The sequence below is a fragment of the Lawsonella clevelandensis genome, assembly GCF_001293125.1.
GTDB classification, from domain to species: domain Bacteria; phylum Actinomycetota; class Actinomycetes; order Mycobacteriales; family Mycobacteriaceae; genus Lawsonella; species Lawsonella clevelandensis.
Genome location: NZ_CP009312.1, coordinates 1497630 through 1555300, shown reverse-complemented (window position 1 = coordinate 1555300; position 57671 = coordinate 1497630). Strand labels below are relative to the sequence as shown.

The 57671-nt window shown below is 58.5% G+C and carries 49 protein-coding genes, 2 tRNA genes, 1 other RNA gene and 1 pseudogene (2 of these 53 cut by a window edge); 14 read left to right on the top strand and 39 right to left on the bottom strand.

Going from position 1 to position 57671, the window contains the following annotated elements; all coding sequences use genetic code 11:
• The 4 genes from IY73_RS06580 to murI form a co-directional block, all read right to left on the bottom strand.
• Nucleotides 1-273 carry the 5' portion of a non-canonical purine NTP pyrophosphatase gene (locus IY73_RS06580; protein WP_053979114.1) on the bottom strand. The gene continues 417 nt to the left of window position 1, outside the view, so only the first 273 of its 690 coding nucleotides appear in the window; its start codon is at nucleotides 271-273; its stop codon lies off the left edge, out of view.
• A gap of 66 nt (nucleotides 274-339) precedes the next feature.
• A complete protein-coding gene (rph, locus tag IY73_RS06575; protein WP_053979113.1) occupies nucleotides 340-1119 on the bottom strand; it encodes a ribonuclease PH in 780 nt (259 codons plus the stop codon).
• Between the two features lie 12 nt (nucleotides 1120-1131).
• The gene (locus tag IY73_RS06570; protein WP_082346610.1) at nucleotides 1132-1893 is read right to left on the bottom strand and encodes an MBL fold metallo-hydrolase; all 762 of its coding nucleotides are present in this window, start codon (nucleotides 1891-1893) and stop codon (nucleotides 1132-1134) included.
• 165 nt (nucleotides 1894-2058) lie between these two features.
• Nucleotides 2059-2949: a glutamate racemase gene (gene murI / locus IY73_RS06565; RefSeq protein WP_390175770.1), complete on the bottom strand. Its 891-nt coding sequence runs from the start codon at nucleotides 2947-2949 to the stop codon at nucleotides 2059-2061.
• A gap of 159 nt (nucleotides 2950-3108) precedes the next feature.
• Between murI and IY73_RS06560 the strand changes: the two genes are divergently transcribed.
• Nucleotides 3109-4437 carry a nicotinate phosphoribosyltransferase gene (locus IY73_RS06560; protein ID WP_053979110.1) on the top strand — a complete coding sequence of 443 codons (1329 nt, stop codon included), beginning with the start codon at nucleotides 3109-3111 and terminating at the stop codon, nucleotides 4435-4437.
• Nucleotides 4438-4544: 107 nt separating this feature from the next.
• Nucleotides 4545-6563 carry an ATP-dependent DNA helicase gene (locus tag IY73_RS06555; protein WP_053979221.1) on the top strand — a complete coding sequence of 673 codons (2019 nt, stop codon included), beginning with the start codon at nucleotides 4545-4547 and terminating at the stop codon, nucleotides 6561-6563.
• A gap of 29 nt (nucleotides 6564-6592) precedes the next feature.
• On the opposite strand, the gene msrB is transcribed toward IY73_RS06555, so the two are convergent.
• From msrB to IY73_RS06530, 5 genes are all read right to left on the bottom strand, one after another.
• Nucleotides 6593-7564 (bottom strand): peptide-methionine (R)-S-oxide reductase MsrB, encoded by a 972-nt coding sequence (msrB, locus tag IY73_RS08860; RefSeq protein WP_053962381.1) that lies wholly within the window; start codon nucleotides 7562-7564, stop codon nucleotides 6593-6595.
• A 65-nt stretch (nucleotides 7565-7629) separates the two neighbouring features.
• Nucleotides 7630-8313, bottom strand: a complete 684-nt coding sequence (locus IY73_RS06545; protein ID WP_053962380.1) for an MptD family putative ECF transporter S component — start codon at nucleotides 8311-8313, stop codon at nucleotides 7630-7632.
• Between the two features lie 14 nt (nucleotides 8314-8327).
• Nucleotides 8328-9842: an ABC transporter ATP-binding protein gene (locus IY73_RS06540; protein WP_053962379.1), complete on the bottom strand. Its 1515-nt coding sequence runs from the start codon at nucleotides 9840-9842 to the stop codon at nucleotides 8328-8330.
• A complete protein-coding gene (locus tag IY73_RS06535) occupies nucleotides 9843-10610 on the bottom strand; it encodes an energy-coupling factor transporter transmembrane component T (RefSeq protein WP_053962378.1) in 768 nt (255 codons plus the stop codon).
• A 69-nt stretch (nucleotides 10611-10679) separates the two neighbouring features.
• A complete protein-coding gene (locus IY73_RS06530) occupies nucleotides 10680-11357 on the bottom strand; it encodes an MptD family putative ECF transporter S component (RefSeq protein ID WP_053979109.1) in 678 nt (225 codons plus the stop codon).
• 446 nt (nucleotides 11358-11803) lie between these two features.
• On the opposite strand from IY73_RS06530, the gene IY73_RS06525 reads away from it, so the two are divergent.
• Nucleotides 11804-13567, top strand: a complete 1764-nt coding sequence (locus IY73_RS06525; RefSeq protein WP_053962376.1) for an oleate hydratase — start codon at nucleotides 11804-11806, stop codon at nucleotides 13565-13567.
• 198 nt (nucleotides 13568-13765) lie between these two features.
• On the opposite strand, the gene serB is transcribed toward IY73_RS06525, so the two are convergent.
• The 5 genes from serB to IY73_RS06500 form a co-directional block, all read right to left on the bottom strand.
• On the bottom strand, nucleotides 13766-14971 hold the full coding sequence (serB, locus tag IY73_RS06520) for a phosphoserine phosphatase SerB (RefSeq protein WP_053962375.1): 1206 nt from the start codon (nucleotides 14969-14971) through the stop codon (nucleotides 13766-13768).
• Between the two features lie 113 nt (nucleotides 14972-15084).
• Nucleotides 15085-17232 carry a class 1b ribonucleoside-diphosphate reductase subunit alpha gene (gene nrdE, locus IY73_RS06515; RefSeq protein ID WP_053962374.1) on the bottom strand — a complete coding sequence of 716 codons (2148 nt, stop codon included), beginning with the start codon at nucleotides 17230-17232 and terminating at the stop codon, nucleotides 15085-15087.
• A gap of 207 nt (nucleotides 17233-17439) precedes the next feature.
• Complete coding sequence (gene nrdH / locus IY73_RS06510; protein WP_053962373.1) at nucleotides 17440-17673, bottom strand: glutaredoxin-like protein NrdH; 234 nt, start codon at nucleotides 17671-17673, stop codon at nucleotides 17440-17442.
• Nucleotides 17674-18062: 389 nt separating this feature from the next.
• Nucleotides 18063-18185: a type B 50S ribosomal protein L36 gene (gene ykgO / locus IY73_RS06505; RefSeq protein ID WP_053962372.1), complete on the bottom strand. Its 123-nt coding sequence runs from the start codon at nucleotides 18183-18185 to the stop codon at nucleotides 18063-18065.
• A 139-nt stretch (nucleotides 18186-18324) separates the two neighbouring features.
• Nucleotides 18325-19770: a sugar porter family MFS transporter gene (locus tag IY73_RS06500; protein ID WP_082345503.1), complete on the bottom strand. Its 1446-nt coding sequence runs from the start codon at nucleotides 19768-19770 to the stop codon at nucleotides 18325-18327.
• 85 nt (nucleotides 19771-19855) lie between these two features.
• Between IY73_RS06500 and nadE the strand changes: the two genes are divergently transcribed.
• The gene (gene nadE, locus IY73_RS06495; protein ID WP_053962371.1) at nucleotides 19856-20689 is read left to right on the top strand and encodes an ammonia-dependent NAD(+) synthetase; all 834 of its coding nucleotides are present in this window, start codon (nucleotides 19856-19858) and stop codon (nucleotides 20687-20689) included.
• A gap of 161 nt (nucleotides 20690-20850) precedes the next feature.
• On the opposite strand, the gene IY73_RS06490 is transcribed toward nadE, so the two are convergent.
• The 5 genes from IY73_RS06490 to IY73_RS06470 form a co-directional block, all read right to left on the bottom strand.
• Nucleotides 20851-20923 (bottom strand) — tRNA-Ala (locus IY73_RS06490).
• A gap of 168 nt (nucleotides 20924-21091) precedes the next feature.
• Nucleotides 21092-21871, bottom strand: a complete 780-nt coding sequence (locus tag IY73_RS06485) for a DsbA family protein (RefSeq protein ID WP_053979108.1) — start codon at nucleotides 21869-21871, stop codon at nucleotides 21092-21094.
• A gap of 46 nt (nucleotides 21872-21917) precedes the next feature.
• Nucleotides 21918-22397 (bottom strand): MauE/DoxX family redox-associated membrane protein, encoded by a 480-nt coding sequence (locus IY73_RS06480; protein ID WP_096334793.1) that lies wholly within the window; start codon nucleotides 22395-22397, stop codon nucleotides 21918-21920.
• A gap of 104 nt (nucleotides 22398-22501) precedes the next feature.
• Complete coding sequence (pgm, locus tag IY73_RS06475; RefSeq protein WP_053962369.1) at nucleotides 22502-24196, bottom strand: phosphoglucomutase (alpha-D-glucose-1,6-bisphosphate-dependent); 1695 nt, start codon at nucleotides 24194-24196, stop codon at nucleotides 22502-22504.
• 380 nt (nucleotides 24197-24576) lie between these two features.
• On the bottom strand, nucleotides 24577-25353 hold the full coding sequence (locus IY73_RS06470; RefSeq protein WP_053979107.1) for a carbonic anhydrase: 777 nt from the start codon (nucleotides 25351-25353) through the stop codon (nucleotides 24577-24579).
• A 55-nt stretch (nucleotides 25354-25408) separates the two neighbouring features.
• Between IY73_RS06470 and IY73_RS08210 the strand changes: the two genes are divergently transcribed.
• A complete protein-coding gene (locus IY73_RS08210; protein ID WP_158408653.1) occupies nucleotides 25409-26020 on the top strand; it encodes a DUF998 domain-containing protein in 612 nt (203 codons plus the stop codon).
• A gap of 494 nt (nucleotides 26021-26514) precedes the next feature.
• Nucleotides 26515-27483, top strand: a complete 969-nt coding sequence (locus IY73_RS06460; protein WP_053979106.1) for a chymotrypsin family serine protease — start codon at nucleotides 26515-26517, stop codon at nucleotides 27481-27483.
• Between the two features lie 268 nt (nucleotides 27484-27751).
• On the opposite strand, the gene ssrA is transcribed toward IY73_RS06460, so the two are convergent.
• Nucleotides 27752-28124, bottom strand: a transfer-messenger RNA (tmRNA) gene (gene ssrA / locus IY73_RS08205).
• A 216-nt stretch (nucleotides 28125-28340) separates the two neighbouring features.
• Between ssrA and IY73_RS06455 the strand changes: the two genes are divergently transcribed.
• Nucleotides 28341-29774, top strand: coding sequence for a hypothetical protein (locus IY73_RS06455; RefSeq protein WP_148565065.1), 1434 nt, complete (start codon nucleotides 28341-28343; stop codon nucleotides 29772-29774).
• A gap of 64 nt (nucleotides 29775-29838) precedes the next feature.
• Here the strand turns inward: IY73_RS06455 and smpB are convergent, their stop codons facing one another.
• From smpB to IY73_RS06400, 10 genes are all read right to left on the bottom strand, one after another.
• The gene (smpB, locus tag IY73_RS06450; protein WP_053962363.1) at nucleotides 29839-30363 is read right to left on the bottom strand and encodes an SsrA-binding protein SmpB; all 525 of its coding nucleotides are present in this window, start codon (nucleotides 30361-30363) and stop codon (nucleotides 29839-29841) included.
• Between the two features lie 13 nt (nucleotides 30364-30376).
• Nucleotides 30377-31324: a permease-like cell division protein FtsX gene (locus IY73_RS06445; protein ID WP_053962362.1), complete on the bottom strand. Its 948-nt coding sequence runs from the start codon at nucleotides 31322-31324 to the stop codon at nucleotides 30377-30379.
• 12 nt (nucleotides 31325-31336) lie between these two features.
• Nucleotides 31337-32023 (bottom strand): cell division ATP-binding protein FtsE, encoded by a 687-nt coding sequence (locus IY73_RS06440; RefSeq protein ID WP_053979104.1) that lies wholly within the window; start codon nucleotides 32021-32023, stop codon nucleotides 31337-31339.
• Nucleotides 32024-32095: 72 nt separating this feature from the next.
• Entirely contained in the window at nucleotides 32096-32635 is a 540-nt protein-coding gene (locus tag IY73_RS06435; protein WP_053979103.1) for a hypothetical protein, read from the bottom strand.
• Nucleotides 32632-33546 carry a mechanosensitive ion channel family protein gene (locus IY73_RS06430; RefSeq protein ID WP_053962359.1) on the bottom strand — a complete coding sequence of 305 codons (915 nt, stop codon included), beginning with the start codon at nucleotides 33544-33546 and terminating at the stop codon, nucleotides 32632-32634. Before IY73_RS06430 ends, IY73_RS06435 begins: the two co-directional genes overlap by 4 nt.
• 179 nt (nucleotides 33547-33725) lie before the next feature.
• A complete protein-coding gene (prfB, locus tag IY73_RS06425; RefSeq protein ID WP_053962358.1) occupies nucleotides 33726-34853 on the bottom strand; it encodes a peptide chain release factor 2 in 1128 nt (375 codons plus the stop codon).
• A 33-nt stretch (nucleotides 34854-34886) separates the two neighbouring features.
• A complete protein-coding gene (locus IY73_RS06420) occupies nucleotides 34887-36104 on the bottom strand; it encodes a glycoside hydrolase family 27 protein (protein WP_053979102.1) in 1218 nt (405 codons plus the stop codon).
• Between the two features lie 123 nt (nucleotides 36105-36227).
• Nucleotides 36228-37622, bottom strand: a complete 1395-nt coding sequence (locus IY73_RS06415; protein ID WP_053979101.1) for a glycoside hydrolase family 27 protein — start codon at nucleotides 37620-37622, stop codon at nucleotides 36228-36230.
• A gap of 181 nt (nucleotides 37623-37803) precedes the next feature.
• Nucleotides 37804-38325 (bottom strand): arsenate-mycothiol transferase ArsC, encoded by a 522-nt coding sequence (locus IY73_RS06410; RefSeq protein WP_082346609.1) that lies wholly within the window; start codon nucleotides 38323-38325, stop codon nucleotides 37804-37806.
• 145 nt (nucleotides 38326-38470) lie between these two features.
• Nucleotides 38471-39634, bottom strand: a complete 1164-nt coding sequence (locus IY73_RS06400; RefSeq protein WP_053962353.1) for an aminotransferase class I/II-fold pyridoxal phosphate-dependent enzyme — start codon at nucleotides 39632-39634, stop codon at nucleotides 38471-38473.
• Between the two features lie 47 nt (nucleotides 39635-39681).
• On the opposite strand from IY73_RS06400, the gene IY73_RS06395 reads away from it, so the two are divergent.
• The 3 genes from IY73_RS06395 to IY73_RS06385 all read left to right on the top strand — a co-directional run bounded on the left by IY73_RS06395 (nucleotide 39682) and on the right by IY73_RS06385 (nucleotide 42813).
• The gene (locus tag IY73_RS06395; RefSeq protein ID WP_148562345.1) at nucleotides 39682-40905 is read left to right on the top strand and encodes an AMP-binding protein; all 1224 of its coding nucleotides are present in this window, start codon (nucleotides 39682-39684) and stop codon (nucleotides 40903-40905) included.
• Between the two features lie 112 nt (nucleotides 40906-41017).
• Complete coding sequence (locus IY73_RS06390) at nucleotides 41018-41860, top strand: inositol monophosphatase family protein (RefSeq protein WP_053962351.1); 843 nt, start codon at nucleotides 41018-41020, stop codon at nucleotides 41858-41860.
• Nucleotides 41861-42003: 143 nt separating this feature from the next.
• Nucleotides 42004-42813, top strand: coding sequence for an inositol monophosphatase family protein (locus IY73_RS06385; RefSeq protein ID WP_053962740.1), 810 nt, complete (start codon nucleotides 42004-42006; stop codon nucleotides 42811-42813).
• A 39-nt stretch (nucleotides 42814-42852) separates the two neighbouring features.
• Here the strand turns inward: IY73_RS06385 and IY73_RS06380 are convergent, their stop codons facing one another.
• On the bottom strand, nucleotides 42853-45477 hold the full coding sequence (locus IY73_RS06380) for a chorismate-binding protein (RefSeq protein WP_053962350.1): 2625 nt from the start codon (nucleotides 45475-45477) through the stop codon (nucleotides 42853-42855).
• A 233-nt stretch (nucleotides 45478-45710) separates the two neighbouring features.
• Between IY73_RS06380 and IY73_RS06375 the strand changes: the two genes are divergently transcribed.
• The 4 genes from IY73_RS06375 (at nucleotide 45711) to thiD (ending at nucleotide 50879) form a co-directional block, all read left to right on the top strand.
• The gene (locus IY73_RS06375; protein ID WP_053979099.1) at nucleotides 45711-47396 is read left to right on the top strand and encodes a hypothetical protein; all 1686 of its coding nucleotides are present in this window, start codon (nucleotides 45711-45713) and stop codon (nucleotides 47394-47396) included.
• 313 nt (nucleotides 47397-47709) lie between these two features.
• On the top strand, nucleotides 47710-49320 hold the full coding sequence (locus tag IY73_RS06370) for a hypothetical protein (RefSeq protein ID WP_053979098.1): 1611 nt from the start codon (nucleotides 47710-47712) through the stop codon (nucleotides 49318-49320).
• 165 nt (nucleotides 49321-49485) lie between these two features.
• A complete protein-coding gene (locus IY73_RS06365; protein WP_053979097.1) occupies nucleotides 49486-50046 on the top strand; it encodes an arsenic metallochaperone ArsD family protein in 561 nt (186 codons plus the stop codon).
• A 44-nt stretch (nucleotides 50047-50090) separates the two neighbouring features.
• On the top strand, nucleotides 50091-50879 hold the full coding sequence (gene thiD, locus IY73_RS06360) for a bifunctional hydroxymethylpyrimidine kinase/phosphomethylpyrimidine kinase (RefSeq protein ID WP_053979096.1): 789 nt from the start codon (nucleotides 50091-50093) through the stop codon (nucleotides 50877-50879).
• 74 nt (nucleotides 50880-50953) lie between these two features.
• Here thiD and IY73_RS06355 read toward each other — a convergent pair whose 3' ends face one another.
• The 8 genes and pseudogenes from IY73_RS06355 to IY73_RS06320 form a co-directional block, all read right to left on the bottom strand.
• Nucleotides 50954-51544, bottom strand: a complete 591-nt coding sequence (locus IY73_RS06355; RefSeq protein WP_053962344.1) for a TIGR01440 family protein — start codon at nucleotides 51542-51544, stop codon at nucleotides 50954-50956.
• Nucleotides 51545-51610: 66 nt separating this feature from the next.
• Nucleotides 51611-51862, bottom strand: a pseudogene (locus IY73_RS06350) (DMT family transporter); the annotation flags it as partial.
• Between the two features lie 77 nt (nucleotides 51863-51939).
• Nucleotides 51940-52452, bottom strand: coding sequence for a GNAT family N-acetyltransferase (locus IY73_RS06345; protein ID WP_053962343.1), 513 nt, complete (start codon nucleotides 52450-52452; stop codon nucleotides 51940-51942).
• Between the two features lie 6 nt (nucleotides 52453-52458).
• Nucleotides 52459-53949, bottom strand: a complete 1491-nt coding sequence (locus IY73_RS06340; RefSeq protein ID WP_053979220.1) for a DUF1846 domain-containing protein — start codon at nucleotides 53947-53949, stop codon at nucleotides 52459-52461.
• Nucleotides 53950-54134: 185 nt separating this feature from the next.
• On the bottom strand, nucleotides 54135-55430 hold the full coding sequence (locus tag IY73_RS06335) for an alanine/glycine:cation symporter family protein (protein ID WP_053979095.1): 1296 nt from the start codon (nucleotides 55428-55430) through the stop codon (nucleotides 54135-54137).
• Nucleotides 55431-55473: 43 nt separating this feature from the next.
• Nucleotides 55474-55547: transfer RNA gene (locus IY73_RS06330), tRNA-Met, on the bottom strand.
• Nucleotides 55548-55611: 64 nt separating this feature from the next.
• On the bottom strand, nucleotides 55612-56664 hold the full coding sequence (locus IY73_RS06325) for an esterase/lipase family protein (protein WP_053962341.1): 1053 nt from the start codon (nucleotides 56662-56664) through the stop codon (nucleotides 55612-55614).
• A 257-nt stretch (nucleotides 56665-56921) separates the two neighbouring features.
• Nucleotides 56922-57671, bottom strand: the 3' end of a protein-coding gene (locus tag IY73_RS06320; protein ID WP_053979094.1) for a UPF0182 family membrane protein. 2304 nt of this gene lie beyond the right edge of the window; 750 of the gene's 3054 nt are visible here — the last part of the coding sequence; its start codon lies off the right edge, out of view — the gene reads right to left on this strand; it ends in the stop codon at nucleotides 56922-56924.

The following is a 57671-nucleotide window of genomic DNA, read 5'->3' as shown; positions in this document are numbered from 1 at the left end:
CCAGCGGGCCGAAAGAACCCCCGGCATGCCGTTCAACGCATCCACCGTCAAACCGGAGTCGTCTGCAACTGTTACCCAACCAGAGTGAACAGCACCGTCCCGGGCCTTAATGAGAGAATTCTCCGCAAAGGTCGCCCCGGTTTCGGGAGTTTCGGGGAACTCCTCCACCGTATCCAACCCCACCACCTCAATGCTCGCAAGGTCAGCAGAAGCAAGCACACGCTGAACTTCCGTGAGCTTTTTAGTATTACGGGAGGCAACAAGCAGTTTCATAGTTTCTCCTGATACAAGGGGATGAATGCGGCCGCACTACCAGCGAGTGCAGCCACCACACTCAGCCTAGGCGTATGCGCCGCGGCCCAATTTAGCGGGGAACGGGTAGTGTGCCGCCAGCGCCTCCTCTTGTGCCTTACTGAGCTCGACACAGCCCAGCTGCCCCATATCAAGCAGACTATCCATCACCGCCCGATCGAAAGGCTCGCCTTCAGCCGTCCCCTGCACTTCTACCAGACGTCCGTCACCAGTGCAGATAACGTTCATGTCGACCTCAGCACGGGAATCCTCCTCATACGGAAGATCCAGCCGCACCTCACCGTCAATAACCCCCACCGAAATGGCGGCAATGCTGGTCTTCAACGGATTTCCCTTGGCGATGAGTCCATGCGAGGACAGGTAGGTGACGGCGTCTGCCAGGGCCACATATGCACCGGTAATAGAGGCGGTACGCGTGCCCCCATCCGCTTGTAAGACGTCACAGTCCAACGCGATAGTATTCTCCCCCAGCGCAGATAGGTCGATACAGGCGCGCAGAGACCGACCAATAAGCCGAGAAATCTCATGTGTGCGGCCGCCCACCTTGCCACGCGTAGACTCGCGCTGCGACCGCTCGTTCGTAGATGCCGGCAGCATCGAGTATTCAGCCGTCACCCATCCCAAACCGGAGCCCATACGCCAACGCGGCACCCCTTTGGTGACGGAAGCTGTGCACATCACACGGGTGTTCCCCATCGAAATAAGCACAGAGCCTGCTGGGTTTTCTGTAAAACCACGCAGGATAGAGACAGGACGGAGTTCATCAACAGCGCGCCCATCGGCGCGAGAATTTACAGTAGTAGACACACCTAGAGCCTACTACCACTCATAAACCGCCCGCGGAGTTACCAGTTCAACGGGCACGGTGGTTGCTGCCAGCGCCTCCGCCAATACGGCTTCTTTGTCGGTCCACGGTGACACATGAGTGAGGAGCAACCGCCCCACTTTGTTGTCGGTCGCGAGCTCCCCCGCCAGCGTGCCCGTCATGTGCATATGCTCCGGCAGGTGGGGCTGTGTCGTCCAGGTGGCCTCGCAGAGAAACACGTCAACACCAGCACTTGCTGTGCGAATACCGTTAGCGGGACCAGTATCGCCGGAGAAACAGAACGTCGCACCAGTAGAGTCCTCCGTCACCCGCATACAGTACGCTTCACCCGGGTGGTCGGCGCGGAAGGCCCGGAATGTGAAGCCGTTAAGGCTCTGGGACGCGGCGAGATCCCAAGGGCGGAAATCAAACGTATCGGTGAGGTCATGGCGGGTGCCGTAATCGTCCGCAAACCATTCCCCCACTTTCTCGAGGAAGGTAGAGGGCCCCAATACCGTTGCTGAGGTATCGGTGGATTTGTGAGAGTAGCGACGCCACACGATAAGACTGGAGATGTCGGCAACGTGATCGGGGTGAAGGTGCGACAGAACGAGGTCGCAGTCGCTAGGGTCGGCAAGATCTTGCAGCCCCCCCATGGAACCATTGCCGATATCCATAATGATGGGACGGTGCCCTGCGGACTGCAGGAGGTAGCAAGAGGCGGGTGAGTGGGAACTCACCACACTTCCAGAACATCCAACAACAGTTAATCGCATGGTTCTATGGTGTCAGTTTTCTTGCTACTTGTGATACTGCGGGTGGGGGCAAAATTGCACAACTGCCGTGGGGTGTGAGGAATTCAACAACTTTCACTCAAGAAATGAAAACATGTCTCCACTCAGCGGAATTCTTCAGCTCTAAGGCATTTTTAGCATGTGTCGCTACTCCGCTAACAGCCGAGTAGCGGCCACTGACCCCACCACAGGTCCCAAAAAACGATGCGCAAGCCGCTCGAATAAAACCGGATCACCCGTCGTCTCAAAACGCCGCAGCGGAGCTGCCACGCCCGTCGCATCTGCCACGCCCGTCACATCCGTGGTGCACCCCTCCGCGCCTAGCTCGCCCGGCGCCAACAGATCTTGTTCAGTCAACAACCGCACCACATCCTTCGCCGTCTCCTCAGCAGAGTTAATCAGGGTGACATCTCGCCCCACAGCCATCTGGATGATGCCAGACAGCAACGGATAGTGGGTACAGCCCAGCACGAGAGTATCAACCCCTACCTCTTGCAGAGGAGACAAGTAGCCCTCCGCTAAACCCAACACTTGCCGACCAGTCGTAATCCCCCGCTCAATAAAATCGACGAAACGCGGGCAGGCAACACTCGAAACCGTCACCAGAGGACCGTCCCCTGCCTGCTGACCGCACACACGCGCGAACTCCCGCTCATAGGCACCGGAGTCCACCGTCGCCTGTGTAGCAATAACACCAACTCGGCCAGTACGCGTCGTAGCCACAGCCGTACGTACCGCCGGACTAATAACCTGCACCACCGGAACATCGTAGCGGCCCAGGAATGTCTCATAGGCGGCCGCAGTAGCGGTATTACAGGCGATGACAAGCGCCTTACATCCTTGTTCGACCAAGTAGTCGCCGATGGCTACCGCATGCCCACACACCGCCTCCATTGTCTGGTTCCCGTAGGGGCCATGCGCACCGTCACCAACAAAAAAAATGGGCTCCTGGGGTAGCTGGTCAATAATGGCACGCGCCACGGTCAGACCCCCCACCCCCGAATCAAAAACACCAATAGGTGCGGTTTTGCCCCCCACGCCACTGGGTACCATGCGCGTAATCCTTTTCCTTTCCCACCCAACACCGCCCGATGCTGGTTAGCGGAGTAGTCCACCCCAGTGTAGTTCACTTCAGGGGCACGGAAGTTGAGTAGACTAGGACAGGTCACCCTCGAGAAAACTCCGAGAAGAGCTCCTATGAACACTTACCGTGGCGCCCCTGCGCTGCTGACGGATATGTATGAACTCACTATGGTGGATGCTGCTCTCACCGCAGAAAAGGCGAGTGGCACCCCAGTAGCAAGCCGCCTCTCCACCTTCGAGATTTTCGGTCGACGTCTCCCTCATGACCGCCGCTACGGAGTTGTCGTCGGTACCGGACGTCTGCTCGATCACCTTCAGAACTTCCGATTCACCGACGAACAGGTCGACTTCTGCAGCGGTTTTCTTTCTGAGGAGACACTCGAGTGGATGCGCAATTTCCGCTTCTCCGGCAGCATCAGCGGCTACCGGGAAGGCGACCTCTACTTCCCCGGCTCCCCCATCCTGACTCTGCAAGGCACATTCGCCGAATGCCAAGTGCTAGAAACTCTCGCCCTCTCCGTTCTTAACCACGATTGTGCCATCGGCACTGCCGCGGCACGCATGGCAGCTGCCGCCGATGGCCGCGCCATCATCGAAATGGGCGCCCGCCGGACGCATGAGGAAAGTGCCGTCGCCTCCGCCCGCGCAGCCTACATCGCCGGCTTCAGCAGCACCTCTGACATGGCGGCCGGCTACCGATGGAGCATTCCCGTCGGGGGAACATCGGCACACTCCTTCACCCTGCTGCACACCTCCAACAATCAGCCAGACGAAAAAGCCGCCTTCCGCCACCAGGTGGAGGCTATGGGGACGGACACCACGCTGCTGGTGGACACCTACGACATTACGCAAGGTGTCGCCAATGCCATTGAAGTTGCTGGCCCACAGCTGGGGGGCGTCCGCATTGACTCCGGCGACTTGGGTGTATTGGCCCGCCAGGTCCGCCAACAACTCGACTCTCTAGGAGCCCACAACACGCACATTGTGGTGTCCGGCGACCTCGACGAGTACTCGATCGCTGCGCTGCGCGCCGAACCCGTCGACGCCTACGGTGTTGGCACTTCTCTAGTGACGGGGTCGGGTGCACCAACCGCCGAACTCGTGTTCAAGATTGTTGAAGTGGACGGCCAAAAAGTAGCCAAACGCTCCAGCCATAAGGAAACCCGCGGTGGCAGCAAGCAAGGCTTCCGGACCTCCCGCGCTACCGGCACGATGGTGTCCGAGATCGTCACCCCACTGGGCGCGGCAGCCCCCGATACCGGGACACTGAACTGCGACAAGCTCACCATTGACTATGTAGTAGATGGCGAAGTGCAGCAGAACCTACCTACTCTCGATGATGCTCGCAGCCTGCTCTACGACAACCTCAAGCAACTACCCTGGGAGGGGCTCTCCCTCTCCCGCGGTGAGCCCGCTATCCCCACCCAATTTGTGGGCTTCTAGGAGGAAGTGAGGGCTCCGTGGACCACCCTTCTGCCCCTACCCCCTCACAACCTGACTCCTACCAGCTACCCAGCGTGGTGGAACTCCTGCGCACTGCAGTAACGACTATGGGCGGGCAGGAACGCGCCGGCCAGCTCCGCATGGCTGCGGCTATTGATCACGCCATGGTCACCGGCCAACACCTAGCAGTCCAGGCGGGAACGGGCACCGGAAAATCCTTGGCATATCTGGTCCCCGCGCTCCGCCATGCAGTGGAATCGGGGAAGACGGTGGTGGTCTCGACCGCCACTATCGCTCTGCAACGCCAGCTGTGCCACCGAGATCTGCCTCTTTTGGTCGATGCGCTGGCAGAGGACCTTGGCCGCCGTCCGACCTTTGCCCTTCTCAAAGGCCGGAACAACTATCTATGCTGGAACGCTCTCCACAGTGCAGCAGACCCCGACACAGATGATGGCGGCACACACACCCTCATTCCCTCCCAGGCAGGCCAGCAAGCCCAACGAGTCCACGAATGGGCACAGGACACCGAAACTGGAGACCGCGACGACCTGAAACCCGGCGTCTCAGACCTTGTGTGGCGAACCGTCTCTGTGGATACACAATCCTGTATCGGCGCATCGGCCTGTCCATTCGGAGACGAGTGCTTCGCGGAACAGGCCCGCCAGCAGGCCTACCGGGCGGACATTATCGTCACCAACCACGCCATGCTGGCAATTGACGCTGCCTCCCCCATTGACCTACTCCCCGACCATGACGTCGTTATCGTCGATGAGGCCCACGAGCTCGAGAGCCGCGTCACCAATGTCATCTCCGGCACACTATCCACCGCCGGCCTCGATATCCTGGGTAAACGCCTCATCCATTTCCTCAGCGACAGTGACGTCGACAACTTCCTCGAGAGCGTGGAACGCTTCTCCGCCGCCCTGGACTCCAGCCCCATTGGCCGGTGGGATACGCTGGACGACACCCAAGTATCCGCACTGACCCTCCTTCGCTCCACTGCTACCACCTTGCTGACTACCCTCGGTCCGGTGAAGGACGCAGACATCGTCAACGATCCCAAAAACGCCACCGCAAAGAAACAAGCCATCGGCGGTCTCAACCAGATTGTCGACGTGTGCGATGTGGTGCTTGCCGAATCCCCCACCCACGTTGTCTGGATGAGCGTACCGGAACGCCGCGGTCGTGAAATCCATGTCGCCCCGCTTTCCGTTGCTGCAGTACTGCGTGACCACCTGTTTGCTGAGTCCACCGTCATCCTCACCTCGGCGACTCTGCAGGCAGGCGGTTCTTTCCGCACCATGGCCCGACAGTGGGGGCTACCTGAGGAAGAACGGGAAACCTCCCCCCTCACCGACATGGCGACATCTCGGGATCCCAATCGGGCAGCACATCCACGGGAGGAGGAACCCAACAGTGGCCGGCGATGCTATGGTGGGGCGCACTCCCCTGTGGCATGGAGCAGCCTGGACGTGGGGTCTCCGTTCTCCCACCGCACGGCAGGAATCCTCTACATTGCGCGGGATCTCCCCCGTCCGCTGCAAGGTTCCACTCAGCCCAAGGTACTCGAACGGATGGAAGAGCTCGTCAGTGCGGCCGGTGGACGCACCTTAGTATTGTGCAGTTCGCGGCGTGCCGCCGATGATGTCGCCGCCTATCTGGATGAACATGTTCCCTACCCGGTATTGTGCCAAGGTCAAGACACCATGAGCTCACTCATCGCCGACTTCGCCGAGCAGGAAGAAAGTGTCCTCGTGGGCACCCTCGGGCTGTGGCAAGGTGTGGATGTCCCAGGGCCGTCCTGTTCCCTCGTCATTATTGACCGGATACCCTTCCCCCGGCCGGATGATCCACTCATGTCCGCTCGGCTTGATTTCGTCAACCAGCACGGTGGGAATGGCTTTATGTCCGTCTCTGCCGCTCATGCTGCCCTACTTTTAGCGCAGGGGACAGGCCGGCTTCTGCGCTCAACAACCGACCGGGGTGTTATCGCTGTGATGGACTCGCGATTGGTGACGGCGCGCTACGGCAGTTTCCTCCGGCAGAGTCTTCCCCCTTATTGGGAGACCACCAACACTGAGGTGGTGCTGCAGTCGTTGCGGCGTATTACCACACAGGCAGACTAGCGATGCCCCATCCGCTGGGTGAATGTAGGTTACTGCTCCCGGGGTGTGACAAATGGGAGGTAGCGTCCGTAGCCCTCCGCCTCCATCTGCGCGAGGGGAACAAACCGTAGGCTAGCCCCGTTAATGCAGTACCGTTGTCCGCCTTCCGCATGCGGGCCGTCGGGGAAAACATGTCCCAGGTGGCTCTCTCCCCTACTGGAGGTTACTTCCACACGGTGCATTCCGTGGCTGAAATCCTCTTCATAGTGGAGGGCGTCTCCCACCATGGGACGGGTGAAGCTGGGCCAGCCACAACCGGCGTCATACTTGTCGTCAGAGGAGAAGAGGGGCTGGCCCGTCACGATATCCACATAGATACCTGGTTCGTCGAGTGTGTCGTATTCGCTACTGAAGGGGCGCTCAGTGTCCTTCTGCTGAGTCACACGGAACTGCTCCGTGGTGAGAGTGTCGAGAATCTCCTCCTGGCTGGGGGCGGGATAGTCAGTGGGATCAAGGGGGCGGTCTGCTGCAGCGAGGCTGATATGGCAGTAGCCACCCGGGTTCTTCTGCAAGTAATCCTGGTGGTAGTCCTCTGCCGGGCAAAAGTTGCGGAGTGGCTCCGCCTCTACCCGGATGGGATAGCTGAAGTTTGCCTGTTGGAGGTTCAGGAAGCGGCGAACGGCGCGGGAGGTGGCGTCGTCTGCTGTGCCTTCCCAGTAGATGCCGGTGCGGTATTGGGTACCGCGGTCGTTTCCTTGCTGGTTGAGACTAAGTGGGTCAATGATGCGGAAATAGTGCAGCAGGATCTCCACTAGGCTGATGCGCGCAGGGTCGTAGGTGAGCTTGAGGGTTTCGGCATGGCCAGTTTCTGCAATGTCGTAGTAGCTGGTGGTGGCACTCACGCCATTGGCGTAGCCCACTTCGGTATCGACCACCCCAGAGAGACGCTGAAAGTACCCTTCCACTCCCCAGAAGCAGCCTCCTGCCAAGTAGATAACGCGAGTTGCTGGTGTCGTTGACATAAAAAACCCTTCTCTCGGATACTCCCAGGGTATCGAGCGAGAGAAGGGGCGTCAGGAGGTTTTCGCTAGGGGCTGACGGTGCCATCGTCAGCATCGGTGACGGTACCGACGTTAGAGCCGGGCTCCGCAGCAACAGACGGCTGCCCGGTGACTGCGGCAGCATCAGCATCAAAGTGTGCAAAGCTGCGCTGCACAACGAGTTTGCCAATAAAACCGCCAAGTAGTGCCAGAATGAACACAATGACGGTCATCACGCCAATGAACCCAGGGGTGTAGAGCATCTGCATGGAGTGGGAGTAGTCTTCGCCCATGTGCTGTGCCACCTTCGCAAAGTACTCGTCACCCATGTAGATCATGGGGAGGAGGGAGCCCACGGGGGCTAGCGACAACAGGCCATAAGCGAAGATGTTGCGGTTGAGGTTTCGGTAGTCGCCTCGCCATGCCACGAAGTCTGCCAGTACACCGAAGACGATTGCCATGGGGACTACCGGCCAGGCGTCACCGAAAAGGATCCGCGCAACCGCAGCTAACAAGACAAGCAGGAATAGTGCTCCTGGGCGCCGCACTTTGGTGAGAAATACCATGATGACAATGCCATTGGCGATGACGCCCAGCATGGCACCAACTGCCTGCATGATGGGGTTGAGGGCGCCGAGGGCTCCGAAGGCGAAGCCAAGAATCAGGTAGACGACAGTGAAAATACCGACGTAGATGAGGTCTTTGCTGGTGAATTTGGAAAATGGAGTCACAGCACTCTCGATTCTTAGTAACTCAATTTGTTGAGGTGGAGAATAAGGTCGCCACAAAGATTCATGAGTTCATAGTCGTGCGTGATTACCAGTACCACTTTGCCGTGCGCTGCCAGTTCACGCAGAGCATGCGCAATAGCGACCATGTGCTGGTAATCCAGGCCAGATGACGGTTCATCGAAGACCACGATGTCCTTTTGACAGGCCTTGGCGGTAGCAATAACAACGCGCTGTTTTTGCCCACCCGACAGTGACATGGGGTGTCGGTCTGCCAGGTGAAGCAGATCGAACTCCGCAAGCAAGCCATCCACTTGTGCGGGGTCAACAAAGGAAGCGGCAGAATCAACTGTGACCTCGCCACGTACGGTAGTTCCGAAGAGCTGCCGGTGGACGTCCTGCATCACCATGTAGCTGTGGGCGAGCCGCTTTTTGGGCGTCAATTTCTCGCCACGGTAGCTGATGGTGCCGCGCGCCTTCTCCAAGCCCGTGAGGACACTGGCGAAGGTGCTCTTCCCTGCCCCATTCGGGCCGGCCACCACAATGACCTTGCCGGCAGGCAGGCGAAGTTCAGGAATATCGAGAACCAGCTTCTTTCCGTAGGAGAACTGCAGGTTGCGGATCTCCAGCGCGGTAGGTTCCGACACGCTGTCCGCAGAACCACCATCATCAGACGTGGTGCTGGGCGCAAGAGTGGGCACAAGAGTGGGGGGAAGCTTGGTGGCGTTGCCGTTGGCGACAATCGTCGGTAGTTCTGGTTCCGGCGGAGCAGTGAGATCGCGGAGACCGTACTGGGAACGCTCATCGTCCGTCAGCGCCCAGAATTCGTCGCCCGTCATCTCCCTCTCAATGCGACCATCCGTCATGATAATGACGCGGTCAACGAGCCCGCGAAGGAAGTACAAGCGGTGTTCGGCTACCACCAAAGTGGCACCCTTGCGTCGCAGGGAGGCGTAAACCTCGCGGAATTCATCAATAGCCTGCGGGGAAAGATTACTTGTGGGCTCGTCGAAAAGGTAGAGATCCGGCTCGCTCATCATGGAGCAGCCGCAGGCGACTCGTTGTTTCTCTCCACCAGAAATGTGGAAGAGGTTCTTGCCCAAGAGATGGGGGATGTTGATCTCGTTGACCACACGCATCATGCGGTCTTTAATATCCTGCGGGTTCATCCCGTAGTTTTCGCAGGCGAAGGCCAACTCGCTGGTGACATTGGTGGTGAAGAACTGGGTGCGGGGATTCTGAAAGACCGTCGCGGTAAAACGGCCGGTCTCAAAGAGTTCCTCGTGGCTAATGATGTGCTCGTTACCGTTAGTGGAGGTGTGTACAACCTGACCAGTGAGGGTCCCCTCGTGATACTTGGGGATGAGACCGTTGAGGAGGCGGATGACGGAGCTTTTGCCGGACCCAGAGCCGCCGCAAATGAGCACTGACTCCCCTGGTTGAATAGTGAGATTGAGGTTGGTGATGGGGGCGGGAGTGCCTGGCCGGCTGGTGGGGTAACGATAGGTGACGTCACGGATGTCGGTGCTCATTTAGATCACCTGAACTTTCGTGAGAATGGCGAAGATCAGGAAGGCGATACTGGCAACAACAACCACCCCATCCCACACCTGGAAACCGAGGGGGACGATGGAGGTCTTACGCCCCGGTGCACCCAACCCGCGCACCATCGCAGATGCGGAGAGGTCTTCGCCAATGTTAATGACGGACGTGAGCAGGGGGACCACTACGTATTCAGTAGTTTTAATGGGGTGCAGGAGTGCTTCCCACCCGTTCTTAAAGAGCTGCCGTAATTTCATCGCGTTGACGACTGCCCAAAACTCCTCATAAACCGCCGGGAAGAAGCGGAACATGACGGCAATGGGCACCACTAAAACGTCAGAAATGCGCATTTTCTTCATTGCTGCAACGAATTCTGCGGCAGTAGTGGTTCGGACAAAATAGAGACCTGTTCCAAAGACCACGACGTATTTCGAGAGGAAGAAAGCGAAGGTGATAAGGATCGTCACTACCTTGTTGGGGAATGCTGGCTGCACCACAAGGTGCAGGAACTGGCAGACAGCAAAGAAGGTGATGTATCCGCCGAGAATCTTCCAACAACGTATCGTCATCAGCATAATGACGGTGAAGAGGAAACCTAGGTAGGTGACGGAGAGGTCGGAGATCGACAGCACCACCACATTGATCACCAGAAGGTTGAGCATGGTGGTGCGCGGGTCCAGTGAGAAGAAGCGACGCTGGCGGCCGACGGACAAATCCGCAAGAGATGGGACTTGCTGGTTCTCCGCGACTGCGCTCATGAAGGTAATCCTAATTAAAACGCTGTGGTGTTACCAACACCACAGCGCTCCTATCAGGCATAGTGCATATTAAGCCTGCTGCGTGGGGTCCACTACGGAGCCCTGCGGAGTCTCTTCCAGAGTGTCCTGTGCGTCGACAACAGCCTCCTGCGAAGTTGCTCCCGCTGCCATTCCAGCCTTGGCAAAGTGACGTTTGATGAGAATAGCCCCCAGCCAGGCACCCAGTGCACCAACCACAAAGATAGTGACGCCGAAAGCTACAATCACCGGCACGGTAAAGAAGTTCATCATCTCGTGGGCGTAGTTGGCACCGTTCCCTTGGGCAACAGACTGGAAGTAGTCATCAGTGAACCAAATGATGGGAAGGAGAGGACCAATAAACCAGAGAGTAAACAGCGCATAGGCGAAAATATTGGCGACCGTATTCCGATACTTCGTCAGCGCCAGAATGAGCTCTGTAAGAAGACCAAAAACGAGCGCCGTCAACACTGTAGTCCAGGAACGACCGATGGCAATCATGATGAGGGACATGATGAGAGCCAGCATAACCACCATTCCGAAGCGATCCACCCGGGTGAGGTACAGCATAAAAACAGTACCGTTCACGAAAGCGGCTACCACCATCGTGCCGAACACCAAGCCCGGCGCAGCAGCTCCTGCTACGCCGAGAATGGCCATCACCACCATGTAGATGGTGCCAAAAATACCGAGGTTCAGCAGGTCCTTGGTGCGTAGTTTCTCCGCCATTGTGCTCCCTTGTGAGTGTCGAGTGCGGTTAGTAGACGAGTGCTGCGAAATTATGTGAACGTAGTGCAGGTGTGAGGAAGGCCGTGGACACTACTGCCACGGCACTCAGGCCAAGTATATCGGACAACAGTTTGCTTACCCCGGCTTTTCCACAGTTCTCTGTATTACCTGCATAAACATGACGATGCCAAGGCGCGAGATCCCGCTTCACTAGACACGCGGACGCGGTTTCTTCGCAAAGATTACCAGCGAGTTGTAACGCTCTACCGCGGTACATCGATGGAGTGAGTGTTGTCGGCCGACATTGAGCCATTCGACGGAATGGCTCTGCAGTAAATACCCACATGCCTCTATAGCGTCGTCACCCTCCCCCATTACCCATGGCCTGCCGAAAGCACCACGTGGGAAAGGGCTTCGAGGAATGACTCCGCCTGAAAGGACACCCCTTGTATTACAGCAACGGCAACTACGAAGCGTTTGCGCATCCCCGTAAACCCGAAGGCATTGATGAGAAGAGTGCCTACATTGTTGGCGCTGGCCTCGCCGGCCTGTCTGCCGCAGCATTCCTGGTTCGTGACGCCCAGATGGATGGATCCCGCATCACTATTCTGGAATCCATGTCACTTCCCGGCGGAGCCTGTGACGGCATCAAAGACCCCACCAAAGGGTTCATCATTCGCGGTGGACGCGAAATGGAAAACCACTTTGAGTGTCTCTGGGATCTCTTCCGCTCTATCCCCTCAGTAGAAACCGAGGGTGTCTCTGTCTTGGACGAGTACTACTGGCTCAACAAAGACGACCCCAACTACTCGCTCTGCCGCGCCACCGTCCAGCAAGGTCTGGACGCCCAGACCAACGGAAAGTTTGCGCTCTCCGACAAGGCCTCCCGCAGCATCATGAAGCTCTTCCTCTCCAAAGAGGAGCAGCTTGACCACAAGAAGATCACGGACGTTCTCGACCCAGAATTCTTCGAATCGAACTTCTGGCTCTACTGGCGCACAATGTTCGCTTTCGAACCCTGGCACTCCGCCATTGAAATGCGCCGTTACCTACAGCGTTTCATTCACCATATTGGTGGTCTCCCGGACTTCACGGCGCTGAAATTCACTAAGTTCAACCAGTTCGAGTCTCTCATCAAGCCGCTGGTGGAATACCTCCGTGCGGCTGGAGTGAACTTCCAGTTCGACACCACCGTCAGCAATGTGAAATTCGACATCCGCGGTGAGAAGAAGACGGCTGTGCAGATCGTCGGTACTCACAACGGGAATCCCATGACGATCGACCTCACCAAGAATGACCTCGTCTTCATCACCAATGGTTCCTGCACCGAGGGATCCGCCAACGGCGACCATAACACCCCCGCGGCCTTCAATACCGAGCCCGTGGGATGCTGGGAAATGTGGCGCAACATCGCTAAACAGCACGATTCTTTCGGCAACCCAGAGAGGTACTGCACCCAAACCGACCTCACCAACTGGGAATCTGCAACCCTCACTACCCTGGACGGCAAGATTCGCCCCTATATCGAGAAGATTACGAAGCGCGACGCGCTCTCCGGACGTGTTGTTACCGGCGGTATTGTCACTGTGAAGGACTCTAACTGGCTGATGTCCTGGACCATCAACCGCCAGCCGCACTTCAAGGCACAGACCGACGACCAGATTGTGGTGTGGATCTATAGCCTCTTTACCGATCGCCCGGGCGACTACATCAAGAAGCCGATGCGCGACTGCACTGGCGAGGAGATCACCGCCGAGTGGCTTTACCACATTGGGGTGCCGCAAGAGGAGATCCCCGAGATGGCAGCTCACTCTGCCCACTGTATCCCGGTTATGATGCCCTTTATTACTGCTTTCTTTATGCCACGCGAAAACAGCGACCGGCCCAAGGTAGTCCCGGACGGCTCCCAGAACTTCGCCTTCATCGGCCAGTTCGCCGAGATCCCCCGCGACACCATCTTCACCACCGAGTACTCTGTCCGCTCCGGTATGGAGTCCGTCTACACCCTCTGTGGCGTAGACCGTGGTGTTCCTGAAGTGTTCGGCTCCGTCTATGACGTCCGTACCCTCATGGCGTCCACCGTCAAGATGATGGATGGTAAAACCCCACTCCAGAAGATCCCCGGGTTCCTCCGTCGTCCGCTGGTGACGTTCCTGGACAAGACAGTTATTGGCGAGGTTATGCGACGCTATAGCTTCCTGCCGGAGTAATTCCGAGAAGGACTTCTAGCGCGGCTGATCCCCCACTGCACTGGGCTCCTGTATCGCCGACAATAGAGAATCCGCCCCTGGTTCATGGTGTGACCGGGGGCGGATTCTCTACGTAATGGAGCGGGCCTGCTCTGGCAATACCGACAACGTACGCCGCTGTGGGAACCCGTCTGAGCGGAATTTTGGCTGCAGTGAGAATTAATCGCGGCGGATGTCGCCGTTCACTGCTACCACCTGGGAGCGGGTGATGCCCAACATGAAGAGAACCTCATCTAGATAGGGGAAGTTGACGGAGTTGTCGGCCACTGTGCGCAACGCGGGCTTGGCGTTGAACGCTATACCCATGCCGGCGGTCTTCAACATGTCGATGTCGTTGGCGCCGTCTCCCACTGCCACGGTTTGCGAAAGGGGGATGCGCTCTTGCGCAGCGAATTCTTTGAGCGCTTCGGCTTTTCCGGCACGGTCGACGATAGCCCCGTTGACCTTGCCGGTAAGGATCCCATCCTTAATGTCGAGTTGGTTGGCGCGCATGAAGTCCAGGTCCAGGCTCTTCGCCAAGGGGGCAATAACCTGGTTAAAACCACCGGACACAACACCGCACTTGAAGCCGAGGTGCTTTAGGGTGCGAATAGTGGTGCGCGCCCCAGGGGTCAGCACGATGGACTGGGAGACCTCGTCGATAATGCTGGCGGGAAGCCCTTCTAGGGTGGCAACGCGTTCACGAAGGGACTCTGCAAAGTCAATCTCGCCGCGCATAGCGCGGTCGGTAATCTCCTTCACTTCGGCTTCCTTACCGGCGTGTGCGGCCAGCATTTCAATGACTTCACCCTGGATGAGAGTGGAATCAACGTCAAAGACGATGAGGCGCTGGGCACGGCGGGCGTGGGCATTCGGTTCGAAGGAAATATCGACGCCCAGTTCAGTGGACAGTTTGGCAAGGGCAACGCGAATACCAGAGATACGCTCGCCGGAGGCACTGCGGGCCACAATCTGCAACGAAATGCCGGTGACCGGATAGTCTGCGATGCCGTTAATCGTGGCAATGTTGACGCCCAGTTCAGCGAGCGTTCCTGCGATTCGGGAGAAGGCTTCTGCAGTGACGGGACGGCCCAGGATGAGAATGGTATGGGTGGCGTTGGCGGCGGAACCGACCGGGTCGGAGCCGATTTCAATGTCCACGTCCATGCCCAATGCTGTCATCCCGTTTTCAATATCGGTGACGAGTGCCCCACAGTGCGGGAGACGCTCGATGAGCGCGGTGAGGATGAGGCGGCCACGGATGACCACCTGCTGGACATCGAGGAGAACGGCGTCGTGTTGGCCGAGGATGCCCATTAGGGCGGACGTAATGCCGGGCTTATCCCGTCCGGTGACGGTGACGAGAACAGTATCCGCTTTCTTCATGCTGCGTCCTTATATCGCGGTGAAGCTCGATAGATCTTATTGTTCCTGGCCAGATGCAGGAGGTCAAAAGCTGACGCCCTGCCTTCCCCGGCAGGGCGTCAGTGTGTTTTGAGTTAGAGCATGCAGGACACGCAGCCTTCAACTTCTGTTCCTTCCAGCGCCATCTGGCGGAGGCGGATGTAGTAGAGAGACTTAATACCCTTGGAGTATGCGTAGATCTGGGCCTTGTTAATATCGCGGGTGGTGGCGGTATCGGGGAAGAAGAGGGTGAGAGACAGACCCTGATCCACATGCTGGGTGGCCATCGCGTAGGTGTCGACGATGGGCTTGTATCCCAGTTCGTAGGCGTCGGTGTAGTACTCCAGGTTGTCGTTTGTCATGAACGGGGCCGGGTAGTAGACGCGGCCGATCTTGCCTTCCTTGCGAATTTCAATCTTGGAGACGATCGGGTGGATCGAGGAAGTGGAGTTGTTGATGTAAGAGATGGAGCCAGTGGGCGGGATTGCCTGTAGGTTCTGGTTGTAGATACCGTCCTGCATGATGTCCTCGCGGAGTTTCTTCCAGTCCTCCTGAGTAGGAATCTGGATGCTGGACTTCGCGAAGAGTTCTTTGGCTTTGTCGGTGACGGGGGCCCATTCCTTCTCGATGTATTTGTCGAAGAACTCGCCGGTGGCGTACTTGGACTTCTCGAAGTTGAGGAAGCGGCTGTTACGTTCTACCGCCAGCTGATGTGAGGCCTTGAGGGCGTAGTAGAGGACACTGCAGAAGTAGATGTTGGTGAAGTCGAGGGCTTCTTCGGAGCCATAGTGGACGCATTCGCGGGCGAGGTAGCCGTGAAGATTCATCTGGCCGAGGCCGATGGCGTGGCCTTCGGAGTTAGCTCGAGCGATGGATGGTACCGACTGGATGTTGGTCTGGTCGGAGACGGCGGTGAGGGCGCGGATAGCGGTTTCCACGGATTTACCGAAGTCGGGGGAATCCATGGCCATAGCGACGTTCATGGAGCCGAGGTTACAGCTGATGTCGCGACCGATGTGTGAGTAGCTGAGGTCGTCGTTGTAGGTGGAGGGGGTGGACACCTGCAGAATCTCGGAGCAGAGGTTCGACATAGTGATTTTCCCCTCGATGGGGTTCGCGCGGTTGGCGGTGTCTTCGTAGACGATGTAGGGGTAACCGGACTCGAACTGGATGGTGGCGAGGGTCTGGAAGAACTTGCGGGCGTTGATCTTGTATTTCTTGATTCGCTGGTCGTCGACCATTTCGCGGTACTTCTCAGTGACATTGATGTCGGAGAAGGCCTTACCGTAGACACGTTCGACGTCGTACGGACTGAAGAGGTACATGTCCTCGTTCTTGCGGGCAAGCTCGAAGGTGATGTCAGGAATGACGACACCGAGTGAGAGGGACTTGATGCGGATCTTCTCGTCGGCGTTTTCGCGTTTGGTGTCGAGGAACCGCATGATGTCGGGGTGGTGCGCGTGTAGGTAGACAGCACCGGCACCTTGACGAGCACCCAACTGGTTGGCGTAGGAGAAGGCGTCTTCCAGCAGTTTCATGACGGGAATGACGCCGGAGGACTGGTTTTCGATGCGCTTGATGGGGGCGCCTTGTTCACGCAGGTTGGTGAGGAGGAGGGCGACGCCGCCGCCACGCTTGGAGAGCTGCAGGGAGGAGTTAATGGCGCGTCCGATGGACTCCATGTTGTCTTCAATGCGCAACAAGAAGCAGGAGACGGGTTCACCACGTTGCTTCTTGCCTTCGTTGAGGAAGGTGGGAGTGGCGGGCTGCAGGCGGCCAGTGATGATTTCTTCGACGAGGTCGCGAGCCATCTGCTCGTTGCCTTCAGCGAGTGCAAGGGCCACCATGCATACGCGGTCTTCGTAGCGTTCTAGGTAGCGGCTGCCGTCAAAGGTTTTCAGCGTGTAGCTGGTGTAGTACTTGTAGGCACCCAGGAATGTCTTGAAGCGGAAGCGATGGGCGTAGGCCTGTTGGAAAAGGCTCTTGATGAAGTCGAAGGAGTATCGATTGATCACGTCTTCTTCGTAGTAGTCGTTTTCCAGGAGGAATTCGAGCTTCTCCTTGAGAGTGTGGAAGAAGACAGTGTTCTGGTTGACGTGCTGGAGGAAGAATTGGCGGGCTGCTTCCTGGTCGGACTCGAAGCGAATCTGTCCGTTCTCGTCATAGATATTCAGCATCGCGTTCAGCGAGTGGTAATCAAGGGGCTGTCCATGTTCATCGGTCAGGATCTTCTTTTCGCCCATGGTCGTTCTTCTCTCCTCTGCCTCGTAGGTTCTGCGGTCGATCGGGTTCGCTGGTGTGGTTACCTGATCATTTTTAGCATTAGGGTGTAATACACGCGTCAACGCCGCCAACTACACATGTGCTATGCGATGACGGCGTTGCGGTTGCGGCTGCAACGGGAAGGTGACGGGTGCCTCCTCGCTCGGTACGCGGTACTGCGTAGGCGGTTAGGCAGCCTGTACGGCGTACTTGTTGATGAGGTCCGGGCGGAAGCCGCTCCAGTGGGTTTCTTCGGTGACGACGACTGGTGCCTGCAGGTAACCGAGGGCCAGGACGTATTCACGGGCTTCATCGTCGAGGGAAATGTCCACCAGTTCGAATTCGATACCGGCGTTATTGAGGGCCTTTTGGGTGGCCTTGCACTGCATACAAGCGGGCTTGGTGTAGACGGTGACGCTCACAGTAATCCTTCACTGACGACATCTGACTCACATCAATGTGACTAACACTGAAAACACTATAACTTGTGCGAAAATTCCGCCAGTAGCACTATATGTAGGAATTACAAAAGTGAAATTCCCATGTCGATGTCTCACATTTTAGGATTTAGCCGTGAAAGTCGAGAATGGCGATTCACATCTTGCGTTCACCGGACTAACAAAGATGTGATTCCGGCTACAGGGATTGCCATCATCGGCATGTGATATACATCACATTAGAAGAAAAAGTGCTGGTCTAGGCGCTAATTTCACCCATAGAGAGCACGTCTACCCCCTCCCCCCAATGGCCTGCACCTAACAAAAAGAGCGTGAGCACAAATGCTCACGCTCTTTTCTCTCAACGCTAAGAATTAGCCCTGACGGCCTTTGAACCGGGGATCCTTCTTATTGATGACATAAAGCTTGCCGCGGCGACGCACAACCTGAGCGCCCGGCTTGTTCTTCAGCGACCGGAGGGAATTACGGACCTTCATGCGGACGCTCCTTTCTTAAGCCAATGAATAAGTCTCCACGTCGGTCGGTTCCGCGCGGCATAACCGCAGCGCCGACTGACACACTCGGAAAAGCTTACCGGATTTCTCCAGCTACTCCAAAGTGAGGAACAGTAGGCTACTACCCGTCAGCCGGTTCACTCTGCGCAGCACAACGCAGGCGGAACCCTTCCTCGATCTCCGGCAACGACCGATTCTTCGTCTCCGGAATCATCTTGAACACAAAACTGAAGGCCAACACACAGAGCACTGCAAACACCAGGAACGTCCAGGCGCCACCAATGCTCTCCAGAAGCGGCGGGAAACACATGGCCACCACAAAGTTCATCAGCCACAGCGCCAGACCAGCGATACCCATACCAATGCCACGCACCGCCGACGGGATAAGCTCAGACACCAACAGCCACGTCGCCACCGATACCGCAGACTGCTGGAACACCATGAAGAGACCCATCAGCCCCAGCATCAAGCCGGACGCCCACAGTTCATCAGTCGGCGCCAGCCAATACACCAGCGTCAACGCCAGCAACGACACCGCCGTACCAGCAAGTCCACCCAACAGCAGCGGACGACGCCCAACCTTGTCAACGATCGACAAACCAATCCAGCACGACACCACCGACACGACACCAATAAGAATGGACCCGAACACCGCATTCTGGCTTGTCCAACCCACATTCTTCAACATCGTCGGAGCGTAGTAGACAATAGCATTCACACCCGTCACCTGCTGAATCATCGCGACCATAATGGCGATACCCATCACCATCTTGATCCACGGAGTACCCAAGGCAGACCACTCGGACTTCTTATCCTTCTTCGCGGCAACCGCCTGAGCTAAAGCCGCCAGCTCTTCATCAACATGCTCAAGATCGTCCCCACGCCGCAGGTGACGTAGCACTGCAGCCGCATCGTCAACCATGTTATGCAGCAGGTAATACACAGGAGAGTCCGGAAGGAGGTATGTTCCAATGGCCAACACAATGGCCGGCACAACTCCCAGCCCCAGCATCAGACGCCAATTTTCCGACGGTGCCAACGCCGAGTTCACGCCATACGCGATAAGCTGCCCCACCACGATCATGAGAGAGTTCAGTGTTGCCAAACGGCCACGCACACCGCGCGGAGCAATCTCAGAAATGTACATCGGGACGATGATGGACGCACCACCAACTGCCACACCCAGAATGAAGCGTGAGATCGACAGAGACACCGTTGCCACAGCAGCTGAAGCTCCACCTGAGAACGCACAGGCAAGCGACGCCACAATAAAGAGAATGCCCGCCCAGAACACTGCCCAGCGGCGGCCAATAGCATCCGCGAGCCGACCACCCGAGAGGGCACCCACTGCAGCGCCCACCATCAAGATGGAGGTGATGAGCCCTTCTTGAGTAGCAGACATGTCAAACGTGGGTTTAATAAAGAGCAGAGCGCCCGACATCACGCCGGTGTCATAGCCAAAAAGAATGCCGCCCAGTGCGGCAATAGTCGATACCAGCCCGATGCTAGAAGTGCGATGCTGGACACTCGCGCGCTTAGGCGCGGTCTGATCAGTGGTTGCGGTCATACCTGGAATTCTCGCAAGGACCAGAAGCAACCGAGCGGTTAAAAGCGGAAACACAGCGGAAATAATGGAGCGCTAAGCTAGCTCTATGACTACTCTTCGCGATCGCATCATCGCAGAACTACACGTGAAGCCCACCATCGACCCCACTGAAGAGATCCGCACTCGCATCGATTTTCTCAAAAACTATGCACGCGCCACCGGCTCCCACGGGTACGTCCTCGGCATCAGTGGCGGCCAAGACTCCACCCTGGCGGGGCGACTAGGGCAGCTTGCTGCTGAAGAACTGCGTGCCGAAGGTTACCACGCTGAGTTCATTGCCATGCGTCTCCCCTACGGTGTGCAAGCCGATGAAGACGATGCCCAGCGCGCCTTGCATTTCATCCAGCCCGACACATCTCTGGTGGTCAACATCAAGGAAGCAACCGACGCAGCTGTCGCGGCAGCATGCACTGCACTAGATGGAGAAGAGATCAGCGACTTCGTACGTGGGAATGTGAAGGCCCGACAGCGCATGGTTGCGCAATACACGGTCGCCGGACAACGACGGTACCTGGTTATCGGCACCGACCATGCGGCCGAAGCCGTCACCGGGTTCTTCACGAAATTCGGTGACGGCGGCGCCGACCTCACTCCCCTCAGCGGACTAACTAAACGCCAAGGCGCCGCCCTCCTACAACAGCTCGGCGCCCCCGCCTCCACCTGGGAGAAAATCCCCACAGCAGACCTGGAAGACGACCGCCCGGCACTCCCCGATGAAACAGCTCTAGGCGTCACGTACCGGGACATTGACGACTACCTAGAAGGAGTCGCAGACGCACCAAGTGCGGAAGCCTGCGACACAATCGAAGCGCACTTCACACGATCCCAACACAAACGCACCGTCCCAGTGGCACCCTACGACACCTGGTGGCGGAGTTAGCGTGACCGAGTCGTTTTATCGCCATAGCTACTCCAATCCCGTGCCAAAAGTAAGCCTAAAGATTTCACCATCTGCCCACTATGAATGAGCCTAAAATGTGCAACTACCTGCACAAATAAAGATAATCCCAGGTCAGTAGCGACCTGGGATTTTCCGTTTTGTGGAGCTAACGGGACTCGAACCCGTGACCCCCACACTGCCAGTGTGGTGCGCTACCAGCTGCGCCATAGCCCCAGTGCCTTTCGGCTGCTGTAGTTAAGTTACACCACTTCGCGAGAGCTCACCAAATCGGCAGGTCACAGGGGCGCGGTTAACGTGGAGGCGACGGCGAGAAAGACGACATGCAACACGTTCGTAAATACGAAAGCGCCCCGGGAATACTCCCAGGGCGCTTCACTCGCGTTACTTCTTCTCCGCGGAGTAGAGCGAGGTGACCCAGTCGGGGCGGCTGGTGTCGATGTGCTTACCGTTGAGGAAAGCGGCCGGGGTACCACCCTGGCCGTCCATACGGTCGTTGAGAGCCTTCAGATTAGCGCGACCCATAGTGGCGGCACGCATGGTGTCGACGTCTCCAGACTTAATCTTGGAGATGACCTCGCCTTTGGCACCTGCCATCTCGGCTTTCTCGGCCAATTCGGCGTTGGTCGGTTCTGGTACACCAGCACCCTCCGGAGGGGCAGTGTGCCAGAGGATGGAGTGGAAACGGAATGCACTTTCGGCATCTCCAGTGAGGGCTACTGTAAGGAGAGCTGCGTTAGCACGGGTGGAGTACTGTGTGGTGCCCTGCGAGTTGAGGAAGTCCATCAGGTGGAGTCGGAGCACTACCTGGTTGGAGTGGATGGCGTCGGCGAGTTCGGCGCCATGCATCTTTTCCAGCTCAGAACAGCCGGGGCAACGAGGATCCTCGAACATTTCAAGAATCTTCGCATCCTTTTTTGCGTTGTTGGAGCGGAACTCGATGTAGTTCTCGGTGACCTTCACAGAAGAGTCTTTAATAGCAACATCGGAGCCATTTTGACTGTCTTGGTTGCTCTTCACACCCATGTAGATACCCACAGCGACAATGGCCGCTACGACGATGACAACCAGCAAGCCCCACAGCCAGCCGTAGCTCTTCTTATTGGAAGGCACGTACTTAGACGGAGTAGAGGTGCGGCGACGCTTATCTTTTTTCTTTTCCACGGGGGGAACCTTTCATAGGACAACTGTGGGCACGCACACAGTCGAGTTAGGGATGACGACGGAGGGGGGCACGGCTTCCCGGTTCCACTGCCAGGGGGGTGTGGGGGAAGCAGGCCAGCCACACGGCGAACACCATAAAGGCGAGATCGCGGGCGATTTCTGAGAGGTACGTGAGGTGGTTAGCAGAGGCGTCGTATCCGCCGCCGCCAAAGCAACCACAGTCAATCTGTAGTCCTCGCGCCCAGGCCTGCACGATCATCACAATAAACACGGCAAAGACAACAGCAGAGACTATCGCCATCCACTGGTTTTTGATACCCAGAAGAAGGAAGATACCGAGCAGGATCTCCAATGCTGGCAGCATGAAAGCGACACTTGGCACTGCCCAGTCCGGCAACACTTGGTAGGCCCGGACCGCTACCCGGGTCTCCATCATGTCGCTGGCTTTAAGCGAGCCTGACACAATCCAAATGGCTGCCAGCGCTAGGCGAGCTAGGAGTGATACCCAGTTGACCCAGGGGCGCACCGCCAAATCGCGGTCCTCCCCAGACTGTGTCTCTGGGGCGCTCGTAGCGTTTTCTACAGTGGTCACGGCTTCTATCCTAGCGAGGAACCGTCAATTCGTCGCTTCTAGCTGCCGAGCGCCGCAGACACGACCTGCTGCGCTTCTTCCTGCACCTGGGCCAGATGTTCTTCACTGAGGAAGGATTCCGCGTAGACCTTATAGATATCCTCGGTGCCGGACGGACGTGCGGCAAACCAGGCATGCTCGGTGGCAACCTTCAAACCACCGATAGCAGCACCATTTCCGGGGGCTTCGGTAAGCTTCGCAACAATCGGCTCGCCAGCAAGTTCGGTGGCCGTCACCTGCTCCGGAGAGAGTTTTGCTAGGGTGGCCTTCTCTTCCCGGCTAGCGGGCGCATCCATACGGGCGTAGCAGGGTGCCCCAAACTCCTCTGTGAGTTTGGCGTAATGCTGACTGGGGGTTTTACCGGTCACGGCAAGAATCTCAGAGGCGAGAAGAGCAAGGATGATGCCGTCCTTGTCGGTAGACCACACGGAGGCATCCTTGCAGAGGAAGGACGCACCCGCAGATTCTTCACCACCGAAGCCCAGTGAACCGTCGAAGAGGCCGGGCACAAACCACTTGAAGCCCACCGGCACCTCCACCAGAGTTCGTCCCAGACTATCCACGACTCGGTCGATCATGGAGGAAGACACCAGGGTCTTTCCTACTCCGCACGAGCCCCACCCGGGGCGATGCGCGAAGAGGTATTGAATGGCGGTCGCCAGGTAGTGGTTGGGGTTCATCAGCCCGGCATCGAAGGTGACGATGCCGTGTCGGTCGGCATCGGCATCATTGCCGGTGGCGATATCGAAGGGGGCTCGCCCGAGGGGATCCTTCTGCTCCATGCGGGAGGTGAGAGAGGCCATGGCGTAGGGTGACGAGCAGTCCATACGAATCTTGCCGTCATGATCTACCGTCATAAATGACCACGCAGGATCCACACTGGGGTTCACCACGGTCAAGGAGAGATCGTACTGTTCCCCAATGGCTCCCCAGTAATCCACCGATGCGCCGCCTAGGGGGTCAGCCCCAATACGGACGCCAGCTCCGCGGATGGTCTCGAGATCTAGTACTAGGCCGAGGTCATGGACGTACATGTCGAGGTAGTCGAAGGGCACTTTGCGGCTGGCATCCGGCTGGCCTGGTTGTCCCAGCTGGTCGAGAGCGCAGCGAGCCACGCCCTGCAAGGAGGCGCGCAGGTACTCGTTGGCGCGGTCGGCAATCCAGGAGGTGGTGTTGGTATCAGCGGGACCGCCGGAGGGTGGGTTGTATTTAAAACCGCCGTCGGTGGGAGGGTTATGGGAGGGGGTGACGACGATGCCATCGGCGCGGTCGCCAGCGGTGCCGGTCACACCGCCGGGCAGCTCGGCGTTGTGCCGCAGAATGGCGCGAGAGACTGCCGGGGTAGGGGTGAAACGATCGCGTGCATCGACCATCACCGTTACACCATTAGCAAGTAGTACTTCGAGGGCACTGTCCTGGGCGGGGCCGGACAGCGCATGGGTGTCTTTGCCAATGTAGAGGGGGCCGGTGTAGCCCATCTTACGGCGGTAGTCGACAATAGCTTGAGTGGTCGCCAGGATGTGGTTTTCGTTGAAAGAACCGTTAACGGAGGTGCCACGATGACCCGAGGTGCCGAAGGCTACCTGCTGGTGAGGATCATCGGGATCTGGGGTGATGTCGTAGTAGCAGTCGAGGACATGCTGCACATCAATGAGGTCAGCGGGGTCAGCGGGAAGACCAGCACGAGGATGCATTTCTCACTCCGTAAGCGATAGTCGGTGTCTTCTTCCATGGTGCCCTTTTCACACAGATTCTGCATGGGTTATTTCCTCCCTAGTGGGGGTGGAATTGCCATAACCGGGGTACGCATAACCGGGTTGCCCGAACGGAGGGCCCCCGTATTCCTGAGGATTGCCTTGTGGAGGCACTTCTTGCCCCGGATCAGTGTGGTGCTCAGTGTTCTGCCAGCCAGACGGTGTTGTCACGGGAGCTCCCCCAGGGCAATAGTTTCCCCCGCACTACACGCTGTTGAGAAGGTATTCGCGCACTGTCCCACGTGTAGCACTCGACGTCAAAGGTACACGGCTATAGACACACTGGGTTACAGGTGCGCAAGTATTTCCCCAGAAAGAATCTACACTTCAAGTTCTTCTACAAGCCCCGAGTCCAGATGGTAAAGCGCTGCACGAATGGCCAGCACCCCTGCCTGCCAAAGTCCGGTCAGCGCGGGCATCTCTCGCAGCTTGTGCACCACAAATTGAGCATTACGGCGTGAGTAATCACTGGGATCCTTCAGTCCGTCTCGCCTTGCTTCTGCAACAATAGGGGCCACACGTGCCACAATCTCCGGCAAGTACGATTCCGACTCCGTAGTTTCCGCTACCACTCGCGTGAACTCAGTCTTCGCCAACAGCCCAGGGGGAGAAGCCTCGCCATCTCCGAAGGTCTCTGCGGTGATGACGGAAGAACCCGTCACAATCATGCCTCCTGCCCCTATAGTGGCATCCGCATCTAAACCCTCAAGAGCGGACGAAATGTCCTTCTCAGCTACTATCTCCCCGCTATCCAAGGCATCCATAGCGGCTGCTACTGCACCACAGTTAGTGTGGCTCATCACCACCACGTGACGTATTCCCAGGTTCACCACCCCGAACTCAATGGAGGCCAACACCATGTCGTCGAGTGTCAGCCCCGCCGTGCGAACGCTAAACAGCTCACCTAACTGGGCATCAAAGACAATCTCCGGTGGCACTCGAGAATCGGAGCAGGAAACAATAACTGTATGTGGATGCTGCTCAGCTACCAGACTCTCCCTCATGTCAACAGAATATCCACTAAAGCGAGACTTACCTTCAGCAAACCGACGGTTGCCATCAATGAGCTGGGACCACACGTTATTTTCACTGGTCATAGCGGTTGTAGCACACCCTTCGCGGAGAAGAAAAGGCTTCCTTTATACTGCCAACATGCCTAATACAGTTGAATACATACTTCTCATTTGTGCACTAGTACTGTTGGGTGTCCGTTGTGTATTGTTCACGGGCGTCCACTTCTACCACCGCGAACACACTCCGCCTTTCACTCCCTTTCGTACTACCTTGTCGGAATACGGAACGGGAGAGGGCCGGCCGATGTTCACAGCAATGGGAATGGTGACACTCCTAGCCTACGTTCTTATTGCCGTGAGCTTGGGAATTTCGCACATAGCGAGCTGGCCCTGGCTTGTTCTTCTTGCCTTCGCTATCTGGAGTCAGTTCATGCTGTTTCTCTTCCCGATGGATGACCTGACTCAGGAGGCACGTACCCGCACCGGAAAACTCCACAGCATTTTCGCCCTTCTTGGATTCATTCTCTTCTACATCTTCGTCATCTTCGTTCCACTTTCCGCGAGCTGGGCACAGTCCGGTTGGATCACCTCCGCGGTTGTGCTCACCCACCTGGGGTTCTGGTCAATGCTGCTCGTGGCCGTAATACCCGCTCTCCGCTGCGTTGTCGGACTCGCAGAACGCATCTATCTTATCGCTGTTCCATACTGGTTCCTTGCCGTCGCAGCACTCTGGCTTGCTACTGGATACTAGGTATGGCTGCTAGCTAGGAACCCAACAATTTTCATCCCCTTCCCTTCTCTCCCCCACGTTATTCCTCGCACGATCCCCCATAGCGTTTCTCATGGAAGTGGGCCGGGATAGACAACGAACTGTGAAAGATCATTGTCGACGCTTCGTCTCAATATCTGCGCATTTCATTAGGATTACCGCAACAGAAAAGGATTCGTGACTACACCCCTATAAAGAAGCGGTCTCCACCAAGATCGAGTACACCGCAGACCTCCACAATGAGATCGGCTGGAACTGCAGACGTCAAAATCCTTCGCTAGAAGGCAAACAAGGCTCTCAACACCTTCTGCTATGACGGTCTTTCCTCACCACGTGCCGCCTCACACCATGGAGCGGCACGCTGGTCTCGCCTCTCATGAACCCTCATCCTAACCACTGGGAAGAATTCCACTGCTACGATCGTTACGATAAGTGAACTTCGTCACAGATGTAGCCCACTAGTGGAAGGACCTCCCGTGGCCCCTCCCCGACGCCTCATCACCGGCGTCACCGCAGCAACCATCAGCCTTCTTCCCCTCAGCGCATGTGGAGATCACAGCATCTACGCTTCCAGCGATGCCACCGAATCAAGAACCGATACCACCACCACTAAAACCACCTCCCGCGCGAACGACCACTACGACTACCGAAGCAGCACTGAACGGAGCTCCTATCGCCGTTCCCACCGGAACAGTGACGCTGATGGCCAGGCCTACACACCGCGGAGCATCCAACGTACTCGCACCAGCGCCGCACCCACCACCACGACTCTCACGACAACCCAAGTGCGGCCCGCTCCCCCAGACGGCCAATCAGACTCTCATATCTATCACAGCAGCAAAGAATGGGGGTGGCTCAGCTACCCCGGCAAAGTCGTCCCCGGTGGGCTGATACTCAACATCACCCAGAACAAACAGTGCTCCGTAGGATGGATTGTCGGACGCGAACAACGCCGCTTTATCCTCACCGCTGGCCACTGTGGAAGCGTCCGCGACCAATTCGCAGTCTCTGACCAGTCCGGCAACCGCGCCATTATCGGAGAAATGGTGGAATCAGCTTTCCTCAAAACCGGTGGCACAGACTACGGCCTCATTGAGCTCTACAGCCTTAAATACGTTGACGCGAAACCGCCTTTCCAACAGATTCTCAAAGGCTGGGGTGACGTCGTCTGGCTCGACAAGCAACACCCCCGCGTCTGCCACCTCGGCTACCGCACCGGCCAGTCTTGTGGTGCCTACCTTGGCTACAACCAAACCGGTATCTTCCAATTCCGTGGCTACGTCGATAGTGGCGACTCTGGCGGCCCGGTCTACGCCGTCATCGACAACGAGCTCTATGCCGTCGGTATTATCTCGTACCGCCAACCTGCCGATGCCACCCATGTGAGCGCCCAAGATATTAGCCCAGCCATGAAGCGGTGGGGTCTCACCATCTACCGCTCATAACTTCCCTGCTCTCACCGCACGGCCTAGGTATACGCTAATAAGGTTCCCCAAACGGCGCACCGTGCCCGGTAACTTCCCGTGGAGGTTTTAGTTATCCCTCCAAATTCCCCGGCTGGCATAGTGTTCTACCCCTTTGCCGTGCCACTTTTGTGCCACTTTTTAGTCTAAACCTGTCCCCCACTGTCCACAATGGATTATAATAAAAACATGCAACTACCAGTGGAAATAAAGAAAATCCCTGGTCATTTATGACCAGGGATTTTCCGTATTGTGGAGCTGCCGGGAATTGAACCCGGGTCCTCCGCAGCTTTGTCAGGACTTCTCCGTGCGCAGTGAACTACGCCATTACTTGGTTCTCTGGAACACGCTCACAAGTCCAGAAGGCGAACCCAGCTACTGTTAGATGTCCTGTGAGCTGCCGTAGCCGCAGCTCACAGTAAGCCCCCTTGATGATGTGGGACAACACCGGATCGGAGACACTTCCGGGCCCACAGACTAGCCGTCGCTATTAGGCAGCGAGAGCGTAGTCGCGCTGAGTATTATCGGCGCTTAATAGTTTGCTACGACGCTCACGGTGGTCTCTAGCCTGCACCGGCACGCTTCTCCCGACGCAACATACGCAGTCGAAACCGTTCAGCCCCTTGAAAACCAAAAGGCTATCACCTGAACCCAGGTGACACTTCAGGATACGCCAAAACGTGACTTCTCTCAACAGTCTGCTATAGGGATCGAGTCTGTAGTAGGGGAAGACCGTCTAGACACACCGAACTACACCCGTGCATACATGGCAAAAAGTGTCAAGAAAACAACTAACCAAATGTAGCTTAGGGCTTATTTTACCACTTTACACTGTACCTATGAGCAACCATCATCTTCATGCGGGCCATGTCACCACTTTAGTGAGCTCACTCGCCCTCATTGCCAGCCTGTCATTCCCCGCCCATGCGACACCGTCGCCAACTAACGAGCTGCCCACCACCCCGTCATCTACCAGGACTACTCCCTCTCCCACAGGTGTCCGCCTCATACATCGCGACATGAACTCCAGTGACGCTCTCCCCTGGGCTGGACCTGGCAACAACCCCTCCGTCACCTTCTCTATTCCTTTTGGCGCTTGCTCCACTGCCTTTCAGACATCCACGAAGATGACGATCGCTCTCTGTACCAAATATGTGGGTCTCCGGCATGGCATTACCCCCATAGCCCCAACTGTGGTCCTTATGGATCCACATACCGCCCGGCCACTAGCCACCTGGGAACTGCGCAAGAATGGACTCTTGGGTGGCGTTTACGGCTACCTTGATAAACAGGACCGAGTGGTAATGACGGAGGGCAACAAGCTGTTGAAAATAGCCTTCCGGGCAGTCGAACAGCCTTCCGCTACCCGCCAATGGGAGTTCTACGTCGATGAGTCCACCACCATCCCCGGACTCCCCGAAACCGTAAGTATTGCGGGAGTGATACCCGATGAAGCCGGAAACACCTGGTTCTCCACCTCCGACGCGCTGGTGGGAAGCATCACTCCCGCTGGAAAAGTCCGCACCCTACAGTTGGGAAATGGAGAGCGCGTCGCCAACGGTCTCACCCCGCGTCCTAACGGTGTGTCAGTCCTTACCACCCACAAACTGTGGGAGATTAGCGGCCCCGTCCCCAAAGTCAAATGGGCACGAGCATACGACCGCGGACGAGCGCGTAAAGCAGGACAACTCTCCTGGGGCTCTGGCACCACACCTACATTTTTCGGCCCGAACCACTCCCGGGTAGCGATTGTCGACAGCGCAGATTTCACACCGCGGTTGCTGGTCTTCGATGCGGAAACAGGCCGCACAATCTGCACGATGCCGGCCTTCCGAGCTCCTAACCAGGGCACAGAGAATTCCATCATGGCCCATGGCAATAGCTTGTGGATTCCCTCCACCTACGGCTTTACCTACCCCAAGCTGGCTGTAGAGGGCCCACAATTCCCAGAAAAAGCCACTTTCCTGGGTGGACTGACCCGCATTGACCTAGTGAACGACCGCTGCGTGCGACGGTGGGAGAACATGCACCGCATCAGCACGTTGCCAATGCTCACGCTCAAAGACTTCCGCATCTGGTCGCTCACGACCGACCTCGACTCGACGCGCGTATGGGTTGTCTCGGTGGACGCTCGCACCGGTAGGGAGACCTCCCGGACGCCTGTAGGATGGCTGCCTTTCGATGAACCAATGCAGCTAACAGGCATGATCACCCCAGACGGGGTGATGTGGCAGGGAACCGCGACTCGGATGCTGCGTATCGCCCCGCAGTAGCCTCACGTTCGTCACATACACGGCTGCCCCGCAAAAAACTTGCGGGCAGCACCATCATAGTCACTTATCCGCGCATCCCTTTGACGCGTCGGCCAAGCTCACGAATAACATCGCGTTCCGCCTGGCGGCGGGCCATATCCTGACGCTTGTCATGGGCTTGCTTGCCGGCGGCTAATCCCAATTCAATCTTGCAAAGACCATCTTTGAAATACATTTTGAGCGGCACCAGGGTAAGGTGTCCGTCTCGGACTTTACCCTGCAGATAGTCAATTTCACGCCGGTGGGCGAGCAGCTTACGGGTACGCCGCGGAGAGTGGTTAGTCCACGTCCCGTAGGAATACTCGGGGATGTGGAGGCCTCGCAGCCACAGCTCACCGTCCTCAATGGATGCCCACGCGTCGACCAGCGACGCTTTCCCCTCCCGCAGACTCTTTACCTCGGTGCCGACGAGCATGATGCCCACCTCGTAGGTGTCCAGAATGGTGTAGTTGTGGCGGGCAGCCCGGTTGGTGGCGACAGTGAAATTGCCACCATTCTTTGCCGCCTCAGCTGCTTTCTTCTGCTGAGCTTTCTTGGACTTCGCGCCCACCTATCTACACCACCTAGCGACGAACATACAAGGGCAGCACCAGCACGGATGCCAGCGCGGAACCAACAATAGCGACGAAAATAAGAATAGGAGACACCAACCCAACATCAGCCACAGTAATCTGGGCGATGGCACGGCCTTCCCACACATTCTTCAACAACGGGGTAAGGATCCAGGCGTGGACGGCAAATAGTCCAGCAATCGCCACCAGTGCACCAATAAAGGAACTCAGCACCACTTCCAGTGAGAAGGGAGCGGTAACGGTGGTGCGGCTAGCCCCAACCAGCCGCATAATCTGGGTGGTCTTCCGACGGTTGAATGCTGCCATCTGCACCATATTGGCAATGAGTGCTAGCGCACCCAGACCAAGGAATGCGGCTAAAGTGTAGGCGGCATTGCGGGTAAGATCAAGGAAGCTGAAGAGGCGGTTAATGAGCTCGCGAGAGTCCGAAATGTAGATAGCGGGCTGTCCGTTGCGAGCTTGCACAGCCGGCTGCGCAACCTTCGGGAAGCGGGAAACCGTGGCTTCCACAGGGGTTGAGTCGGTGTCTTCACCATTCAGCTTTACCAGCAGCGTACCGGGCATGGCACGCACATCGGCACGGTCGAAGATCTCTGCTGTATCCGCGCGGGCTGTTTTCTTTCCAACCTCCAGCGACTGCTGCTGGTCTCGGTAACGAACCGACTTCACGCCTTCCGTGTTGAGCAGGGCTTTGCGGAGGTCTCCGCATCCCTTCTTATCACAGTCGGGGTCCTTCACCGCCACACTGGGTTCGACAAAGATCGAGATCTCGGTGCGGTCTACCCACTCCTGCTTGGAATTGTCTGCCATGCCGGCGATAAGAATACCCACACCCAACATGACTAGAGAAATGGAGGCGGTGACAATCATGGCGAAGGTAATAGCGAGGTTGCGGCGGAGTCCACGGAAAGCCTCACCGAACAGGAATTTCACGTTCATTGCTGCCCCTCCTTAGATACGTCCGTAGACGCCGGACATTTCGTCGCGGAAAACTTTGCCGTGGCGCATTTCGACGACGTGCTGGCGGAGATCGTTCACAATGCGGTCGTCGTGGGTGGCCATGAGGATGGTAGTACCTGTGCGGTTGATCTTTTGCAGCAGGGTGACGATTTCGTCGCTGATCGAGCGGTCCAGATTACCGGTCGGCTCGTCGGCTAGCAGTACCAGCGGGTGGTTGACGAAAGCTCGGGCGATCGCAACACGCTGCTGCTCACCACCGGAGAGCTCATTGGGGAAACGCCGCCCCTTGCCCGCCAAACCGACCATATCGAGTGCCTCGGGAACAGCTTCTTTGATGAAGCGGTCCCGCTTGCCGATCACGCGCAGGGCGAAAGCCACATTTTCCTCCACCGTCATGCGTTCTAACAGGCGATAGTCCTGGAATACACAACCAATATTCCGACGGTAACGCGAAATTGCTCCACCGCGCAGCTTATCGACACGCTGTCCTGCCACAGTAATGGTGCCGGAGCGGATCTTCTGGTCTGCCAACAGCATTGACAACACCGTGGACTTGCCCGAACCAGAGGGGCCAATAATGAAGGCGAACTCACCTTTGGCTACCTGGAAACTGACATTGTCGAGCGCCGGGCGCGTAGCACCTCGGTATTCGACTGAGACATTCTGAACATCGATCATCACGGTTATCACTCTAAAAGGTTCGCAGGGCCTGTCGCCACAGGACGCACGGAGACAGGATGGAAACTCGCTCTACTGCGCTGGTGACGACTCGGGTACTGGGCGAGAATCCGAGGGTTGGGTTGAGCCAGAATCACCGAATGGTGGGAAGAGAGGCTGGCGGGTGGTCTCGCTAGTACTCCCCGACTCGTCCCCTGGGGAAGGCTCCGTTGTCAGCTCGTTGGAGGACAACGATGAAGAGCTTTCCGAACTCTTGGGAGAGATTGTCGGCGAGCTCGACTGTTGCTGCTGCATCTGCTTTTGGTATTCCTCCCACGGGATAATGGGGATCGGCTGCACGGTACTGCTCGTCGGAGTCGGCTGGAAGAGCTCAAAGCGAGTGGAACCGTGCAGGTAAGCATAGGTGCCGAGGAGAGCCACAAACAGTACTGCGAGCACGATCGTGGAGATAACTTCGCCGCGGTGCTCCCGTTCCCGCTGCTCCCCCCAGTGGAGGCCAAAGCTATGTTCCTCGCGCACCGCGTCCTTCTCCGTTGATAACTGCTCCCGGCTGTTGCCAGCGGTGACGCCTTCATGGACTCCGCTCATGTTCTGCTGGTTACGCTCCGTCATGCGTCCTCCCCCTTTTCTTCGCTCTGCGGCGCACTCGTGGATAATTCCCCGCTGGTGCCCACTGCCTGCACCTGGTCAGAATCCACTCCGAGGCCTGCCAGGCAATGGGCAACTCGCACACGTAATTCCCGGGATACCTCAAACTGCTTTCCGGGCAGCGAGCGGGCGACGATACGCAGCACTGTTTCCTCTGCCCCGATCTCCTCCACACCGATCACGGTGGGTTTGTCGAGGAGCAGATCACGGAACTGCTGGTCGTGGATAATGTCATCACATAGCCTATGCAGACTGTGGGTAGCCGGGACAATGTACTGGTTGCGGACGGGCACATCCACCACTGCGCGCGCCCAGTCCTTCGACCGGTTGATGGTTTTCACAATCTGACCATTGGGTACCGTCACCACTTCACCATCAGCGGTCCGAACCCGGGTGATACGCAAGGTGACGTCCTCCACGGTTCCCTCCGCCGGTTCGCTACATCCCGTCACCCAAATGGTGACCACATCGCCGTAGCCGTAGTGGCGTTCCGTCACCACAAAGAATCCCGCCAGGAAATCTTGCACCACGCGCTGTGCACCAAAACCAAGAGCAGCGCCAAGGACTGTGGCGGGTGCCACCAGAGTGGTGAGGGAAATTCCCAAGCGATCCACCACACCCACTGCTGCCACTACCACGATGAGTGCCACCACTACATAGGTGATGACCTGCGCTACCGCGTAGCGATGCTTCGCCGTTTCAGATTGCACCAGGCTATCGCGGTTTTCTTCACCTTGTGCGATGCTCCGCGTGACTCGCCGGCTAACGAATCCCGCCAGCCGAGCCAAGAGAATAGATCCGATAACGATAAGGAGAATCTGTATTCCTTGGGTCCCGAGCCAGGACAATATTGACGCCCACGTGGGGTTAGACATGCCGATCCTTCCTGCGTCCATGCACCTACTAGGGGCCTGCAGCGGTCGCTGCACGAACCCGGTGGAGACAGGTCTGCTGCCTCTCCAGAAGATACCAGCGAGGGTTGGTGAAAAAGTAGCTACATCCAGCTTAACGGGCACACGGCGGAGGCGCCTACGGCTGAGGTAGTTCCGCGCAGTTAGTTCTTTGCATCCGCCCCACCATTAGCACGCCACCGGATTCCTGCTTCTAGGAAACCATCCAGATCCCCATCCAGTACTGCCTGCGGGTTATTGACCTCGTAGCTCGTACGGAGATCTTTGACCATCTGGTAGGGGTGCAGCACGTAGGAGCGCATCTGATTACCCCAGCTAGCGTTGCCACCAGCCCCCAACTCACGCAGCGCGTCCTTCTCTTCTTGCCGTTTCTTTTCCAACAGTCGGGACTGCAGCACAGCCATGGCGGCCACCTTATTCTGCAGCTGCGACTTCTCGTTCTGGCAGGTGACAACAATTCCAGTAGGAAGATGTGTGATGCGCACTGCCGAGTCAGTAGTGTTCACCGACTGGCCACCAGGCCCGGATGACCGGTACACATCCACTCGGATGTCAGAATCTGGCACATCAATATGGTCGGTTTGCTCGACTACCGGCAGTACCTCTACCTCCGCGAATGAGGTTTGGCGCCGGTGTGCGTTATCGAAGGGACTCAGTCTCACAAGGCGATGGGTACCCTGTTCCACCGACAGTGTGCCGTAGGCATAGGGTTCATGCACCACGAAGGTAGCGGACTTAATACCCGCCTCTTCCGCGTAGGACGTGTCGTACACATCCACCTTGGCACCACGTTTCTCCGCCCAACGAATGTACATGCGCAAAAGCATCTCCGCGAAGTCCGCAGCATCCACGCCACCGGCACCGGATCGAATATTGACGACGGCATCACGCTCATCCAGTTCGCCAGAGAGCAGAGTGGTCACTTCCGTCGACTCAATATCTCCGCGCAGCCCGGCGCGCTCATCGTCGGCAAGCGCGACTGCATCCTGCTGTGCGCTGGGGTTCTCTTCTTCCTCTGCCAGTTCGTACATGATGGGGAGGTCGTTGAGGCGGTCGCGCAGCGCCGTCACTTTCCGCAGCTGTGCCTGTACTTGGGAGAGCTGGCTGGTGACGTGTTGTGCGTGCTCCTGGTCATTCCACAGGTCAGGGTCGGCGGCTTTCTGTTCCAGTTCGTCGACTCGATGCTGGAGGGCTTCCGGGTCAAGTACTTTTTCGATAGAGGCGAGCCGGGTTTCCAGATCCTCAATGTCTGCGGAAATTTCAGGGGTCATATGGCCAGGATACCGGCTGTAGTACCGCAGGTGTTAGCCTCTCGGTGAGGTCCCGCTGGTGAGGACGAAGAGGGCAGAGTCGTGGGGGTTCACCTGCCGGGTGAGGGCACCTGTTAGTGTACCGGCGTGGCCACTCCATGCTTCCTGGTAGGTCCAGTGGCCAGCCAGACCGAGCTCCTGCGGGGTGACAGAGAGGACCAACGGGGTTTCAGAGACATTCGTCAACGACACCGCCCAGCGGTTGCCGGTGAGGGGACGCAACAGCACCCAACCGCGTTCCATGTGAACAGGAACAGCGGCACGGCCGAGCTGATCCTGGTCTACGCTCAGCATTAGCCGGTTGGTGAGGAGCTCGCGGGTCTCCGGGCTCATGGTACGGATGTCATTGCCGAGGATAAGCGGGGCCGCCAGCATGGCCCAGAGGGTAAGGTGGCTGCGCGATTCGGGGAGCGTCAACCCCCCATTTCCCACTTCCAACATGTCCGGGTCGTTCCAGGCGCCGGGTTGGGCATACTGTGCCAGCGGCAGGGTGAGGAGGGCGATGGTGGCCACACTCACCCAGTTGTCGGTGATATCCGCGGTGGTGCGCCATAGGTTGGCGACCTTCGGTATCCAGCTGGGGACAGGTTGTTGGGGCATGTTGTGGATGGAGTAGACGATGGGACGACCGGTAGCGCGCAGGGCCTGCGACATGGTGATGAAGGCATGCGAGGCGCTCACACCATCGACCTTTGACCAGCAGTCATCATATTTGAGGTAGTCCACTCCCCACCGGGCGAAGGTGCGCGCGTCCTGGTACTCGTGTCCGAGCGATCCCATTTCTCCCTCGTAGCTACCGCTCCAAGACGCACAGCTTCGTTTTCCAGGGTTCCCATAGATACCCAGCTTGAGTCCTTTGGCGTGAACATAGCGGGCCAGGCCGGGGATACCGTCGGGGAACCGTTGGGGATTCCAGGTGAGGTCTCCGTTGGGGAGCCGTTGGACGGCCTGCCAACAGTCGTCCACATTGACATAGCGGTAGCCCGCGTCTTTGAGCCCGCTGGATACCATAGCGTCGGCGATCTCTCTGATCTTCCATTGGTCGATGTCACAGCCAAATCTGTTCCAGCTCGACCACCCCATAGGTGGGGTGAGTGCCAGTCCGTTGTCGAGTGCGTGGGCGGACCCGCTGCCCAGTGTGGGGGTGACGATCGTGGCAGCGACTAGTGCCGCGCTGACGGCGATACGGAGGTGGCGGAAGGGGTGTGACACTCGTATTCTCTCTCCCTGCAGCAGAAAACCCTGTCACAATGATTGAATCATGAACAGGGTTTCTGTGTGGGCGAATGCCCGCTTGAGGTATGTCACATAGCTCGCGATGCGAGCGTCGTGGTGTTAGCCGAAGAGTTTGCCGAGCGGGCTCTTGTCTTTGGCTGGCTGAGTAGCTTCTTTCTGCGCCTTCACTTTCTCGGAGTAGGCCTGAGCCTTTTCTTCACGGATACGCTTGGTTTCTGCCTTCTCATGGGCCTTGCGTGCAGCTTCGGAGCGTTTGAAGGCATCCACCTGGCGAGCCGTGACCGGCGTGACAATGTAGAAGATGGAATCGTGCTTTTCCAGGCGCCCATCCACGTACCGCTTACCGAGGCGGTTGTATCCGCCCCACACATCGGTTACGAGGTAGTTGCTGGACTGTTTCAGCCCGTGTTGGGTGAGAGTGCTGAACCACAGGGAGTTCTGCTGCACCTGTCCGAAGAGGTTGAAGATGGCGACGGCGACACGACCGTAGGTCAGGCGACGCACCACAATCAGGGACTGTCCGTTGAAGTAGACGGTCTGCGCTGCGGCACCCAGCGGGTCCTGGTTGACGGCGGTCATGTACGGGTTGTTGAGCAGGCCCAGGTTACTGGGGTGAAGTTTGCGCAGGTCGGTGCCGATCATGAGGGGGGAACCCATGATGGACCAAAGGGTCATGTGAGTGCGGTATTCGCGGTAGGTCATACCACCATTGCCGACCTCCAGCATGTCCGCGTCGTTCCAGGCGCCAGGGCGCTGGTAGCGCTGCCCGAAGAGGTTGATGAGGCCGGTGCCGATCATGGACGTCCAGTTGTCTTGGATGTCGGGAGTGGTGCGCCACATGTTGGCGACGGTGGGCTCCCAGGCGAGCACCGGAAGCTCGGGTTCAGTGTGGATGGAGTAGACGATGGGGCGGCCAGTCTTCTTGAGTGCCCGCGCCATCTTGGTGAATGCGGCTTGCTGGTCCTGGCCGTCGTCGTCGGCCTTGCACCAGTCGTATTTCAGGAAGTCGTAGCCCCACTTGGCGAAGGTGTTAGCATCCTGTTGTTCGTGGCCTAGCGAGCCGAGTTTTCCTGGGTATTTGTCCCAGATGTTTGCACAAGTGCGGGTGCCAGGGGTGGCGTAGATGCCAGCTTTGAGGCCCTTGGAGTGGATGTAGTCTGCCAACGCCTTCATGCCTGACGGGAAGCGCTTGGGGTCCCCACGCAGGTTGCCGTTGGCATCACGGGTGGAGGCTTGCCAGCAGTCATCGATATTGATGTAGGTGTAGCCGGCATCTTTGAGACCCAATTTCACCATGGCATCGGCCATGGCTCGGATCTTTCCTTCAGTGATGTTGCAGCGAAAGGCGTTCCAGCTACTCCAGCCCATGGGAGGCGTGAGGGCGACGCCGTTGTTAGCAGCCTGAGCCTGAGTGGGATTGATCACCAGGCTGCCAGCAATGGTGGCACACGCGAGAGCGGCGCTGGCGAATCGAACCCGGAAGTTACGAGGCATGAGGGGGACTCCTATAAGAAGATACGTTCACTGTAAAAATAGTGCATTTATTACTGTTTTCCTACTGGGTAGGAGAATTTTCTTCCTGCATTCAGGAAACGGACACCCGTCTAGATCAGGAGATGCAGGTAGCCCCCGTCGGAAGTGACGGGGGCTACCTGAAAAAGTAGTAATGATGTGATTATTTCACGCTGGTGAGACGACGGCTCGACTTCTGCCCACCGGTTTGGTCGAGGATGTCTTCTCCGCGGTAACCGGAGCGGAGGGTGCCATCGCTGGTCATGGTGCCTACAGCCAGTGCGTCGACACGTCGAATGAGGTAGTCGCGCAGCAGGTTGGCGCGTTCGCGACCAGAAATGCCGGTGTCGGCGGGTTCATCAACACCCCAGCGAAGTATGATGCCTTTCATTCCGGGTACCGGGTCGATTGTCATCTTGCGGGAGACGATAATGACGAGATTGGCGGAGCGGAGGAGTTCTTCGTCAACGGGGGTGGAGACGCCGTCAAGGGTAATGCCGGCCTCGGCACACGCGGCGACACAATCTGCGTCCCGGGGGAGATCCGGTTCACAGTTCGTACCAGCAGAGTAGGCTTTGAAAAGGTTTCCGTGGCGGGCGTTGGTGATCGCTTCCGCCATTGCGCTCTTCTCGACGTTATTGGCGCCGAGGAAGTAGACGAGAGGAAGATTGTCGGTATTGCTCATGCCGACATAGTAAAGGCGGATTTATTCCGCTCCCAAGACACGGTTGGCATTTTGGACAACTTCGGAGCCATCAGCATTTGCGCAGGCTGGACGCTACGTTTCTAACAATAATCCGGATAAATACCGGAAACTTTGGCAATAATTATTAATTCCCCTGTTGAAGTGCGTCTCGCAACACGGTAACGGCGCGTGCCAGCTGTTCAGGAGAGAGGTCAGCTCGGCCCCCTAACCGCAATCCACTTCGTTGCCACGGCACACTTGGCGGACGGAAACACCCCACCTCCACTCCAGCAGAGAGTACTGTGCGGTGGACAACACTGGCACGCATGGGGTTACCCAGCGGGATGGCGACAACTCCAGCAGCAACCGGAGGAAGGTCGAGAGCATTTGTTAGCGCCGACATGTGTTGGTGGAGCGCCTCAACACGAGTGGGTTCACGGGCAACAATCTCCACTGCGGCAGTCGCTGCAGCGGCACAGGAAGGTGCGAGAGCCGTATCGAAGATGAAGGGACGGGCGGTATTAACCAAATGTTGACGCTGCTCCGCGGAGCACAGTACTACTCCCCCTTGACTCCCCAGAGCCTTGGAAAGCGTGCAGGTGATGACAAGATCTGTAGGCGCCTGGCCAGCTGTCCACAGTGCGGGAAGTGCGCCTCGACCATCGGGTCCCAGCACTCCGAGCCCGTGTGCGAAATCGGCAATGAGCAGTGCACCTGCCACGTGAGTGGTGTGGTAAATAGCGGGAATGTCGAGCACACTCCCATCGGTGGAGTCCACCACATCGCAGATGACGACTGCGGAAGCCACCTGATGAAGGGCAGCAGCCAGTTCCTGCGGGTTCGCCACGTCACAGATAATGCGGGGAGCTGTGGTGAGGCGACAGGCGTCGATAAGGCTGGCATGGTTGCGGGTGTCGCAGATGAGGGTGGCGCCCGGCGGAACTAGCGCGGTTACGGCTGCCAGATTAGCAAGGTATCCCGAGGAAAAGAGGAGAGCAGCGGGGAACCCGAGGAAGGCGGCGATTTTTGTTTCACAGCGATGGTGTAGAGGGACGGTACCGGCCACTACCCGAGAGCCTGTTGCGCCTACACCCCACTGGTCAATTGCCTGATGTGCGGCAGCCTGTACTCGCGGATGTCGTGCCAGACCCAGATAGTCGTTGCTGGCTAGATCAATGAATGAGTGTGTGGCTGGCCGTGGCGTGTCCTGACGAACAATAGGGGTATCCGAAGAGGGGCGTGAGATGCTCTGCACGGAATGGAGTACGCTCTGCTGGGATGGGGTAAGTGCCTTGCTGCGGGTGGACATATAGTGAGCATATTGTATTCTCCTACACAGTGTTCAATAATGACGCTGTGCAGCATCTCATCGAAGCATTACCACTACCCCCACACGACCACATGCCCTCCATCTACCCGGTACTGCGAGACTGCCTTCGCGGCACCACCCCTCCGCTCCTCGCTCTACCCCCCACCCCGGTCGAGGCCGAACGCCTGTACAACCACTTCGTCGGCCGACCCTCCCCCGGTAGCGCCCTCATTATGGCCACCTCCGGCACCACCGGAACCCCCAAAGGCGCCCGTCTTTCCCCCGCTGCACTCCGCGCCGCTATCGACAGCACCCACGCAGCACTCGGCGGCCCCGGACGCTGGCTCCTCGCTGTCCCCGCCCACCACATCATCGGCATGCAAGTCCTCCTCCGCAGCCTCCACGCCGGATACGACCCCGTCACCCTGCCCCTAGAAAACGGCTTCCATCTAGCGGATCTCCCCACTGCCATCGCTGAACTCCGCGACGGCAGTACCACCTCCCCCCGACGCCACTACGCCTCCCTCGTCCCCAGCCAACTCGACACCCTCTACCACGACCTCCACTCCTCTCACCTCCCCACCAGACGCATCGCAGAAGACGCCCTCGCTGCCTGTTCCCACCTCGACGCCATCCTCTCCGGCGGCGCCCCCCTGCCCGATCACATCGACACCTATCTCACCCGCGCAGGGCTCACTATCGTACGTGGCTACGGCAGTTCCGAAGTTGCTGGCGGCGTACTCTTCGACGGCCGCCCCGGACCCGCCACCCAGTTTCGCATCGATCCCGCCACTCACCGGGTAAGCATCAGCGGAGCCACCCTCGCCGACGGCTACGTAGGAATAGCCGCACACCCCGACTGGACCTACGACGACGGCCAACGCTGGTACCACACCCACGACCTCGGCCATTGGGATGACGACGGACGCCTCATCATCGACGGACGCCTCGACGAGGCCATCAACAGCGGCGGCATCATCGTCATCCCCCAACCCCTAGAAGCCGCCCTCTATACCCATCCCGGCGTCAAAGAATGCGCCGTTATCGGCCTCCCCCACCCACACTTCGGACAATGCGTCACCGCCGTCATCGTCCCCACCGACGACACCCCACCCCCCACAATGGAGGAGATCATCGCCCTGCTCGAACCCACCTTCGGCCACTACTCCATTCCCAAAGACGCCATCTACCTGCCCCAACTACCACACCGCAGCAACGGCAAACTCAACCGAACAGAGCTGGTCACCCTCGTCTCTCAACTCCACCACTAGCACCGCCCCTCGTACGGAACCACACATCCGCTTATCCACCTCCTCGCCAACCCCCTCCACTATCCTCCAGACACCCTCGAAAAACTCCGCGCACGCCACTACCGTAGACAGTGTGAATACGACGACAGACAATCTCCACCTCGCCGCACACCTCGTCCACACCGCCGGAAACCTCTCCCTCTCTCTCCGCGAACGCGGCCTCACCATCGACACCAAAACCTCCATCTCCGACGTCGTCACCCAAGCCGACCGGGCTGCGGAAGACTACGTCGTCACCACTCTCCACAACCAACGCCCCACCGATGCTGTATTCGGTGAAGAAGGCACCGCCCACCTCGGTACCAGTGGCACCCGCTGGACCATCGACCCCGTTGACGGCACCTACAACTTCGCCAACAACTTTGAGTATTGGTGCTCGGCCATCGCCTTCACCGAACAGGACCCCACCGACCCAGTACGGCTCAGCAACCGCGAACGCTACCTCTCCCCCTCCACAAACGTCACCGCAGGCGCTGTCTACCAACCCTGTACCCACACTCTCTGGGTGGGCGGCCCCAACATCCCCACCACCCGTAATGGACAACCCCTCCCCCACTTTGGCGAAGCCGGTCGCCCCCACCGAGACAGCCTGGCAGCCGCCTGCATCAACACCTACCTACACCCCACCTTCCACCACAACCCCGACATTTACGCTGCTTTCCTGCGGGTTATTGGCCGCTCCGCCACCTACCGCATGATGGGCTCCGCCTCTGTTGACCTCGCCTCCGTTGCCGAAGGCGACACCGACCTGTGGATGCAACACCGCCTCCCCGACTGGGACCGCCTGCCCGGCGCTGCCCTCGTCCTCGGAGTCGGTGGAGACATACAGGATGTTGACGCTGCCGGAGAAATATGGACATTGGCCGGCGCACCACACCTCGTTGAGGAAGCAGCTGCGGCACTTCGTGGCGACTAAGCCCCAGTATCCTCCAACGACTGGGGTAGGCTAGCCGTAAGAAACCGTGCGAGCTGCATCGGGGCAAAAGACTTCCCCGAGCCGTAACAGAGGAGAAGGTGGCAGTGAACGCCTACCCACCCGCCGTCGACACCCTTCCTGGTTTGGAAGGCGAGTACCAGGACGACCTGCGTGTTGCGTGGAAGCTGGCGAACATTGCCGACGCCATCACCATGGACCGCTTCGAGGCGGAAAACCTTAAAGTGAACGCCAAACCGGACCTCACCCCAGTCTCCGACGCCGACCTTGCCGTCGAACGCGCCATCCGCACCTATCTCAATGACCACTGCCCCGCAGATGACATTGTGGGGGAAGAGTTCGGGGGTGACACCGAATACGTCGGTCGGCAGTGGGTCATCGACCCTATCGATGGTACGAAAAACTTCGTCCGCCACGTCCCCACCTGGGCCACTCTCATCGCCCTCATGGTGGATGGAGTCCCCCGAATGTGTGTGATCTCCGCCCCCGCCCTACAGCGACGCTGGTGGGCAGCAGAAGACGCCGGCGCCTACCGCTGTTCTGCCAATTCCCCCGCCAAACAGATTCACGTCTCCGAAGTGAGTGAACTGCACCACGCTTCCATCTCCTTCTCCAGCCTCATCGGGTGGAAGCGCAAGAACCTCATGGAGAACTTCATCAATATGATGAACTACTCGTGGCGCATGCGCGGCTACGGAGACTTCTTCTCCTACTGCCTACTGGCGGAAGGTGCGGTAGACGTCGCCGCGGAACCCGAAGTATGCCTGTGGGATCTCGCCGCTCTCGACATTCTGGTACGCGAAGCCGGAGGACGGTTCAGCTCCCTGGATGGGCGTCCCGGACCACACACTGGTGAGGCCGTCGCCACTAACACTCTGCTCCACGACCAGGTGTTGCGCGCAATCAACTTGGGCGAGCTCCCGCCGCGCGGCTAAACCCTCCACCTCGCCTCGCTTACCTGTTCACTAGCTACTTCACTCCACCCAACGGTCGATTTCGCGCACCCCATGTAGCGCATTAACAGACCACACCTGGTAGCGGGGTAGCTCCGTCGCCGCCAACCAGCGTTCCTCCACCGCATAACCTTGGGCGCGCGCCTCCTCTTCCACGAGCAGACGCATTGTGGATGGCATCACCGCATCATGCGGTGGCCCGCAGAGGGTGTCGCCGTCCCACCAGAGAATGGCCGAATGGCTTCCCTCCCGCACCATTCCCCACCGGTCAACCAGCACCACTTCCTGGGCGCCCTGCTCTGTGGCGAGGGCGCGTAGCTTTCCGTAGGCCGGCATATCGGGCCCCTTGATACGCGGAAGGACCAGCTTCGCATATCCGTCGGTGAAACAGGCTGCACTCCCGATAAGGCCCACGATGTGGGTGTACCGGGGTGGACATGGGCGAGTCAGTTGAGCACTACCACCCGTTTCCTCCCAACAGATTTGCGGAAAATACTCACCAGTGGAAGGAAGCGCGGCGCAACACTGCTCATAGAACTCCGCGGCGTTTGCTGCTGCGGTGGGGCCATAGAGATCCCGCACACCCGCCACGAAGCGCTGCTGGTGGAGCTCTCGGGCACGGGTATCTCCACCACTCCCGCTGTCTCGTCGAATGCTCCTGGGACCATTGCTACATTGTTGGGCATAGGCGCCATCGCGCAGGAAAAACGAATCCACTACTCGTGGAGTCCATGCTGCCGGATCAAGCACCGATCCCACCACATAGCTGGCCTTATGCAGCATCTCCGCATACTCGTCGGCGCAGGACGACTCTGCAGTGATGGCGCCACCCGCCCCCACGAAGACCTCCCCCGCACGCGTGAACCAGGCGGAACGGATCACCACAGACAGTGAAGCAGACCCGTCGTCCCCGAGGAAACCTAAACTGCCGGAATAGATTCCGCGTGGCTGCATCTCAATGTCCCGGAGCAGCTGGACAGTCCGTTCCTTCGGTGCGCCCGTCATACTCGCGGGCGGGAAACACGCCCGAATCGCCTCCATAGCGCTACACTCGGGGCGGAGCCGGCCCGTCACTTCCGTCACCAACTGGTGTACGGTGCGGTAGCTCTCCACCACCCTATCCTTTGGAACGGTGACGGTACCCGGTTGGCACACTCGCGCCACATCACTGCGAGCCATATCAATAACCATGAGGTTTTCCGCCCGCGTCTTGGGATCCTGCTGCAGGTGAAGCGCACACTCACGATCCCGCACCGGGTCTGTGAGACACCGCGCCGCCGTTCCCTTCATCGGTCGGGTAGTGACGGTGCCGTCCCCACTAACCTGCAAAAAAAGTTCGGGAGAGGCAGAGACAATCGCCTCCACGGGGCCACCCGCCAGTTCCATAAACGCCCCAAAAGACGTTGGGCAGGTGCGGCGTAAATGCAGATAGGCCTCCCACGGGTCGCGGGTAAGTCGACGTGGCAGCCGCAGCACATCCGTCAGACACACCTCATAGCTCTCCCCGCGGGACAACACGTCCTGACAGTGTGCGAACGAGCGATGGTAACGCCCTGGACTGAGCGCGAGGGCGCCGATCGTAGACGCTAGCTCGGCAGTCTCAGCATCTCTCCCCCCGCCCGACACTTCCGCCTCCTCCGCACCGACACGACACGCGGCAGCACATTCCCCTAGTGCTGCGACACGCTCCGCATCCTCCCCCGCCAGCTGCCAACGAGTACCGCTTCCCCATGCCACCACACGCGTATGGGCGAAATCTGCGCCATCCTCTTCATAAGGCAGCACCCCGATCCATCCAGAATAGGGGTACGGCGGAGTCGTTGGGGTGACGGTAGGCACACCGCCGGACTCACCACAAATCGCCAAAAGGCTCGTCGTCTCCCCCAAACTGTCATCCAGCCAGCGGAAACTTTCCCCCGCTAGCAGCGCGCACCGCAGCACCTCAGCCAGCTGCACCGCGGTGACCCCCTCTACCACCGGCGTGGAAGCCGCCACTGCCGCACGCCGCGCCGCCCACCACTCGTGGGCTAGCCTCAACACATTAATCGCCACCTGCAGCCCGCAGGTGGAATCTATGGACTCTGGATGAAACTGTACTCCCCAGCGCGGTGCCCCAGCGGACTCGTACTGTAGCGACATCACAGTGCCGTCCTCTGCCCAGGATGTTGCCTCTACCCCTTCCGGAAGCGGCTCCTCCACCGCTAACGAGTGATAACGTACCACCTGCGCCGGGGGTATCACGCCCTCCCAGATACCGTCACCATGGTGACGAACCTGCGACACCACCCCATGGTGCGGTGCATGGTCACGACGCAAACGGGCCCCCTGTGACACCGCCATCAGCTGATGCCCTAAGCAGACACCCCACAGTGGAACCGGTTCCTGCAAGATCTCCCCGGAGACCCCCACATCCTTTGCTACCAGCGGGTTCCCTGGTCCCGGAGAAAGCACCACCAATTGATAGCGGGATACCTCGTCCCTTCTCCCAGCCTGCCACGATGGGCAATCATGGGGAACAATATCCACCTCCACCGCATAGCCCAACTGCTGGCCAGCACGGTACAAGAGGTGCCCCAGAATGTGTGTGTAGGAATCATGATGATCCACAAGCAGGATGCGCACGCCCTTAACCTTAGCCTGAACCATAGCCAGGGTTCTCCTTCCCCCCAACACACCCCAGAGACATCCAAGCCAACCTCCGCCGCATCAGTATTAGGCACCCTGGTGCCCCGGCTACGCCTGCGGTGTGCACCCACTTTGTTAGGTAAGGCAACAGTGTGGCTACCGCGCTAGGAAAGCAGACCAAAAGAGAGAACGATGGGGGCGATAGAGTGTTTTTACACAATTTCATAAACCGCAACGGACTTTGGGAGAATCTCATGCAACCCTTTCGCACCGGCTCACTTGCCGCTGTCTCCGTCCTCTCTCTGGGCGTTTCCCTCCTGGCCTCTCCACTAGCCACCGCTGCTCCCACCCCCCTCGTCGGCACTCCCCCCGACACCGCCCTTAACGCTACCGCCACACAGCACGCCGCATACCCCGACTGGCCCGGCCAACCGCCCCGCCCAGCACGCAAGGGCGCCCCGCTCAGCTGCGTCCCTGTGCACGATAACGAACCCGCAGCAACCAACGCTCAAGATTTCGACAAGCTCCCCCTCGCTCGCGTCGCTGGGCTCCCCACTCGCGTCGACATGCGCGACAACACCAGCTCCTACAACCGCAAGTGGGAGATCACCCTGAAAGACGGGCAGCTCTACACCCGCCCCCGCCACAGTACACAAGCATGGCGCCTCGCCCCCATGCCTAGCTGCCTGCGCGGCCAGCTCATCGGGGTCTCCATGGACGCTGAAGAACTCGTCGCGCTCGACAGAAACGGCTGGGTCTACACCATGTTTGAGGCCCAAGAAGACACCGCAGAATGGTACTGGAAGACAGCCTGGGGCAGCCTCCTCCGCGCTGAAGATGGTTTCCAAATGGCCAACACCCACCCCGGCCAATGGTCCCTCTCCATCATCAATATTGATGACGACAAGTACTACACCGACAAAGACGGGGTGACCCACCACATCTCCCTAGCCGGCTGCACCCAGCTTCTGGAGCTCAGCCCCGACGGCCGCCACCTCTTCTCACACGACCCGTGGCTTCCCAACGACTACAGCTACGAATGGGGCACCCCCGTGCAGTCCCGTTTCATCGCCCAATCTGTTTCCGCCTCAGGCTCCGTCGCCCTCATCACCAACAAGTATGGCGACCTCTACACCCGCATGTGGGACTACGACTACTCCGGTGGCGACCCCGCACAGTTCCGCTACACCTTCACCAAAGACACCTCCCGTCACGAGGCAGCGAACTGGTTCGACCAGCGACTCAACCCCACTAGCCCGAAAATCCGCGTCCCCGTCCCCGACTGGACTCAGCAACCGAAGATCCCCGGTGAGATCACCGACCGACTCTCGGTGGAATCTGTGGCGGTAGGCTCCTCACAACGCCTCCTCAAGGTCGAGGGGCGTAAGAACGGAGTCACCGGCTACTGGAAGAAGATGCTCAACGATCGCCACTGGACCTTTGTCCCCACCGGGCTTCCGCTCCGTGGCACACTACTTGAGAACAGCCCACGGGATCGGACCATGGACACTCTCGCCCCCGCTTCCCCGTTGAACTACCGGGGTAAGCTGTCCGCCGATGCCTCCCTCACCGTTCCTCACTTCGCCTACCAATCCCCGCATCAGCCGGTCACTCTCACAGTCGGTGGGAAGAGCTACCCCATCACCATGCACACGGTCTACGGGCGGCTAGGGACAATGGCCAGCCAAGAACTCTTCGCACACTCCTACGGGGTGACTCAACAGCCACGCCGCTACGCCATCGCCTTCGAACTGCCCTTCGCAGTCTGGAAGGCACAGCGCAGCAACCCCGCATTGGCTGCCTTTGTGAAAGGTTATCTGCGCGGTGAGCGCATCCACACGATGTACATGACCGTCACCTCCGACGCCATGACTCTGCTCAACCCGCTCGTTCCCGGAATCTCCCTCACCCCCCAGGTGGCCGAACTCGCCCGCTACTAACCCCTGGTGGGCGTGTGCGCGCCAGCCCGACCTCACCCGTGCCACACCGCACACACGCCCACCACACAACTCCGCTCTTCCCCGGACGGGGCGGACTCCCACCACAACGGCCAGCTCTTCCCTGGTGTCTGCAGTGCCCACTCCTCTCGGCGTCACCCGCCGAGCGCGCTGCAGCGCTAACGGGGAAGGGCTGGCCGTTGTAGGTAGACTGAAAGGACTCGGGCTGAGCCACAACAGCGCCATCATCTCCCACCCCGGAAGGCTCTCCCACCCCAGCCCCACCACCAATAAACCATTCACATAGAGGAGCGAGATGACGACTGCCCCCGGACGTACTCCGCACCCAAACACGCCCTTCCGCCCCACCAGCGACGGCCCCAACACCATCATCCCCGTCCGCATCAAAGACGACACGGACCTCAGCTACCAGCGGCCTTTCGTAGACCTCCCAGTAGCTACCGACCCGCGACTGCCCGCGCGCGTCGATTTGCGTGACAATACCTCCAGCTTTAACCGCCACTGGGAAATGACCCTTCTCGACGGCACCCTCTATATGCGCCACCGAGAGACAGCTGAACCGTGGCGCTACGCCCCCATGCCGGAAGGCTTCCACGACACCCTCATCGGTATCTCCCTCGATGCCGACCGCCTGGTAGGTGTGGACGCAGACGGCTGGCTCTACACTATGAAAGGCACCCTCAAAGAACCAGAAGAATTCGTGTGGATTCGCGCCTGGGGCGGGCCCGGGCGTATCTTCGACGGCTTCCAAATTGCCAACACCACCCCCGGGCAGTGGGTACTCTCCGTCATCAGCACCAGTGAGGATCAGACCTACGTCGACGGCGACGGCCGCGTCCACCCCGTCTCCTTCGCCGGCCTCACCCAAGTACTCTTCCTCGCCGGCGACGGACAACACATCATCTCCTGCGACCCTTGGCTTACCCGCGACTACTCCTACGAAGTCGGCACCCCCGTGGACTGCCGCTTCCTTGTCCACTCCCTCTCCGCAGCTGCCTCCACCACCTTCATCACCAACAAGTACGGGGACATGTACACCCGCCTCTACGACGTTGACCTAGCAGGCGGCGACCCCGCCCAATTCCGCTACACATGGGTTGGGAAACCGGAGCGCAAAGAAAGCGGCTCCTGGAAAGAACACCGCATCAACTTCCGCACCGCCCCCATCAAACTGCCCCCACAGGAGTGGCTGCACCACAGTAAGATCCCCGGCACTATCACCGACCGAATCTCCATCCACTCCACCGCCCCCGGCGCCGACAACCGCGAACTGCGCGTCGAAGGCAAACATTCCGGCCACACCGGCTACTGGCACAAGATGCTGCTCGACGAAGAATGGGAATTTACCGCCACCGGCCAACCACTACAGGGCACCGTCCTGGACAACAGCCCCACCGACCGGACGTCTGACACCCTTGTGGATCCGTCACCCTACAGCTACGAGGGCCGCCTCTACGGCAACAAGAATGTGCGCGTTAAGATCCCCAACTTTGCTTATGCCGCCACAAGCCATCCGGTAGAAGCCACCATATACGACACTCCTGAAGACGCCGAAGCCGGTGGACCCCACAACGCCTGGGGAACCGGCCGCACCTACCACATGACCATCGCCACTGCCTACGGACGCCTAGCTAGCCCCTTGTCGCAGCGCCTGTTCAGCCGCGCCTTCGGGCTGGATGACGAACCCCGCTACTACAAAGCCGCCTTGCTCGTTCCCCCCGAGGTCCTAGCACAACGCGTACACGACCCAGCCCTGGACGCCTTCCTCGCGGAAAACATTGACGAGGACCCCGTCATCCCCTTCTATCTCAAAGTCACCGAAGAGAAGATAAAGGTCATCGTGCCTCCTTTGCCGTTCGCTGCGATCGATTTCCCCACCCGGGTCTCCCGCCTCCGCCGCATCTAGCAGCACCTGCCCGCGACAGAGTTATTCTCTGGGGTGTTCTCTGGTTGCGGAAATCCCCCAGCAACCGGCTAGATGCTGGAAAGCGCTCGTATACTGAAGAAAAGTTAGCTCAACGGACGTTACCCTGCCCGGCCCCGTCCCCCTGCAGTAATAAAAGGATCATCTATGCCCTCCATCATCGTCTACGACAACGTCCCCCACTCCCATTGTGGTTGCGGCACCGACCACAACCCGGAGGTCACCACCTTCACCTTCGAGGCATCCACAGTGCGCGCTGCCGGCGCCGACATCACCCGCCACAACTTTGACGAAGAGCCGATGGCGTTCATGTCTACCCCTATCAGCTCCTTCGTTGCAAAGAAAGGCATTCACCGTCTGCCTGCCGTCGTCGTTGACGGAGCAGTCGTGCTAGATGGCCGCTACCCTACCCGCGAAGAACTCGCCGAATGGGCAGGGCTAACCGCGAACCAATTGGCGACCCTCGTCGAGATTCCCGAGGAAACCCTCCCGCTGGCTGGCCACGGATCGGGTGGAAGCTGCGGCTGCGGCGGCCACGGCCACGGCGGCTGTGGGTGCGGCGGCCACGGCCACGGACACGAGCACAGCGGCCACGGTGAGCACCACGGGCAGGGTGGTGGCTGTGGGTGCGGCGGCCAGAGCCATAAACACGGCAACGGGCATGGGCACGGCGGCTGCGGCTGCGGTGGCCACGGACACGCCCACTAGCCCTCTCTTCGACCCCTCGCTCCCTGGGACACTAAGGAACCCCCATGACTGCATTTGTTCTCGACATTGCTGGATCTGAGTCCACCGGCGGTGCCGGCTGCCAAGCCGACCTGCGCACCTTCCACCAGTTGGGTGTCTACGGCGCCTGCACCCTCACCTGCATCGTGGCATTTGACCCCGCTCACGGTTGGAACCACCGCTTCGTCCCAGTTGATCCGCAGGTCATCAAAAACCAAACCGAAGCTACCCTCTCCTGTTGGAACATCGATGCAGTGAAGATCGGCATGCTAGGCACCGTCCCAGCCATTGATGCCACTGCAGAAATCCTCTCCCAGCACAGCTTCCCCCACGTGGTGGTAGATCCCGTGCTCATCTGCAAGGGCCAGGAAGCAGGGGCCGCTCTTGACATCGACAATGCTCTACGGGAAAAGATTCTTCCCCTCGCCACCGTCCTCACCCCCAATCTCTTTGAAACTGAAACTCTCTCCGGTATAGAGAACATCAGTACCGTGGAGGAACTAACAGACGCTGCCAAGCGCATCGCCGATGCCGGCACCAAGGCCGTGCTCGCGAAGGGCGGCGCAAACCTGCCCGGCGACAATGCCGTCGATGTCCTCTGGGATGGACACGAGGCCACCGTCTATTCCGTCCCCAAAGTGGGCGACCTACGAGTCTCCGGCGCCGGCGATAGCCTGGCCGCCGCCCTCACCGCAGAACTCGCCAAGGGCAAGGACCTCCACGCCGCGGTATCGTTGGCGAAGGACTTCGTCACCCGTGGTATTGCCCAGTCGCTGGACGCTGGCACCCCCTTCGGGGTGGTCTGGCAGGGCTAACTCCCTTCCCTGCACACATGTAACGGGGTGGATCAGCACAGGCTGCGCGACCACAGCAGCAGCCACACCCACAGTTAGTGCTTCGGCGGACAACCCGAGGTATGGGCCAGCGCATCATTGTACTGTGTACGCACGCCGCCAATGTACTTGGGACGAGTCCGCGCAGCCGTCACCGACGCCTCCCCCACCTGGTTGTGGGCCAGCCGCACCGGCACGGCGACAGCGCGCAGGTGCATTCCAATGAGAGTAGCGCCAATATCGAGGCCCGCATCCGCCCGCATAGATTCCACCACCATGGGGTGGGCAAACGTCTGATATGCAGCAGTCGCAAAAGAACCTCCCGCAGTGGGAATAGGGCGGGCGTTCACTTCTTCAGCCCACCAACGGCCCACCATAGCCTCCCGTTCCACAACGAGTGCCCGGTTCAGGTGCTCGCAGCACTGAGCAGCTAGATGAATCCCGCGCGGGCGCAGTACGTCCACAAGGGCGTCAACCACTGCCTGTCCCACAACCGGGCTGGGCTCTGCGCCAATGGTATGCCCGGTAATCTCCGAAGAGGAACACCCCACGACGAAAAGAGACCCGGCAGGGAGCTCACTTTTGTCACACACTTCGGTGGCGGCATCCCGCACCTGTTGCTGGATCTGCTGCATTGAGAGCGCCATGCGCACTATCCTCCTTGGGTCGGTACCTCTCCTAGCTTAATCAGCAGCCGCACAAGGCGAGAGGCGTTAGCCGCGACGATTAGACGCGACCACCTTCAACCCCACCACGCAGGCCACCAAGCCCAGCAACAATAGGGCTTTCAGGATCGAGAAGGACTCCACGCCCATTGCCATGGAATAGATAACGGTTGTGGCAGCACCAATTGCCACCCACACGACATAGTCCGTGCCCACCAGCACACCTTTCAAGACGTAGCCCAGGCCGCCTATGGACACCACCATTCCGACGAAAAACAGCAGGACGGGCACCAGCCGCGCAAAACCCTCCGACTAATCGGGGGCTACCGCCCAGACCGCCTCAAAGAATGCCGAGAAAATGAGGACCACCCAGTACTTCATAGACCAGAAGTAATCCCATTCCGTCGTCCTTGTGCGGCCAGCGCTTTCACCGGCTCACCAATCATGCGGTAGTCATACCAGCCTTGTACCTCTCGACCACCCATATGCTGGTACACGCCAATAGCTGCCTGATTCCAGGTCAGCACCGTCCACTCCAACCGGCCCCAGCTTTTCTCCTCCATAATCAGGGCCAACCGCTGGAACAGGAGCGACGCATAGCCCTTTCCGCGAGCAGACGGCCGAATATACAAGTCCTCCAGATGAATGCCGTACACTCCCTCCCAGGTGGAGTACGTGGTAAACCAGAGTGCCATCCCCTGCACACCATCCGCATCCTCAACGAGCTCAGCCCACACCTGTGGGTCGTCCCCAAACATCGTCTCCACAATCCGGGCGGGTGAGATTTTCACCTCCTCGGAGGCTTTCTCGAACTCCGCTAGAGCACAAATGAGCTCATAGATGACGGGGGCGTCGTCCACGGTGGCACGCCGAATAATGGGGAGAGTCATACTGTATTAACGTTTCCGGTAGAGAGATTTACGCTGGTACACAGGTTCGGACGTCACTAGAACCCCGAGATTCCGGAAAATGCCGGTATCCACTGACCCCAGGATAGTAGTGGTGTGCACATCGCAGCCGCGGAGGGCACGAATCTGCGCCAATGCCCGGCGCGCATAGTCGTCCGTGTTGGCGGACACAGACAGTGCGATAAGAACTTCATCCGTGTGGAGGCGCGGGTTCCGCGATCCCAAGTGTTGCGTCTTGAGAGTTTGGATAGGTTCAATCGATTCACGCGCGAGCAGCTCCACCTCGTGTGGGATACCCGCCAAGTATTTCAGGGCATTAAGCAGCATTGCAGAGGAACACCCCAGCAGCGGGCTAGTTTTGCCAGTGATGATGGTCCCGTCAGCCAGCTGAAGAGCGGCAGCCGGTGCCTCGGTTGCGGCCGCGACCTCCAGTGCTGGGGTGACGACTGCACGGTCCTCTGTGCTCAGCTTCATCTTGCTCATGAGCAGGGCGATGCGCTCCGATTGAGTGGGTTCGAGCTCCTGCTGCTTTTCGTACACTTGCGCGTGGTAGAAGCGACGAATGATCTCCTGCCGGGCGGCTTTTCGACAGACGTCGTCATCACTGATGCAGTAGCCAGCCATGTTGACCCCCATATCGGTGGGCGACTGATAGGGGGAGGCCCCCATCACACCTTCCAACAGCTGTTTGAGGACGGGAAAAACATCAGCATCGCGGTTGTACGACACCACCTGTTCCCCATAGGCGGCCAGGTGGAAGGGGTCGATAATATTGGCATCTTCCAGGTCTGCGGTGGCAGCTTCGTAGGCCACATTCACAGGGTGGTCGAGGGGAAGGTTCCAGATGGGGAAGGTTTCGAACTTGGCGTAGCCCGACTTCATCCCCTGCTGGTTCTCCGCATAGATCTGCGAAAGACAAACGGCCATCTTGCCGGAGCCGGGGCCAGGTGCCGTCACCACCACAACGTCGCGGGTCGTCTCCACATACTCGTTCTTTCCGTAGCCGTCGTCGGAGAGAATTCGACTGATCTTATTGGGGTAGCCGGCGATGGGATAGTGGCGGGTGACGGTGATTCCCATGTGGTCCAGTTTGCGACGGAACTCTTGTGCCTGGGCATTGTCGTCATTCCAGCGGGTGATGACAACGTTGTCGACAAGAAAGCCACGGGATCGAAACACGTCAATGAGACGGAGCACATCCTCCTCGTAGGAAATACCGAGATCGGCACGCACTTTGTTGCGGGTGAGGTCCTCCGCATTTAGCACCACAAGGATCTCCATCTCGTCCTTCAGGGACTCCAACATGAGGATCTTGTTGTCGGGGGTGAACCCGGGGAGAACACGGGAGGCATGCATATCGTCGAAGAGTTTGCCGCCCATTTCCAGGTAAAGGCGCCCACCGAATTGGGCCCGTCGTTCCTTAATGTGACGTGATTGCAGGTCGATGTACTTCTGGCGGTCGAAACCAACAGTGTTCATACTGACGTGTCCTTCTTCGGTTGTGAGATGCGCAATGTCTTCCACGCTATTGTTGCACACGCTCTTCGGATGACTGGAGCGAATCAGCAGAGGGCTGGTCTCCAGCCTCCTCACCACCGTCGTCACCGGAGTCTGTGCAGGCAACGCCATCATCGGAAGACGGCATCTCGTCACTGTAGAAGTCATCACAGAACTCGCCAGGTTCCGAGCAGGTTGGGAACAGCCATAAGGAAGAGCATCGCATCGGAGAAGTTGACGATGGGATCGAGGGACGTCGTCGCACCCACCACAATGAGCAGGATGAAGACAATATTGTAGATTTTCTCCGCTTTACGGGAACCACCGAAGAGGAACCCCACTGCCTTACACCCATAGAAGGAGTAGGAGAGCATTGTCGAGAAAGCGAAAAGAGCAACTGCGATAGCCAGTACATAGGAGAGCCACGGGGCAGCAGTTTCCCAAGCCTTTGATGTGAGGGCAACACCCTCTACTCCCGGCTCGGGATTCTGCCACACCCCCGTGATGACGACCGTCAATGCGGTGATGGAACACACCACCACCGAGTCCACAAAAGGCTCCCACATGGCGACGAACCCTTGCGAGGCCGGACGGCGGGTTTTCACCGCAGAGTGCGCAATGCCAGCTGTTCCGACACCCGCCGCATTGGAGAAGGCGGCACGCCGGAAACCGATAATCATGGCCCCCACTACGCCCCCGGCAGCACCCTTCCCAGTAAACGCCCCTTCCACAATGGCAGTGAATGCGGCCGGCAACTGCTCAATATTGACACCGATAACGACCAGACAGGTCAGTACGTAGATGGCAGCCATAATCGGAACGATGCGGGAAGTGTAGTTACCGATTTTGGTAATTCCTCCCAAAATGACGAGTGCTACCAGAATCGCGATCGCGATGCCGATGGCCCATCGGTAGGGTCCCAGAACTCCACCTGAGACAGAGACAATCTGTGAGGTAGCCTGGTTCGCCTGAAACATAGTGCCGGCGCCTGTCATACCGAAGATCGTCGTTACGGCAAACGCTGTCGACAGGACTTTGCCCAGGGTGGCATGGCCCTGCTGCTTGAGACCATCCCGTAGGTAGTACATGGGGCCACCGTTGGTGGTGCCATCCTCCCGCACAATGCGGTACTTCGAGCCGAGCGTTGCTTCCGCCATCTTCACAGACATGCCGAGCAGGCCTGCCACGGCAATCCAGAGGGCGGCGCCGGGGCCACCCACGGTGATAGCGATTGCGACACCGGCAATATTGCCGAGGCCGACAGTACCGGAAAGCTCGGTGGCGAGGGCCTGGAACGGAGTGACTTCACCGGGGTCAGTTTCCCGTGCTAAGCGACCCCGGATGAGGAGGTACGAGAGCTTTTGGGAGTGCGGAAAACGTTGCCGATTGGGAGGAACGCTATGTGCCGTATCCGCTGACCAGTGTTCTTCTGCCTCCGGCTCCCTAAACTTTGCTGTATACAAACGAAAAGCCCGGTTCCAAAAGGAACCGAGCTTTTCTTCTTAGTAGCGGGGGCAGGATTCGAACCTACGACCTCTGGGTTATGAGCCCAGCGAGCTACCGAGCTGCTCCACCCCGCGATGTTGCACGTTTAACGTTAGTTCACCGGGGGGCCAGGAAGCAAATCGATAATTCTGCAGGTTATTAGAATCCTTGTGCGATCATGCGCTTCACCGGCACGCAGCGTGGCTGCACATTATCCTCCCCCAGACCGATCAGAATATAGTCCCAGGCGCGTGGATCATAAACCATGGCGTGGTGGTCAGCATGGTCAACCTCACAGCCCTTCTGCAGGCTGACATTGTTGACGGTAGCTCCCGGGCCTTGCTTCAGCCACGTCTGTTCGATAGGGGTAAGGACCATATCCGTTTCAGAGGAAATGACGGTGTAGGTGATACCGGGGATGGTGTCGCCCGCCGCCAGGTTGGCCTTCACCACCTCCGAGTTCGGAATCATGCCGAGAGCGGCTGTACCGCCCAGCTTGTTGACGACGGGGGCGATGTCGTCATGCTTGCCAGCATCATTAGCGGCAATGAACGGCTTGGCGAGACCACTCATGGTAGTGCCATGGTGGGCACCACCCATGTAGATAGCGTGGGCCACTTTATTGCGGGCGGGGTTCTCCCGGTCGCCGCCGTTGTAGAAGTTAAGGTAGGTCTGGGCAATCAATCCACCCTGTGACCAGGCGACAAGGTCCACTTTCTGGGCTCCGGTAGCCTTCCGCACCGCAGCAACATAGTCGCGCAGCTGCATGGCAGACGTCCAGGTGTCTCCCATTCCGTTGAAGCCGGGCATGATGCCAGCCACCGACTTGTCTTTTTCAGAGCCGTAGATCATGGCGAATACGCAGTAACCACGATCTTTCAGCATGGGGGAAATGGCGGAGAAGGGGCTGTAGGCGGAAGACCCCCAGCCGTGGACGAGAATCACTGGGTTCGGGCGTTCCTTAGTGGGTTTGCAGGCCCAGTCATTGGCACCCTTGGGGCCTTTGAGCTGATGCTCCACTTTCATACTGGCGTCGAAGTAGTTCTTTGCAACAGGACCTTCGCCCTTGGCTTGGTCTTGTGGAGCAACCATTTCGGTGTTTGGGTCGGGGGTAGTGGGAACGTTGACAGAAGCAGCGTTGGCCATCATGGGAGTGGCGACCATCACTACCGCAGTGGCGACAAGTGCTTTACGGAGCAGAGTACTCTTCACTGGATTCCTCACAGTTCTACGCGGAGAGGGATTGGGGAGATAACGAACGGGAGATACCGCTGTGACTACGACTTTAACGAGAGGTATTTTTCTTTTTGGTCATCTGGAACGTTTCTCAGCAGAAGGGCTGTAACACTCTGGTGTTACAGCCCTTCTGCTGAGGGTGAGATCCCCTGCTATACAGCGTTTTTCCTAAAATATCCTGCCATTACATCAGCACGGAACAACGCGTTTTTCCTGTGAAATAGTTGCCGCTGCTACTTATCTGCGTTCTGGTAGTCCTGCACAGCCCGGTCCAAATTCTGCAGAGCCTCACCGAAGCGCCCCATATCTCCCGAGGCCTGCGCCTGCTTGAGATGAGCGAGTGCTTCACTGAGCTTCGCGGCAGCTTCATCGCGCGTCATACCACCGGGAGCAGGATTCTTCGCAATCGGCGGGGCGGTACCGTCACCTTCCAGGCCGTCCGGTTGCTCCACCAGGGAGCCATCCAAACCCACCTGCTCAAGAGCATCAGACAGGGAGCGTCCGTACCCCATGCGGTTGTTGTACATCACCATCACACGAATGAGCTTCGGGTAGGCGGACTCCTGTCCCTTCCGCTGCGCGTAGAGAGGCTCCACGTACAGCACTCCACCATCACCGATGGGCAAGGTCAGCAGGTTACCGTAGATGATGGTATTAGCACCCTCCAACTGCAGCTTCTCAGTCTGATAACCACCGGCAGAAGTCATGCGGTCAAGGGCGTTCTTGGGTCCCTGTGTCGTGGTGTTGGTGGGCCACTGACGGATGGTGATGTGTCCATAGTTATCCGGATCGGAAGACACGGAGATCTGCGAGGAGAGGAACTCTCGCTGGTTCCACAGCATGGGTGTCGTCAGCTGGAAGCTGGGACGCCCAGTGCGTGGGTCAGCAGAGACCACATAGTAGGGAGGTTGGTCGAAGAGACCGCGAGAGGCCGCGTTTTCGGACGCCTCATTCTCGGTGATGGTGGGCTCGTTCGGAACCTG

Coding starts and splice junctions, on each gene's coding strand:
- IY73_RS06470 (WP_053979107.1), bottom strand. CDS start 25,353: ATGACCAGTGAAAATAACGTGTGGTCCCAGCTCATTGATGGCAACCGT.
- IY73_RS06535 (WP_053962378.1), bottom strand. CDS start 10,610: ATGAGCGCAGTCGCGGAGAACCAGCAAGTCCCATCTCTTGCGGATTTG.
- IY73_RS06380 (WP_053962350.1), bottom strand. CDS start 45,477: ATGGTTCAGGCTAAGGTTAAGGGCGTGCGCATCCTGCTTGTGGATCAT.
- IY73_RS06435 (WP_053979103.1), bottom strand. CDS start 32,635: ATGACGGAGCGTAACCAGCAGAACATGAGCGGAGTCCATGAAGGCGTC.
- IY73_RS06430 (WP_053962359.1), bottom strand. CDS start 33,546: ATGTCTAACCCCACGTGGGCGTCAATATTGTCCTGGCTCGGGACCCAA.
- IY73_RS06570 (WP_082346610.1), bottom strand. CDS start 1,893: ATGCGATTAACTGTTGTTGGATGTTCTGGAAGTGTGGTGAGTTCCCAC.
- thiD (WP_053979096.1), top strand. CDS start 50,091: ATGACTGCATTTGTTCTCGACATTGCTGGATCTGAGTCCACCGGCGGT.
- IY73_RS06375 (WP_053979099.1), top strand. CDS start 45,711: ATGCAACCCTTTCGCACCGGCTCACTTGCCGCTGTCTCCGTCCTCTCT.
- pgm (WP_053962369.1), bottom strand. CDS start 24,196: ATGCATCCTCGTGCTGGTCTTCCCGCTGACCCCGCTGACCTCATTGAT.
- IY73_RS06445 (WP_053962362.1), bottom strand. CDS start 31,324: ATGAACGTGAAATTCCTGTTCGGTGAGGCTTTCCGTGGACTCCGCCGC.
- msrB (WP_053962381.1), bottom strand. CDS start 7,564: ATGTCAACGACACCAGCAACTCGCGTTATCTACTTGGCAGGAGGCTGC.
- IY73_RS06410 (WP_082346609.1), bottom strand. CDS start 38,325: ATGAGCAATACCGACAATCTTCCTCTCGTCTACTTCCTCGGCGCCAAT.
- IY73_RS08210 (WP_158408653.1), top strand. CDS start 25,409: ATGCCTAATACAGTTGAATACATACTTCTCATTTGTGCACTAGTACTG.
- IY73_RS06500 (WP_082345503.1), bottom strand. CDS start 19,770: ATGACCGCAACCACTGATCAGACCGCGCCTAAGCGCGCGAGTGTCCAG.
- ykgO (WP_053962372.1), bottom strand. CDS start 18,185: ATGAAGGTCCGTAATTCCCTCCGGTCGCTGAAGAACAAGCCGGGCGCT.
- IY73_RS06340 (WP_053979220.1), bottom strand. CDS start 53,949: ATGAACACTGTTGGTTTCGACCGCCAGAAGTACATCGACCTGCAATCA.
- IY73_RS06355 (WP_053962344.1), bottom strand. CDS start 51,544: ATGGCGCTCTCAATGCAGCAGATCCAGCAACAGGTGCGGGATGCCGCC.
- IY73_RS06455 (WP_148565065.1), top strand. CDS start 28,341: ATGAGCAACCATCATCTTCATGCGGGCCATGTCACCACTTTAGTGAGC.
- IY73_RS06365 (WP_053979097.1), top strand. CDS start 49,486: ATGCCCTCCATCATCGTCTACGACAACGTCCCCCACTCCCATTGTGGT.
- IY73_RS06540 (WP_053962379.1), bottom strand. CDS start 9,842: ATGAGCACCGACATCCGTGACGTCACCTATCGTTACCCCACCAGCCGG.
- nrdE (WP_053962374.1), bottom strand. CDS start 17,232: ATGGGCGAAAAGAAGATCCTGACCGATGAACATGGACAGCCCCTTGAT.
- IY73_RS06345 (WP_053962343.1), bottom strand. CDS start 52,452: ATGACTCTCCCCATTATTCGGCGTGCCACCGTGGACGACGCCCCCGTC.
- IY73_RS06415 (WP_053979101.1), bottom strand. CDS start 37,622: ATGCCTCGTAACTTCCGGGTTCGATTCGCCAGCGCCGCTCTCGCGTGT.
- IY73_RS06400 (WP_053962353.1), bottom strand. CDS start 39,634: ATGTCCACCCGCAGCAAGGCACTTACCCCATCCCAGCAGAGCGTACTC.
- IY73_RS06555 (WP_053979221.1), top strand. CDS start 4,545: ATGGGCGGGCAGGAACGCGCCGGCCAGCTCCGCATGGCTGCGGCTATT.
- nadE (WP_053962371.1), top strand. CDS start 19,856: ATGACTACTCTTCGCGATCGCATCATCGCAGAACTACACGTGAAGCCC.
- prfB (WP_053962358.1), bottom strand. CDS start 34,853: ATGACCCCTGAAATTTCCGCAGACATTGAGGATCTGGAAACCCGGCTC.
- serB (WP_053962375.1), bottom strand. CDS start 14,971: ATGAAGAAAGCGGATACTGTTCTCGTCACCGTCACCGGACGGGATAAG.
- IY73_RS06530 (WP_053979109.1), bottom strand. CDS start 11,357: ATGGCGGAGAAACTACGCACCAAGGACCTGCTGAACCTCGGTATTTTT.
- IY73_RS06560 (WP_053979110.1), top strand. CDS start 3,109: ATGAACACTTACCGTGGCGCCCCTGCGCTGCTGACGGATATGTATGAA.
- IY73_RS06440 (WP_053979104.1), bottom strand. CDS start 32,023: ATGATCGATGTTCAGAATGTCTCAGTCGAATACCGAGGTGCTACGCGC.
- IY73_RS06370 (WP_053979098.1), top strand. CDS start 47,710: ATGACGACTGCCCCCGGACGTACTCCGCACCCAAACACGCCCTTCCGC.